General features: G+C 72.1%; 47 protein-coding genes and 1 pseudogene (1 of these 48 only partly in view). 24 read left to right on the top strand and 24 right to left on the bottom strand.

Annotation, left to right across the window (positions count from 1 at the left end):
- Positions 1 to 160: 160 nt before the first annotated feature.
- Both ACFYZ8_RS08010 and ACFYZ8_RS08005 read left to right on the top strand, forming a co-directional pair.
- Positions 161 to 961, top strand: coding sequence for a VOC family protein (locus tag ACFYZ8_RS08010; RefSeq protein ID WP_359036847.1), 801 nt, complete (start codon positions 161 to 163; stop codon positions 959 to 961).
- 223 nt (positions 962 to 1,184) lie between these two features.
- Positions 1,185 to 1,883, top strand: a complete 699-nt coding sequence (locus ACFYZ8_RS08005) for a ribonuclease H (RefSeq protein ID WP_388532110.1) — start codon at positions 1,185 to 1,187, stop codon at positions 1,881 to 1,883.
- 22 nt (positions 1,884 to 1,905) lie between these two features.
- Here the strand turns inward: ACFYZ8_RS08005 and ACFYZ8_RS08000 are convergent, their stop codons facing one another.
- From ACFYZ8_RS08000 to ACFYZ8_RS07990, 3 genes are all read right to left on the bottom strand, one after another.
- The gene (locus ACFYZ8_RS08000) at positions 1,906 to 2,358 is read right to left on the bottom strand and encodes an SRPBCC family protein (RefSeq protein ID WP_359036845.1); all 453 of its coding nucleotides are present in this window, start codon (positions 2,356 to 2,358) and stop codon (positions 1,906 to 1,908) included.
- Positions 2,359 to 2,451: 93 nt separating this feature from the next.
- The gene (locus tag ACFYZ8_RS07995) at positions 2,452 to 3,276 is read right to left on the bottom strand and encodes a tyrosinase family protein (protein WP_388531409.1); all 825 of its coding nucleotides are present in this window, start codon (positions 3,274 to 3,276) and stop codon (positions 2,452 to 2,454) included.
- A gap of 32 nt (positions 3,277 to 3,308) precedes the next feature.
- A complete protein-coding gene (locus ACFYZ8_RS07990; protein WP_388531411.1) occupies positions 3,309 to 3,665 on the bottom strand; it encodes a tyrosinase cofactor in 357 nt (118 codons plus the stop codon).
- A gap of 340 nt (positions 3,666 to 4,005) precedes the next feature.
- Between ACFYZ8_RS07990 and ACFYZ8_RS07985 the strand changes: the two genes are divergently transcribed.
- From ACFYZ8_RS07985 to ACFYZ8_RS07955, 7 genes and pseudogenes are all read left to right on the top strand, one after another.
- The gene (locus tag ACFYZ8_RS07985) at positions 4,006 to 5,217 is read left to right on the top strand and encodes an FAD-dependent monooxygenase (RefSeq protein ID WP_388532112.1); all 1,212 of its coding nucleotides are present in this window, start codon (positions 4,006 to 4,008) and stop codon (positions 5,215 to 5,217) included.
- Positions 5,218 to 5,310: 93 nt separating this feature from the next.
- A complete protein-coding gene (locus ACFYZ8_RS07980) occupies positions 5,311 to 6,789 on the top strand; it encodes an MFS transporter (RefSeq protein ID WP_388531413.1) in 1,479 nt (492 codons plus the stop codon).
- Between the two features lie 443 nt (positions 6,790 to 7,232).
- On the top strand, positions 7,233 to 7,817 hold the full coding sequence (locus tag ACFYZ8_RS07975) for a TetR family transcriptional regulator (RefSeq protein WP_388531415.1): 585 nt from the start codon (positions 7,233 to 7,235) through the stop codon (positions 7,815 to 7,817).
- A 385-nt stretch (positions 7,818 to 8,202) separates the two neighbouring features.
- Entirely contained in the window at positions 8,203 to 10,335 is a 2,133-nt protein-coding gene (locus ACFYZ8_RS07970) for an MMPL family transporter (RefSeq protein WP_388531416.1), read from the top strand.
- A 194-nt stretch (positions 10,336 to 10,529) separates the two neighbouring features.
- The gene (locus tag ACFYZ8_RS07965; protein WP_388532114.1) at positions 10,530 to 11,801 is read left to right on the top strand and encodes a sensor histidine kinase; all 1,272 of its coding nucleotides are present in this window, start codon (positions 10,530 to 10,532) and stop codon (positions 11,799 to 11,801) included.
- On the top strand, positions 11,798 to 12,469 hold the full coding sequence (locus ACFYZ8_RS07960; protein ID WP_388531418.1) for a response regulator: 672 nt from the start codon (positions 11,798 to 11,800) through the stop codon (positions 12,467 to 12,469). The genes ACFYZ8_RS07965 and ACFYZ8_RS07960 overlap by 4 nt, the downstream gene beginning before the upstream one ends.
- A 111-nt stretch (positions 12,470 to 12,580) precedes the next feature.
- Positions 12,581 to 13,214, top strand: a pseudogene (locus ACFYZ8_RS07955) (hypothetical protein); the annotation flags it as partial.
- Positions 13,215 to 13,306: 92 nt separating this feature from the next.
- Here ACFYZ8_RS07955 and ACFYZ8_RS07950 read toward each other — a convergent pair.
- Positions 13,307 to 14,953: a cholesterol oxidase substrate-binding domain-containing protein gene (locus tag ACFYZ8_RS07950; RefSeq protein ID WP_388532116.1), complete on the bottom strand. Its 1,647-nt coding sequence runs from the start codon at positions 14,951 to 14,953 to the stop codon at positions 13,307 to 13,309.
- Between the two features lie 202 nt (positions 14,954 to 15,155).
- Between ACFYZ8_RS07950 and ACFYZ8_RS07945 the strand changes: the two genes are divergently transcribed.
- Both ACFYZ8_RS07945 and ACFYZ8_RS07940 read left to right on the top strand, forming a co-directional pair.
- On the top strand, positions 15,156 to 16,139 hold the full coding sequence (locus tag ACFYZ8_RS07945; protein WP_388531420.1) for an aldo/keto reductase: 984 nt from the start codon (positions 15,156 to 15,158) through the stop codon (positions 16,137 to 16,139).
- An 83-nt stretch (positions 16,140 to 16,222) separates the two neighbouring features.
- Positions 16,223 to 16,708, top strand: a complete 486-nt coding sequence (locus ACFYZ8_RS07940; protein ID WP_359036828.1) for a DUF6328 family protein — start codon at positions 16,223 to 16,225, stop codon at positions 16,706 to 16,708.
- On the opposite strand, the gene ACFYZ8_RS07935 is transcribed toward ACFYZ8_RS07940, so the two are convergent.
- From ACFYZ8_RS07935 to ACFYZ8_RS07920, 4 genes are all read right to left on the bottom strand, one after another.
- Positions 16,629 to 17,321: a DUF2238 domain-containing protein gene (locus ACFYZ8_RS07935; RefSeq protein WP_359036826.1), complete on the bottom strand. Its 693-nt coding sequence runs from the start codon at positions 17,319 to 17,321 to the stop codon at positions 16,629 to 16,631. The two genes, ACFYZ8_RS07940 and ACFYZ8_RS07935, sit on opposite strands and share 80 nt — an antisense overlap.
- 97 nt (positions 17,322 to 17,418) lie before the next feature.
- On the bottom strand, positions 17,419 to 17,856 hold the full coding sequence (locus ACFYZ8_RS07930; protein WP_359036824.1) for an SsgA family sporulation/cell division regulator: 438 nt from the start codon (positions 17,854 to 17,856) through the stop codon (positions 17,419 to 17,421).
- 61 nt (positions 17,857 to 17,917) lie between these two features.
- Positions 17,918 to 18,973, bottom strand: coding sequence for a hypothetical protein (locus tag ACFYZ8_RS07925; RefSeq protein ID WP_388531423.1), 1,056 nt, complete (start codon positions 18,971 to 18,973; stop codon positions 17,918 to 17,920).
- Positions 18,974 to 19,067: 94 nt separating this feature from the next.
- Positions 19,068 to 20,039: an LLM class F420-dependent oxidoreductase gene (locus ACFYZ8_RS07920; RefSeq protein WP_359036820.1), complete on the bottom strand. Its 972-nt coding sequence runs from the start codon at positions 20,037 to 20,039 to the stop codon at positions 19,068 to 19,070.
- Between the two features lie 86 nt (positions 20,040 to 20,125).
- Here ACFYZ8_RS07920 and ACFYZ8_RS07915 point away from each other — a divergent pair, with 86 nt between their 5' ends.
- Entirely contained in the window at positions 20,126 to 21,556 is a 1,431-nt protein-coding gene (locus ACFYZ8_RS07915; RefSeq protein ID WP_388531425.1) for a serine hydrolase domain-containing protein, read from the top strand.
- Here the strand turns inward: ACFYZ8_RS07915 and ACFYZ8_RS07910 are convergent.
- The 7 genes from ACFYZ8_RS07910 to ACFYZ8_RS07880 all read right to left on the bottom strand — a co-directional run bounded on the left by ACFYZ8_RS07910 (position 21,548) and on the right by ACFYZ8_RS07880 (position 30,160).
- Positions 21,548 to 23,188: a serine/threonine protein kinase gene (locus ACFYZ8_RS07910; protein ID WP_388531427.1), complete on the bottom strand. Its 1,641-nt coding sequence runs from the start codon at positions 23,186 to 23,188 to the stop codon at positions 21,548 to 21,550. The genes ACFYZ8_RS07915 and ACFYZ8_RS07910 overlap by 9 nt on opposite strands.
- 181 nt (positions 23,189 to 23,369) lie before the next feature.
- Complete coding sequence (locus tag ACFYZ8_RS07905; protein ID WP_388531429.1) at positions 23,370 to 24,329, bottom strand: threonine/serine dehydratase; 960 nt, start codon at positions 24,327 to 24,329, stop codon at positions 23,370 to 23,372.
- Positions 24,330 to 24,398: 69 nt separating this feature from the next.
- Complete coding sequence (locus tag ACFYZ8_RS07900) at positions 24,399 to 25,373, bottom strand: polyprenyl synthetase family protein (RefSeq protein WP_388531431.1); 975 nt, start codon at positions 25,371 to 25,373, stop codon at positions 24,399 to 24,401.
- Positions 25,370 to 26,410, bottom strand: a complete 1,041-nt coding sequence (locus ACFYZ8_RS07895; protein WP_388531433.1) for a tetratricopeptide repeat protein — start codon at positions 26,408 to 26,410, stop codon at positions 25,370 to 25,372. Before ACFYZ8_RS07895 ends, ACFYZ8_RS07900 begins: the two co-directional genes overlap by 4 nt.
- A 171-nt stretch (positions 26,411 to 26,581) precedes the next feature.
- Positions 26,582 to 27,259, bottom strand: a complete 678-nt coding sequence (locus tag ACFYZ8_RS07890; protein ID WP_388531435.1) for an AIM24 family protein — start codon at positions 27,257 to 27,259, stop codon at positions 26,582 to 26,584.
- Between the two features lie 70 nt (positions 27,260 to 27,329).
- Complete coding sequence (locus tag ACFYZ8_RS07885) at positions 27,330 to 28,811, bottom strand: CAP domain-containing protein (protein ID WP_388531437.1); 1,482 nt, start codon at positions 28,809 to 28,811, stop codon at positions 27,330 to 27,332.
- Between the two features lie 68 nt (positions 28,812 to 28,879).
- Positions 28,880 to 30,160, bottom strand: a complete 1,281-nt coding sequence (locus ACFYZ8_RS07880; protein WP_388531439.1) for a serine hydrolase domain-containing protein — start codon at positions 30,158 to 30,160, stop codon at positions 28,880 to 28,882.
- A gap of 92 nt (positions 30,161 to 30,252) precedes the next feature.
- Here ACFYZ8_RS07880 and ACFYZ8_RS07875 point away from each other — a divergent pair, with 92 nt between their 5' ends.
- From ACFYZ8_RS07875 to ACFYZ8_RS07860, 4 genes are all read left to right on the top strand, one after another.
- Positions 30,253 to 31,431 carry an ROK family protein gene (locus tag ACFYZ8_RS07875; protein WP_388531441.1) on the top strand — a complete coding sequence of 393 codons (1,179 nt, stop codon included), beginning with the start codon at positions 30,253 to 30,255 and terminating at the stop codon, positions 31,429 to 31,431.
- Positions 31,432 to 31,979: 548 nt separating this feature from the next.
- A complete protein-coding gene (locus ACFYZ8_RS07870) occupies positions 31,980 to 33,776 on the top strand; it encodes an alpha-galactosidase D (RefSeq protein ID WP_388531443.1) in 1,797 nt (598 codons plus the stop codon).
- A 20-nt stretch (positions 33,777 to 33,796) separates the two neighbouring features.
- Positions 33,797 to 36,139: a glycoside hydrolase N-terminal domain-containing protein gene (locus ACFYZ8_RS07865; RefSeq protein ID WP_388531445.1), complete on the top strand. Its 2,343-nt coding sequence runs from the start codon at positions 33,797 to 33,799 to the stop codon at positions 36,137 to 36,139.
- Positions 36,136 to 37,344: an SGNH/GDSL hydrolase family protein gene (locus ACFYZ8_RS07860; protein WP_388531446.1), complete on the top strand. Its 1,209-nt coding sequence runs from the start codon at positions 36,136 to 36,138 to the stop codon at positions 37,342 to 37,344. Before ACFYZ8_RS07865 ends, ACFYZ8_RS07860 begins: the two co-directional genes overlap by 4 nt.
- Before the next feature lie 7 nt (positions 37,345 to 37,351).
- Here the strand turns inward: ACFYZ8_RS07860 and ACFYZ8_RS07855 are convergent, their stop codons facing one another.
- From ACFYZ8_RS07855 to ACFYZ8_RS07835, 5 genes are all read right to left on the bottom strand, one after another.
- The gene (locus ACFYZ8_RS07855; RefSeq protein WP_388531448.1) at positions 37,352 to 40,291 is read right to left on the bottom strand and encodes an AAA family ATPase; all 2,940 of its coding nucleotides are present in this window, start codon (positions 40,289 to 40,291) and stop codon (positions 37,352 to 37,354) included.
- A gap of 138 nt (positions 40,292 to 40,429) precedes the next feature.
- A complete protein-coding gene (locus ACFYZ8_RS07850; RefSeq protein ID WP_359036792.1) occupies positions 40,430 to 40,783 on the bottom strand; it encodes a UBP-type zinc finger domain-containing protein in 354 nt (117 codons plus the stop codon).
- Complete coding sequence (locus tag ACFYZ8_RS07845) at positions 40,780 to 42,237, bottom strand: ATP-binding protein (RefSeq protein ID WP_359036790.1); 1,458 nt, start codon at positions 42,235 to 42,237, stop codon at positions 40,780 to 40,782. The genes ACFYZ8_RS07850 and ACFYZ8_RS07845 overlap by 4 nt, the downstream gene beginning before the upstream one ends.
- Positions 42,234 to 43,910, bottom strand: coding sequence for an FAD-dependent oxidoreductase (locus ACFYZ8_RS07840; protein WP_388531450.1), 1,677 nt, complete (start codon positions 43,908 to 43,910; stop codon positions 42,234 to 42,236). The genes ACFYZ8_RS07845 and ACFYZ8_RS07840 overlap by 4 nt, the downstream gene beginning before the upstream one ends.
- 120 nt (positions 43,911 to 44,030) lie before the next feature.
- Positions 44,031 to 44,384 (bottom strand): VOC family protein, encoded by a 354-nt coding sequence (locus ACFYZ8_RS07835; protein WP_388531452.1) that lies wholly within the window; start codon positions 44,382 to 44,384, stop codon positions 44,031 to 44,033.
- Positions 44,385 to 44,444: 60 nt separating this feature from the next.
- On the opposite strand from ACFYZ8_RS07835, the gene ACFYZ8_RS07830 reads away from it, so the two are divergent.
- Positions 44,445 to 45,320 carry a universal stress protein gene (locus tag ACFYZ8_RS07830; RefSeq protein WP_388531454.1) on the top strand — a complete coding sequence of 292 codons (876 nt, stop codon included), beginning with the start codon at positions 44,445 to 44,447 and terminating at the stop codon, positions 45,318 to 45,320.
- A 1-nt stretch (position 45,321) separates the two neighbouring features.
- Here ACFYZ8_RS07830 and ACFYZ8_RS07825 read toward each other — a convergent pair whose 3' ends face one another.
- From ACFYZ8_RS07825 to ACFYZ8_RS07815, 3 genes are all read right to left on the bottom strand, one after another.
- Positions 45,322 to 46,563 (bottom strand): DUF4032 domain-containing protein, encoded by a 1,242-nt coding sequence (locus ACFYZ8_RS07825; protein WP_359036782.1) that lies wholly within the window; start codon positions 46,561 to 46,563, stop codon positions 45,322 to 45,324.
- Positions 46,564 to 46,604: 41 nt separating this feature from the next.
- Positions 46,605 to 47,351: an MBL fold metallo-hydrolase gene (locus tag ACFYZ8_RS07820; RefSeq protein ID WP_388531456.1), complete on the bottom strand. Its 747-nt coding sequence runs from the start codon at positions 47,349 to 47,351 to the stop codon at positions 46,605 to 46,607.
- 571 nt (positions 47,352 to 47,922) lie between these two features.
- A complete protein-coding gene (locus ACFYZ8_RS07815) occupies positions 47,923 to 48,555 on the bottom strand; it encodes an alpha-ketoglutarate-dependent dioxygenase AlkB (protein ID WP_388531458.1) in 633 nt (210 codons plus the stop codon).
- Between the two features lie 115 nt (positions 48,556 to 48,670).
- On the opposite strand from ACFYZ8_RS07815, the gene ACFYZ8_RS07810 reads away from it, so the two are divergent.
- Positions 48,671 to 49,297, top strand: coding sequence for a TetR/AcrR family transcriptional regulator (locus tag ACFYZ8_RS07810; protein WP_359036778.1), 627 nt, complete (start codon positions 48,671 to 48,673; stop codon positions 49,295 to 49,297).
- A 17-nt stretch (positions 49,298 to 49,314) separates the two neighbouring features.
- Positions 49,315 to 50,988, top strand: a complete 1,674-nt coding sequence (locus tag ACFYZ8_RS07805) for an FAD-binding dehydrogenase (RefSeq protein ID WP_388531460.1) — start codon at positions 49,315 to 49,317, stop codon at positions 50,986 to 50,988.
- A 485-nt stretch (positions 50,989 to 51,473) separates the two neighbouring features.
- Here ACFYZ8_RS07805 and ACFYZ8_RS07800 read toward each other — a convergent pair whose 3' ends face one another.
- Positions 51,474 to 51,824, bottom strand: coding sequence for a DUF488 family protein (locus ACFYZ8_RS07800; RefSeq protein ID WP_359036774.1), 351 nt, complete (start codon positions 51,822 to 51,824; stop codon positions 51,474 to 51,476).
- A 142-nt stretch (positions 51,825 to 51,966) separates the two neighbouring features.
- Between ACFYZ8_RS07800 and ACFYZ8_RS07795 the strand changes: the two genes are divergently transcribed.
- The 5 genes in view from ACFYZ8_RS07795 to ACFYZ8_RS07775 are tightly spaced (at most 59 nt apart) and all read left to right on the top strand, a layout consistent with a single transcriptional unit that may run on beyond the window.
- Entirely contained in the window at positions 51,967 to 53,352 is a 1,386-nt protein-coding gene (locus tag ACFYZ8_RS07795; RefSeq protein ID WP_388531462.1) for a M1 family metallopeptidase, read from the top strand.
- Positions 53,353 to 53,393: 41 nt separating this feature from the next.
- The gene (locus tag ACFYZ8_RS07790) at positions 53,394 to 54,137 is read left to right on the top strand and encodes a L,D-transpeptidase family protein (protein ID WP_388531463.1); all 744 of its coding nucleotides are present in this window, start codon (positions 53,394 to 53,396) and stop codon (positions 54,135 to 54,137) included.
- Positions 54,138 to 54,155: 18 nt separating this feature from the next.
- The gene (locus ACFYZ8_RS07785; protein ID WP_388531465.1) at positions 54,156 to 54,857 is read left to right on the top strand and encodes a response regulator; all 702 of its coding nucleotides are present in this window, start codon (positions 54,156 to 54,158) and stop codon (positions 54,855 to 54,857) included.
- Positions 54,854 to 56,671, top strand: a complete 1,818-nt coding sequence (locus ACFYZ8_RS07780) for a sensor histidine kinase (protein WP_388531466.1) — start codon at positions 54,854 to 54,856, stop codon at positions 56,669 to 56,671. Before ACFYZ8_RS07785 ends, ACFYZ8_RS07780 begins: the two co-directional genes overlap by 4 nt.
- 59 nt (positions 56,672 to 56,730) lie before the next feature.
- A protein-coding gene (locus tag ACFYZ8_RS07775; protein ID WP_359036764.1) for a DUF6098 family protein crosses the window boundary here: on the top strand, positions 56,731 to 57,039 show its 5' portion. Its footprint extends 144 nt past the window's final position; only the first 309 of its 453 coding nucleotides appear in the window; its start codon is at positions 56,731 to 56,733; its stop codon lies off the right edge, out of view.

Here is a 57,039-nt window from a genome sequence, read left to right as displayed (position 1 = left end):
GCGCCGGACCGAGCGCCCGCGGCGGGCTGGGCCGGCCATGGGGAGCGAGTGTCCTTTCTGTCCCGTCTCCAGGGGAATCGTCCGTTCGACGCGCGGTCGGGCCCAGCCGTGACTAGCGTGTGGAGTCGGACCGACCACCGATTCGGGAAAGGCCGCGATCATGGCCGTACAACCTGAGGGAACCCCCTGCTGGGCCGATGCGATGTTCAGTGACGTCGAGGGAGCGAAGAGCTTCTACGGCGACGTCCTCGGCTGGACCTTCGGCGAGGCGTCGTCGGAGTACGGCAACTACACGCAGGCCTACGCGGACGGCAAGGCGGCCGCCGCCGTCGTTCCGCCGATGCCCGGCCAGGAGGGGCACTCGCAGTGGTGCCTGTACCTCGCGTCGCCGGACGCCTCCGCGACGGCCGGCAAGATCCGTGACAACGGCGGCGAAGTGCTCATGGAACCGATGCAGGTCGGCGACTTCGGCACCATGTGCCTGGCCCGCGACCCGAGCGGCGTCGTCTTCGGCGTGTGGCAGGGCGGCACCCACGAGGGCTTCGAGGCGACGCCCGGGCAGCCCGGCGCGTTCTGCTGGGCCGAGATCTACACCCGCGATCCCGAGAAGTCCGACGCGTTCTTCCCCGCCGTCTTCGGCTACCGCGTCCAGCAGATGCAGGACGACGCCATCGACTTCCGCATGTTCAACCTCGGCGACAACACCGTCCTCGGCCGCATGAAGATGACGGACGACTTCCCGCCCGAGGTGCCGGCGTACATCAACGTCTACTTCTCGGTCCCCGACTGCGACGACGCGGTGGCCCGCGCCACCAAGCTGGGCGCCGTCCTGAGGTTCGGTCCGATGGACTCACCGTTCGGCCGCTTCGCGGCCCTCAGCGACCCGCAGGGCGCGAGCTTCTCGGTGATCGACATGACCACGACCCAGGGGGACATGCCCCAGATCTCCGACGTGCCCTGAGCCGTCCGGCAGCGCGCCGAGATTTCCGGCGGGCGACGGCCCGTGACCGCCGTAGGCGGGTACCGGGTCCAGCCACTCGTTCACGGTGGGGCAGCGGGGCGGGCCCGGTCGTGGCGCACCGGGTCCGAGGCGTGCCGGTGACGTCGTCGACGAGTTCTCACGGACCTCACCGGCCTCTGGGGACGGGGAGCCCTACGTGAACCCGCGCCCCGCCGCTCATGGCATGATCGAGCGCATGCGTGAACGACTGGTGGCCGCGTGCGACGGGGCTTCGAAGGGGAATCCGGGGCCCGCGGCCTGGGCCTGGGTCATCGCGGACGGGTCGGAGACGCCGGACCGCTGGGAGGCAGGGCCGCTCGGCAAGGCCACCAACAACGTCGCCGAACTCACCGCGCTGGAGCGGCTGCTCGCCGCGACCGACCCGGATGTGCCGCTGGAGGTCCGGATGGACTCCCAGTACGCCATGAAGGCCGTCACCACCTGGCTGCCCGGCTGGAAGCGCAACGGCTGGAAGACCTCCGCGGGCAAGCCCGTCGCCAACCAGGACCTCGTCATGCGGATCGACGAACTCCTCGACGGCCGTTCGGTCGAGTTCCGCTACGTCCCCGCCCACCAGGTCGACGGCGACCCGCTCAACGACTTCGCCGACCGCGCGGCCAGCCAGGCGGCGATCGTCCAGGAACCCGCGAGCAGCGAACTCGGCTCCCCCGAGCCGCCGCCGTCGCCGGACACCCCGAAAAAGACCGACCGCCCCGCCCGGGCCAAGTCGCCCAAGCGGAGCGGTGGTTCGTCTTCTCGTACGATCAAGGCCAAGTTCCCCGGCCGGTGTCTGTGCGGACGTCCCTACGCGGCGGGCGAGCCCATCGCCAAGAACGCCCAGGGCTGGGGACACCCGGAGTGCCGTACGGAAGCGGCCGGCTAGCGACCGGTGCGCGGCGCGACGGTCAGATGACCGCCCCGCGCCACTCGCCGGTCTCCTGTCCGCGCTCCTCGATGAACGTCTTGAAGCGCTCCAGGTCGCCCTTGGTCTGCCGCTTCACGAAGCCGAGCTTGTCGCCGACCTTCTCGGTGATGGTGTCCGGATGGAAGTCCATCTGCAGCATCACCTTGGTGTGGCTCTCGTCGAGCCGGTGGAAGGTCACCGCACCGGCCTGCTTGGCCTCGCCGGCGATCGTGGTCCACGCGACCCGCTCGTCCGGGATCTGCTCGGTGATCTCCGCGTCGAACTCCCTGTGCACCCCGTTGACGTTGGTCACCCAGTGCGTGAGCGTGTCGGTGCGCTGTTCGATGCGCTCGACCCCGCTCATGAACTCGGGGAAGGTCTCGAACTGCGTCCACTGGTTGTAGGCGGTGTGCACCGGCACGCCGACCTCGATGGATTCCTCGACCTGCGACACGGGTGAATCCCTCCTTCGTCCTCTCGGTGTGTGACGCGCGGGTACCGCATGGCCAGGAGGGCAAACCGGCGCAAGACGACTCCTCTTCGGTTCCTATTCGGTGTCGAAGGTGTAGTGACGCGTGTGGTCGAGGAGGTCGGAGGGGCGCACGTCGTTCCACGGCCGCATGGTCTCGTCGAGATCGACGACATCGGGTGTCCCGGCGGCGGGGACATAGCGGGAGTCCGGGTGGAGCCGCTGCCACTCGGCCCAGAGCTTGTCCACGTAGGCGTGGTGGAGCCAGAAAACCGGATCGTTGGGGGAGACCCCGGTCGCCATCTGCCCGCCCACCCAGACGTGGACCCGGTTGTGCAGATTGACCCCGCGCCAGCCCTCCAGATGGTTGCGGAAGCCGTCCGACGCGCTGTTCCAGGGAGCCATGTCGTACGTCGCCATGGACAGCACCGACTCGACCTCGCCCGGGGTCGGCAGCTCCCGTACGCCGCTGCCGAGCGAGCGCCGCAGATACGTACGGCCGTCCACCCGGACGTTGACCGGCCAGTTGCCGGCGTCCGCGGCGAACGGGCCGTCCATCACCCGGCCGTCCCGGCTGCGTCCGGTGCCGCCGAGGAAGTCGGGACCCCACAGCGAGGCGCGTGGGGTGCGGTCGGTGCTCCAGTCCCAGTAGGGGAGCGTCACCGAGGAGTCCACCGACTGCAGGGCCTGCTCGAAGTCGAGCAGGAATCTGCGGTGCCAGGGCAGGAAGGAGGGCGAGCGGTGGCCGGTGCGCGGGCCGTTGTCGGTGTCGGCCATGATGAAGCCGTTGTGCGTGGTGACGAACGCGTCGTAGCGGCCGCTGCGCTTCAGCTCCAGGACGGCGGCGACGAACCGCCGCTTCTCGTCGGCGGTCAGGGCGGCCTGGTTCTTGCGGACGGTCATGTGCGGGTGCTCCAAAGAGGCGTGCGGGGCGGTCAGTTGGTGGGGAACGGCAGCAGCCGTGCGCCCTGGAGCTCGTCGACGGCGGCCCGCGCGGCGGCGCGCGGGGTGGGCACCGGGTCGTAGTGGCTGACGACGCTGATCCAGGTGCCGTCGGCGTTGCGCATCAGGTGCAGCTCCACGCCGTCGACCGTCACCCGGTAGCCGCCGTGGTGGCCGCCGTGGTGGCCCCCGGCGGGCCGGCCCTGTATCCGGCGGCCCTTGTAGACCTCGTCGAAGGCATCGGGGGAGTTGTGGTGGTGCTCCTCGGCGGACGCGCGCGGGGCGGCGACGGTCGCCGCGGCGAGGGCGGCCGTCGCGGTGAGCGCGGTACGGCGGGTGAGTTCCGGCATGCGGTGTACCTCCTGAGTTGACGGACTCCGCATGCCTATCGGCCCTGGTGAGAGCGGGAGAAATCGCTCGTGGCCGGTTGGCCGTGATCCAGACAATTACCTACATGTCGTACAGCGTTGAACGAAGATGATCTTGTTGTGGAGAGGGCTTTCGGGAACCCGGACGGAGGAATTCCTTCTCCCGTGAGCCATGGATCCGATGATCCTTTGCGGACGAACCTGCTGGCAGTGGCCCCCCTCACGCGCCGAAAGTGGCGCGAACCGGAGTACGGGGCCCGCACCGCCCGACTGCTACTCTGCGTTGCCAATTGACAGCTTTGGGTAACTTCTAGGGGTGCGTGTGAAGGTCGCCTGCGTCGGCGGCGGGCCCGCCGGCCTGTATCTCTCGATCCTGCTGAAACGGCAGGACCCGTCCCACGACATCACGGTCCACGAGCGCAACGCGGAGGGCGCCACCTACGGCTGGGGCGTCACCTACTGGCGCGGACTGCTCGACAAGCTCCACGCCCACGACCCCGAGTCGGCCCGGGCCATCGAGGAGGCCTCGGTCACCTGGAACGAGGGCGAGGCCCGGGTGCGCGACCTGGTCACCCGGCGCCCCAGCGACGAGGGCTTCGGCATCGGCCGCCACCGTCTGCTGGAGATCCTCGCCGCGCGGGCCCGCTCCCTGGGCGTACGACTGGAGTTCGAGCACGAGATCACGCACGGGAACCTCCCGGCGGCCGACCTCGTCGTGGCCGGCGACGGGGTGCGCAGTGCCCTGCGGACCGGGCACGCCGACCATTTCGGCGCCGAGACCAAGGAGGGCCGCAACCGCTACATCTGGCTCGGCACCAGCAAGGTCTTCGACTCGTTCACCTTCGCCTTCGTCGAGACCGACCACGGCTGGATCTGGTGCTACGGCTACGCCTTCAGCCCCGAGCGCAGCACCGTGGTCGTCGAGTGCGCGCCGCGGACCTGGACCGGCCTCGGTCTCGACGGCGCCGACGAGGGCGAAGGGCTCGCCCTGCTGGAGAAACTGTTCGCCGACATCCTCGACGGCCATCCCCTGATCGGCCGCTCCGCAGGCTCCGGCAGCGCTCAGTGGCTGACCTTCCGCACCCTCACCAACCGCACCTGGCACCACGGCAACCTCGTCCTCCTCGGCGACGCCGCCCACACCACCCACTACTCCATCGGCGCCGGCACCACCCTCGCCCTGGAGGACGCCATCGCCCTGGCCGACGCCCTGCACACGCACACCGACCTCGGGCAGGCACTCGCCCGCTACGAGCGGCAGCGCACGTCGGAACTGCTCTCCATCCAGAGCGCGGCCCGCTACAGCGCCCAGTGGTACGAGAACCTGCCGCGCTACATCGGCCTGCCCCCGGAGCAGATGTTCGCCCTGCTCGGCCAGCGGCACTCGCCGCTGCTGCCCCATGTGCCGCCGCAGCTCTACTACCGGATCGACAGGGCCGCCGAGCGGCTGGAGGCGCTGCGCAGACTCAAGCGCTGGCTGGGCCCGAAGGTGGCCCGCGGCGTGCACGCGCGGGAGCTGGCCTCCCGCAAGTAGCCCGCCGCCTCGGAAAGTGTTGGGTGAATGGCGATTCACCGCTAAAGTGAATTGTCATTCACCCGCCCTTTCCGTAGCGGATCCGGAGCGCCGATGGACCAGCAGGGCCCGATATCCCCGCCACCCCCAGCAGGTCTGCGGACCCGGCTCACCGTGCCGGTCCTGGCGATGTGCGGCACGCTCATGGCCGTCATGCAGACCGTCGTGGTCCCCCTGCTGCCGGACCTGCCCCGGCTGACGCACTCCTCGGCCGGCGCCGTCTCCTGGATGGTCACGGCGACCCTGCTGTCCGGAGCCGTCCTCACCCCGGTCCTCGGCCGCGCCGGTGACATGTACGGCAAGCGCCGGGTGCTGACCGGCGCCCTCGCCCTGATGACGGTCGGCTCGGTGATGTGCGCCCTGTCGTCCGACATCACCGTCCTCATCGCGGCCCGTGCCCTCCAGGGTGCCGCCGCGTCCGTGGTGCCGCTGTCGATCAGCATTCTGCGCGACGAACTGCCGCCCGAGCGCCGGGGTTCCGCGGTCGCGATGATGAGCTCCACGGTCGGCATCGGTGCCGCGCTCGGCCTGCCGCTGGCCGCGATGGTCGTCCAGTACGCCGACTGGCACACCATGTTCTGGATGACCAGCGCCCTCGGCGCCCTCGGGGTCACGGCCGTGTCGTGGGCGGTCCGCGAGTCGCCGGTACGGCAGCCGGGCCGCTTCGACGTGCCGGGCGCCCTGGGCCTGGCCGTGGGCCTGGTCAGCCTGCTGCTCGGGGTGTCCCAGGGCGGGCAGTGGGGCTGGACCAGCCCCCGCGTCCTGGGCCTGTTCGTGGCGTCCGTCGCCGTCCTGGCCCTGTGGTGGTGGCGCCAACTGCGCACCGAACAGCCCCTGGTGGACCTGCGGCTCGTCACCCGCCCCCGCGTGGGCCTGTCCCACGTGGCCGCCCTGCTCACCGGCTTCGCGTTCTACGCCAACTCCCTGGTGACGGCCCAACTGGTCCAGGCGCCGAAGGCCACCGGCTACGGACTCGGTCTGTCGATCGTGGCCACCGGCCTGTGCCTGCTGCCGGGCGGCGTGACCATGCTGCTGTTCTCACCGCTCTCGGCCCGGATCTCCGCGTCCCGCGGCCCGCGCATCACACTCGCCCTCGGCGCCGCGGTCATCGCCTGCGGCTACGCGCTGCGCATCGCGGACAGCCGCGACCTGTGGATGGTCATCCTGGGCGCGACCGTGGTGTCCACCGGCACCACCCTCGCCTACTCGGCCCTGCCCACCCTGATCCTGCGCGCCGTCCCGGCCGAGCAGACGGCCTCCGCCAACGGCGTCAACGTCCTGATGCGCACCATCGGCCAGGCCACCTCCAGCGCGGCGGTCGCGGCGGTGCTGGTCCACCACACCAGCCTGGTCGGCGGCGCGCCCGTCCCCACCCTGCACGGCTACCTGCTGGCCTTCGCCATGGCGGGCGCGGTCGCCCTCGCGGCCTGCGCGGCGGCACTCACCATCCCCGGCGACTCCACACCCGAGAAGGTACGCCGGGCCAGGGGCCGCACCCCGGGCGCGCGGGACGGGGCGATGGAGGGAGCGTGAGTGGCGTGAGTGCAGTGCGCCCGCGGTGTTGCCGGTATCCGGCTGCGGCGCCGGTCGTCCCGGGCGGCTTCGTCCCCGAGGGGCCCCGCCGGGACACGATCCGTATCCGGGGCGCGCGGGGCGGGGCGAGGGAGGGAGCGTGAGTGGCGTGAGTGCAGTGCGCCCGCAGCGGGATTGCCGGTCTCGGGGTGCGGCGTCGGCCCTCTCGGGCGAATCCACGCCAGCGCCCGAGAAGGCCCGCCGGGACAGGGGTCGCACCCGGGGCGCGCGGGGCGGGGCGAGGGAGGGAGCGTGAGTGGCGTGAGTGCAGTGCGCCCGCAGCGGGATTGCCGGTCTCGGGGTGCGGCGCCGGCCCTCTCGGGCGAATCCACGCCAGCGCCCGAGAAGGCCCGCCGGGACAGGGGCCGTACCCGGGGCGCGCGGGGCGGGGCGAGGGAGGGAGCATGAGTGCCGTGAGCGCAACGCCCCCCACGAGCACGCCCGCCCGCCGCGACGCCGAGGCGACCAAGGCCGCCATCCTCCGGGCGGCCCGTTACCTGCTGGTCCGCACCCCGCACGCCGACATCACCCTCAAGGCGGTCGCCGAACGCGCGGGTGTCAGCCCGCCGTTGATCGTGAAGTACTTCGGCAACAAGGACGCCCTGTTCGCCCGCGTCATGTCCTTCGAGTCCGACGCGACGGACCTGCTCGACGCCCCTCTGGACGAACTGGGCCGCCACATGGTCCGTCACGTCCTCACCGGCCAGATCGAACGCGGCGCCGACCCCCTGCTCCGGATCGCCTTCGCCCCCGTCCAGGGCGAACACGGCGACATCCTGCGCGTCAACTTCCGCGCCCAGGTGGTCGATCGCCTCGCGCGGCGCCTGCCGGGCCCCGACGCCGCCCTGCGCGCCGAACTGGCGGTGGGCACTCTCCTGGGCCTCGGTGTGATGTACGGCATCGCCCGGGGCACCGAGCTGAGGGCCACCGCGGTGGAGGAGTTGGTGGACCGCTACGCCCCCACGGTGCAGGCCCACTTGACGCCCTAGCCTGTCACGGAGTGGTCAGTCCGACCTGGCCCTCCGCATGGGGCGCCGGATCTTAGGCGAACCCTGCGGGCCCAGCCTGGCCATGGAATTCCACGAGACCCTGGACCCGCCGGCGCCCACCTGCCGTCGGGAGCCCCGGGTGTGCCCGGGCCCCTCGCGCCCTCGCAGCGGAGGACCCCCCATCGCGGCGGTAGCCGCAGATCGCAACAGCCCCGCACCCCTTCCGGGGCGGCGTGCCGTCCGCCGCTTACTCCCCAGGGAGTAATCCGCACCCGCCGTCACCCCCGGCAGTACGCGTCACCTCGCCCTCCCGCCCGACGAAAGCCGTGGTTCTCACCGGAAGTCTGGGGACCGAAGCAGACGTCACCCGGAGGGAGATCGGTCGATGAGGGCCGGAGAGACAACCGCTACGACGAGGCCGGGGCGCGGGCGAGCCGTTCCATGGGCGCTGCTCGGGCTGTGGATTGCGGTGATCGCGCTCGTCGGGCCGTTCGCCGCGAAGCTCGGCAGCGTGCAGCACGACAAGGTCACCGACTACCTGCCGGCGAGCGCGGACTCGACGCAAGCGGCGAAGATCGAGGAGAAGTTGCCCGGTGGCGAGACCACCGAGATGGTGCTCGTCTACCACCGGGACGGCGGGCTCAGCGCCGCCGACCGGAAGACCGCGGCCGGGCAGGTCGCGGAGATCACGCGGCAGCACGAGCTGATCGGCGGTGCTCCCAAGGGGATTCCGTCCAAGGACGGCACGACCCTGATGTACCCGGTCGCCAGCAACGAGCCCGGGGCGGACGAGGAGAAGCAGGACAAGCTCGTCAACGACGTCCGCGAAGTCGCCCAGGACGAGGGCGGGTTGAGCGTCGACGTGGGCGGCACCGGCGCGCTGGCCACCGACTCCGGCGCGGTCTACGACTCGCTCGGCGGACCGCTGCTCTACACCACCGTCGCCGTCGTCGCCGTACTGCTGATCCTGATCTACCGCAGCCCCGTGCTGTGGCTCGTGCCCCTCCTCGTCGCCGGGATCGCCGACTACATGTCGATGGGCGTCGCCTACGGCCTCAACCAGGCCTTCGGCACGACCGTCTCGGGGCAGAGTTCGGGTGTGATGACGATCCTCGTGTTCGGGGCGGGCACGGACTACGCGCTGCTGCTCATCGCGCGCTACCGGGAGGAGCTGCGGCGCGTCGAGCGACCGTACGAGGCCATGGTCGCCGCCCTGCGCGGCTGCGGGCCCGCCGTGCTCGCCTCCTCCGGCACCGTCGCCGCCGGACTGCTGTGCCTGCTCGCCGCCGACCTCAACAGCAGCCGGGGCATGGGCCCGCTCGGCGCCGTCGGCGTGCTGTGCGCGCTGATCGCGATGACGACCCTGCTCCCCGCCATCCTCGTAGTGGTCGGACGGCGCGTGTTCTGGCCGCTCGTGCCCGCCTTCGGGAGCACGCCCAAGCAGCGGCGCAGCCTGTTCTCGGCGATGGGCAGCTCCGCCGGACGCAGGCCGCTGACGGTACTCGCGAGCGGTGCCGTACTGCTCGGCGCCCTCGCCCTCGGCTCGTTCAACCTGCCGGGAGCGCTCAAGCAGGAGGACTCCTTCGTCAAGAAGCCGGAGTCCGTCGTCGCGATGGAGACCCTCGCCAAGTCCTTTCCCGACAGCGGCAGCCAGCCCATCGACGTGATCACCCCGCAGGGGCGCGCCGACGAGACCCTCGCGACCGTCCGCGGCACACCGGGCGTCGGCAGCGCGGAGAAGGGGCGTACGGGAGACGGCTGGACCGAGATCGCCGTCTTCGCGAAGAGCGCACCCCAGTCGGCGGGGGAGACCACCACCATCAAGTCCCTGCGGGACGAACTGAAGGGCTCCTACGTCGGCGGGGACAGCGCCCAGCAGATCGACCTGGAGGACACCAACGCCCGGGACACGAAGATCGTCGTACCGCTCGTCCTCGTCTTCGTGATGCTCATCCTGATCGGGCTGCTGCGGAGTCTGGTCGCACCGCTGCTCCTGGTGGTCGCGGTCGTCGCGGTGTGGGGCGCCTCCCTCGGCATCGGCGGACTGGTCTTCGAACCGCTCCTCGGCCTGGGGGGCACCGATCCGGGGCTCGGACTGCTGTCCTTCGTGTTCCTGGTCGCCCTCGGCGTCGACTACGGCATCTTCCTCATGCACCGGATGAGGGAGGAGTCCCTGGCGGGAGCGGAACCGGCCACGGCGGCACTCACCGCACTGCGCACCACCGGCGGCGTCATCGCCTCCGCCGGACTCGTCCTCGCCGCGACCTTCGCCGTGCTGACGAACATGGGCCTGGTACAGCTGGTCCAGCTCGGCTTCGTGATCGCCGTCGGCGTCCTGCTCGACACCTTCCTCGTACGGACGTATCTGGTGACCAGTGCCGGCGTCGCCCTGGGCCGGAAAGTGTGGTGGCCGGGCGTGCTCTCACGGCAGCCCGGACCGGCCGGACCGGCCGGGACGAGCGGAAGGAGCGGACCGAACGAGCCGCCCCGGCAGCCGGAAACCGTCAGTGCCCCCTGAGCACGCCGATCGTGCACCTTGATCCGGCGGGCCCGCCCAGGCGCCTCTCCTTCCGTAGGGGCGCCCGGGTTCCCGCACGAGTACCGGAAGTTGGAGCCGTGGAAGAACGGGGAACGACCACCGGGGTACGCGACCGGTCGGCGGCGGAGACGGCGGCCGGTGGCGGCGGATGGTCCCGTCGCGCCGAGCGCATCATGTCCGCCGTCAACCGCGAACCGCTGACCGCACCGCACCGCACCCGCAACGACGCGGTCCTCGCCGTGTGCGTCGCCGTGCCGGCCGTAGCCCTCGCCCGTACGGGCGGCGAAGGGATCCGGCCCGACCATCTCGGCTGGACGCTGCTGCTCGCCGGGCACGTGCCCCTCGTATGGCGGCGGCGCAGTCCGTTGGTGGCCCTGCTCGGGGTGGTGGCCTGCATGGCTCCGTACTACGCCTTCGACTACAACCCTGCCCTGCCCGCCCCCTCGATTGTCCTGGCGCTCTACACCGTGGCGGCGACCGGCACCGTACGCCGCACGCTGCCCACCGGTGTCGCCGTCCTCGTCCCGACACTGATCAGCAACGGCCTCACCAACTCGGACGGGGCGCTGGATGCCCTGGAGATCTCCGGCTGGATCATCGCGGTCCTGTTCATAGGTATCGACGTCCGCTACTACCGTTGGTACGTCGCCTCCATCGTCGAGCGAGCGGAACGGGCCGAACACACCCGGGAGGAGGAGGCCAGGCGCCGCGTCGCCGAGGAGCGGCTGCGGATGGCCCGTGACCTGCACGACCTGCTCGCCCACAGCATCACGCTCATCGGCGTGCAGACGTCCGTGGCGGCCCACGTGCTCACCGCCGACCCCGAGCGCCTCGACCGCAAGGCCGTCGCCCGGGCACTGGACGACATCGCGGGGACCTGCCGGACCGCCCGGGCAGAACTGCGTACGACGCTGGAGGTGCTGCGGGCGCATGACACAGTCGTGGGAGTGGGCGCGGATCCGGGGGCGGGGCCCGGTTCCGTGTCCGGCTCTGTTTCCGGGGCCGAGGACATGCGGGGGCCGCTGCCCGGGATCGACGGACTGGCCGATCTCGCGGAGACCGGCCGGGTGGCCGGGGCCAAGGTCGAACTGTCCGTCCGCGCGGACGACATCCCGCCCTCCGTGGGCGCCGCCGCGTACCGGATCGTGCAGGAGGCGCTCACCAACGCCGTACGTCACGGCGGCCGCGAGGACCTCACCGTGCGAGTGGGTCTGTGGACCGCGGACGGCGCACTGCGGGTGAGCGTCAGGGACGACGGGACGGGCGGGGACGACGGCTCGGGCGGCGGAGCGGGCCCGTCCGACGGCATGCCCGGGTTCGGGCTCATCGGAATGCGGGAGCGGGCCCGTAGCGTGGGCGGCACACTGGACGCCGGCCCGGGGCCCGCCGAAGGCTTCGAAGTGACCGCCACACTGCCGCTGTCCCGGGAGGACGAGGTTCGATGACCATCCGCGTGCTGCTGGCCGACGACCAGAACCTCGTACGGGCCTCCTTCGCGATGCTCGTCTCGTCGGCAGGCGACATGGAGGTCGTCGCCGAGGCGGGCACCGGGCGGGAGGCCGTGGCGCTGGCCCGGTCGGCGCGGGCCGATCTCATCGTGATGGACATCCGCATGCCCGACCTCGACGGGATCGAGGCGACCCGGCTCATCGCCGCCGACGAGGATCTCGCGGGGGTGAAGGTGCTCGTTCTGACGACGTACGAGACCGACGAGAACATCGTCGAGGCACTGCGGGCCGGGGCGTCCGGCTTCCTCGTGAAGGACATCAGGCCGGCCGAACTCCTCGACGCCATCCGGACGGTGGCCGCGGGGGAGTCCCTCCTCTCGCCCGGTCCCACCTCGCGGCTGATCGCCCGCTTTCTGCGCGCGCCGAACACCGGGGCGACACCCGCGGTGGGCGGGCCGAGCGGGCTGTCCGAACGGGAACGGCAGGTGCTCGCGCTGGTCGCGCGCGGTCTCAACAACCCTGAGATCGCCGACGCGTTGGGACTCAGCCCGCTGACCGCGAAGACCCATGTCAGCCGGATCATGGGCAAGCTGGGGGCGCGGGACCGGGCGCAACTGGTGATCGTGGCGTACGAGTCGGGGCTTGTGATACCTGGGACCGTCTGAGTCGGGCCGACTTCGGGGCGGGTTCAGATTGCGTTCCGACTCGGCCGGTTGTGCGGCCCCTCAACTCCCTGTGTTTGCACGGGCATTGCTCTGTCACCAGCCTGGCCGAGGGTTTTCGGCCCTGTCGCCTCCACTGCGACCGCCTGGCGCCTACTCGCGGACATCGGTCCGGCCGCACTCACTCGCCTGCGCTCGGCGAGAACCGTCGCCCGGGAGATGGCCTGGCTCCAGGCCGCCGAGACCACCGGCGGCAAACCCGCAGCCCGCGCCGGTGGCCGCGACCTGCCGAGCCTGGTCCTGGACCTCGACGCCACGCCAACACCGCCGCCGACCACATCGCAGTCGTCACCGAACCAGTCCGACGCGCAATCCGTGCCCTGCCCGACCACCCGGACGGCACCCGGATCATCGTCCGGCGCGAGCGCCCACATCCCGGCGCCCAGTTGTCCTTGTTCGGTCTCGACGAGGGCATGCGCCACCAGGTCTTCCGCACCGACACCCCCACGGCGAAGGCTCCCTCCAGCATCTGGAGGTCCGCCACCGTGCGCTCGCCCGCATCGAGGACCGCATCCGCCGCGGCAAGAACACCGGCCTCGGCCGCTTCCCCTCCCGCCACTTCGCCATCAACGCTGCCTGGCTGGAGCCGGCTCCGACCGCCGTCGACCTACTCGCCACCTGGCCCAGGCGAGACGAGCTCGTCAGAGCGTTCGCCCGCCTCGCCACCCTGCCACGGCCGGCGACCTGACCGGCACACCCTCACCGCCCGACGGCAAGCGGCCAGCAGACACGGTTCGCCGTGATCAGCCCGGCTGATCACTCCTCACCGAAACGCGGAGGCTAGCGGAAGAGGCGGTCCAGGAAGGCGTTGCCGAACACCCCGTGCGGGTCCAGCCGGTCGAGCACCCCGGCCGCCTGCCCCCACACCGCCTCACCGAAGGACCCAGGGATCGTCGTCCCCAGCACCTCCTCGTCCGCCCACACGGCATCGTCCGTGTAGGCCCAGCCCTTGGACCACTCGACCCGCGTCCCCTCGTAGCCGTCGAACAGGAACTGCTCGATCTCCCGCAGGAAGGCCTCCGCGTACGGCGTCCCGGGCAGCGTCAGGATGTCCAGCCACACCGCCGTGTCCCACTCGGGATGCTCCTGATCCGCGCGCAACGCGGAGAGCAGCGGAGCCCGAGCCCCCTCCGACTCCACCTCGCCCGGGTCGTCGAGTCCGGTCACCCGGATCTCCACCGTCCCGTTGACCGGGAACTTCCCCTGAGCGGTGTACGCGGCCAGCCGCTCCCGGTAGAAGTCCGTGAACTCCGAGACGACCCGCTGCACTTGACCCCGGCTCGTCAGGACGGCGTACCCGTTCGCGGTCACCCGCAGTGTCGTCGGTCTGATGTACAGCAGCGTGTTCTTGGACGGCCCCCAGATGTCCGCCGACAGCGTCGCCGTGAGCCCCACGGTCGCCACGTCCAGCTGCGCGTTCCCGAGCACCGGCGCCAGGTACCAGGCGGCGTCGGACACCATCCGCCCGGCCAGATCCGCCACCAGGGTAGGAACGTTGTCGGAGAAGGGGTAGTTGTACGGCGAGGTCACGCGCCGCGAGGTGAGCGGCCTGGTCGGCGCCACACTCCACACCTTCAGCCAGGGGAACTCCGTGTAGGCGAACCAGATCGCCTCGACCCGCCCGGCCTCCTCCAGGAAGCTCGCGAAGGTCCGCCCGCCGACGCCCGGCGCCGCGAAGAGCTCGGCGGCCGGGATGTCGACCCGGCTCACACACCGCAGATTGCTGTCGGCACCGACCCGCAGCACGACCTCGGTGACGAAGGTCCGCCCGAGATGGGTGAGCAGGGCCGCGCTGTCGGCCTCGGCGCGGCCGAAGGTGCGCAGCACGTACGCCCCGCTGTCCTCGTCCCACACCACCGCCGTCAGCGACAGGACGCGATTGCTGAGCGAGCCGTACGTCTGCCCCGGCAGCCGCTGCTCCCCGGCGGCCGGAACGGCGGTGCCGTGCGCGTCGATCGCGAGCGCGCCGCCCAGGGTGAGGTCACCGGGCGCGGGCGCGGCGGTGACCCCGAGCCCGTGTCCCTCCAGATAGGTGAGCAGCGCCTCCAGGGTGACGCCGGTGCCGGCCCGCACGGCGGAGGCGGAGTCCAGGGACAGACCGGTGAGGTGGGAGGCGGTGTCGACGAGGAGGACGGGTGCGTCCGACGCGGTGCCCTCCGTGATGGTCAGGGGCGACCAGCCGTGCGAGGAGCCTCGCGCGCGGACCCGCCAGCCGTGCCGCCAGGCCCAGTTGACGACGTCGACCACCTGGTCCGGGCCGGCGGGCGCACAGGCCCACAGCCCGTCGGCGGTGATCTCCCCGACCCAGTTCCGGTACGCCGAGCGGTACAGGGCCACGCCGGCCGGGAAGTCGGGCAGCTCCTCGGCCGCGGCCGCCGGATCGGCCGGCAGCAGCATCGGTACGGCGGCCAGGGCGGCGGCACTCATGAGGAAGCCGCGACGGGTCCAGGCCTGGGTGTCCTGCGGGTGGTTGCTCACTGCACGATCGGTCACGGGGTCACGCTAGGCGGATGTTGACACGTGCATGCCCTACGTCGAAACGTGTCACCCATGTGAGTGAAACATTCACAGGTCCTGACCCGGAGCGACCGGTTCCGCGCAAGTCGGCGACGGATGACAGACTGACGCCATGGACGAGCGCACATTCGGCAGGTCGCAGCAGCACGCATCCGTCGTCGGACTCGGCACCTGGCAGCTGGGGGCCGACTGGGGAGATGTCGACGACAAGGAAGCCCTCTCCGTGCTGGAGGCGGCCGCCGAGTCGGGGGTCACCTTCTTCGACACCGCGGACGTCTACGGCGACGGCCGCAGCGAGCAGACCATCGCCGCCTTCCTGCGCGGCCGCCCCGACCTGCATGTGCTGGTCGCGACGAAGATGGGCCGCCGCCTCGACCAGATCCCCGAGAACTACGTCCTCGACAACTTCCGCGCCTGGAACGACCGTTCGCGCCGCAATCTCGGCGTCGACCGCATCGACCTGGTCCAGCTGCACTGCCCGCCGACGCCCGTCTACTCCACGGACGAGGTCTTCGACGCCCTCGACACCCTGGTCGAGGAGGAGCGCATCGCGCACTACGGCGTCAGCGTCGAGACCTGCGAGGAGGCCCTGACCGCGATCGCCCGGCCGGGTGTGGCGAGCGTGCAGATCATCCTCAACGCCTTCCGCATGAAGCCGCTGCGCGAGGTGCTGCCCGCCGCACAGGAGGCGGGCGTCGGCGTCATCGCCCGGGTCCCGCTGGCCTCCGGCCTGCTGTCCGGCAAGTACACCAAGGACACGGTCTTCCCGGAGAACGACCACCGCGCCTACAACCGGCACGGCGAGGCCTTCGACGTCGGCGAGACCTTCTCCGGCGTGGACTACACGACCGGTGTCGAGGCCGCCGCCGAGTTCTCCGCGCTGGCCCCCGAGGGCTACACCCCGGCCCAGCTCGCCCTGCGCTGGATCATCGAGCAGCCCGGCGTCACCACCGTCATCCCCGGCGCCCGCAACCCCGAGCAGGCCCGCGCCAACGCGGCCGCCGCCAAGCTGCCGCCGCTGTCCGAGGACACCCTCGCGGCGATCCGCGACCTCTACGACCGCCGCATCAAGGACCAGGTCGAGAACCGCTGGTGACCCCGCCCGGCTCCGGGACCCGGCCGCTCGCCGCTCCCGGAGCCGCGCCGTTTGAACGATCACCCACCGGATACCCGTACCGCATGGTGGAGACGGGGAGACGGACAGGCCGCGACGAGACCGAGGACGAGCGCGCGGACCGCATGTGGGGCGAGCTCATCCAGGAGATACGGGTCGCGCAGACAGGTGTGCAGATCCTGTTCGGCTTCCTGCTCACCGTGGTGTTCACCCCGAAGTACGCCCACCTGACCCACACCGACCAGGTCATCTACATCGTGACCGTCGTCCTCGGCTCCTGCGCCACCGGAGCACTCATCGGGCCGGTCTCCCTGCACCGCCTCGTCTCGGGGCGGCGCATCAAACCCCAGGCCGTGCGGATCGCCTCCCGGCTGACCTTCGTCGGGCTGGTCCTCCTGCTGACCACGATGACGGCGGCGCTGCTGCTGATCCTGCGGGTCGCCACCCATGACGACTGGGTGCCCTGGCTCGTCACGGCAGTAGTGGCCTGGTATCTGGTGTGCTGGTTCGCCGTGCCCCTGTGGACCCGGCGCCGCTACACGACGCAGTGATGTGCGGCCCCTTCAGCTGCCGGTCGTGCAGACGGCTCAGCGACAGCACGGACAGCGTGGCACCGATCAGCGCGCAGAACATGTCCCACTGGGTGTCCCACACATCGCCCTGGGTGGCCAGGAAGGCGTCCGCCGCCTGACCGCCGATCACGGCGGCCGCCCACTCCAGCATCTCGAAGACGGCGCTGAACGCCAGACAGGCGCACACCGTCAGCGGCGCCAGCCAGCGGCTGCCCCGCAGCGGTGAGGTACGGCTGAGCAGTTCCCGTACGAGAACCGCCGGCACGAAACCCTGCATGAGGTGGCCGAGACGGTCGTAGGGATTGCGGTCGAGGCCGAACGTGTCCCGCACCCAGTCGCCGAGCGGGACCTGCGCGTAGGTGTAGTGGCCGCCCACGATCAGCACCAGCGCGTGGACCGCCAGCAGACAGCACAGCAGGTCGGTCAGCGGGAAGCGGCGCCAGGTCAGCACGATCAGCGGCAGGCCGACCAGGACCCACACGGTCTCCAGGAACCACGTCGTGCGATCGCGCGGGCCCCAGGCGGACAGGGCCAGCGCGGCGACCACGGCCACGGAGAGCAGCGCGGGCAGGGGCCGTCGGACAGCGGTCATGAGGGGCTCCTTGTCGTAGGAGCCCTCATCGTCGGGGCAGGGGCACGGCGGCGGCATGAGTACGGCTACTCAGGCCGCGTGCGCTGCGGCCCCCGTCTCAGCCGCCCGCGATGACCGAGGCCAGGAAGTCGTCGACTCTGACCTCTTCCTTGCCCGGCGGCACGATCTCGCGGGTCTCGCGCAGGAACGACGCCAGCGCCGGTGCCCAGGCGAAGACCACGGCGTGCTGGCGGCCGCCGTCGGGGCGGGCGTCGCCGAAGAACTCCATGCGCAGTTCCTCCCAGACACCGCTCGAGACGGGGCTGAACCGCACGTCCCCGACCCCGACGGGGCCGCACAGGCCCTCGGCGAGCATCTCCCGGTCCAGCCGCCACCGCGCCAGCACCCGGCCGTCATGGCTGAACACCGCGGTGACGGCGAACGGGTCAGCCGCGTCGTACCCCAGGTGGGCGAGCACGGGACAACGGCCCGTACCGCCCGCCTGGAGTTGCACGACGAGAGTCTTGTGCGCGGTCCTGTGGACGAAGGAGTTCACCTGGAGGCCTCCGGGGAGAACGACGTAGAGCCCTCTAGTACCCCTTCCACGGCCAAGATGCTCAGCCTTCCGGGTGATTCCCCTTCGCACCGCGCAAGGACGTGATGCACGCGGCGATGGCCTGCTGGAGTTCCTCCAGCTGCTGGACCATGTCGTCCTCGTAGAAGTCCTGGGCGTCGTCGAAGGTCAGCTCCTCGAACGCCTTGGTGGCCTTCTGGAGGCTGCTGTAGAACTTCGTCCGCCGCTCCTGGACCCGGAGTTCGGGATCGGCCTCCACGGCCTCGGCGACGAGGGACTTCATGGTGTCGAAGGCCTCGGCCGCCCACTCGCCGGTGTCCTCGTCCTCCTCCAGCTCCTCCAGGAGGGACAGATGCCGCTCGGCCTCCTGGCGCAGGTCCACGGGCGCGTCGATGGTCTGCCCGGCCGGGGTCCTCACCTGCCCGGACTCGGCGATCTGGCGCACGTAGCCGATCCGGTCGGCCGCCCTGCTCTCGGTGGCCACGGCCTTCTTCAGGTCGTCCGTGCGCACCACGTCCCGCGCCAGGGAGGCCTGGAGCTCGGGGTCCTCCTTGATGCGGTCGAGCAGGGCGCTGCGCGCGGCCCGGGCGGTGGAGGGGTCGGCGAGGATCGCGGCGCGCAGCGCGGTCGGGTTCTCCGCGACCTCCAGGGCCTTGGTGGGCCGGATGCCCTCGGCCTCCGCGGCCTCGGCGATGGCGGTGCCGCGCTCGGACGTGGCGCTGTTGCGGGAGACGTAGTAGCTGAGCCACACGTCCGCGTCCGGCAGCTCCACCTCCTGGCCCGGCGCCAGGGCCTCGAAGTGCGGGACCATGCCGTCGTCGGCGGCCCGGTCCCAGGCCTTGTAGTAGCGCATGACGCGCTCGGGCGAACAGCCGGCGAGCTCCGCGAACTCCTTCGCGGACACCTTCGGCGTCTCGTCCGCGCCCTGGCCGCCGGGGCGGACACTGCGCGCCACCATCAGGCCGAAGGCCCATCCGCCGGTCCGCGCGTACACCCCGAACTCACGGGCGTCCCGCGCCACGAGGTCGGACAAGGGCGCGCCGGACGTCTCGGCCGGGACCTCGGAGGACGTGTCGGACGGGTCGATCGCTAGGGTCACGGGTGTGTCTCCTGGGCAGGCTCGTACGGACCGCACGATGTGCGGACCGGAAGCCTATTGCACCCCCAGGGACCGCCCCGGCAGCCCGGCCCGCTCAGGCGAACGCGCCGCGCAGCGCGGGCAGCAGCGTCTTCTCCGACCAGTCCAGGAACTCCGGCTGCGAGTCGCCGCCGATCTGCACCAGGGCGATCTCGGTGAAACCCGCCTCCGCGTACGGCCGTACCGCCTCGACGAAGGCGTCGGGGTCGTCACCGCACGGGATCGACGCCGCCACGTCGTCCGGCGTGACGAACTGGGTGGCCGACTCGAAGGAGTCCGGGTGCGGGAGTTCGGAGTTGACCTTCCAGCCGTTGCCGAACCAGCGGAACTGCGAGTGCGCCCGCTTGATCGCCGTGTCCCGGTCGGTGTCGTAGCAGACGGGCAGCTGCCCCACCCGCGGCTTGCCCTCGCCGCCGTGCCGGTCGAACGCCTCCAGCAGGCCCGCCTTGGGCTCCGTGGCGATGACCAGGTCGGCGAGCCGGCCGGCCAGCTCGCAGGACTGCTCACCGGAGACGGCCAGGCCGATCTGCGGCGGCTCGTCCGGCAGGTCCCACAGCCGGGCCGACTCCACGTCGAAATGCTTCCCGCGGTGGTTCACATGACCGCCCCCGAACAGCGCGCGGATGATCTCCACCGCCTCTTCCAGCATCTCGTGCCGTACGTCGGCCGACGGCCAGCCGCCGCCCACCACGTGCTCGTTGAGGTTCTCGCCCGAGCCCAGTCCCAGCCGGAACCGGCCCTCCGACAGCAGCTGCATCGTCGCCGCCTTCTGCGCCACCACCGCCGGGTGGTAGCGGAAGGACGGACACGTCACGTACGTCATCAGCGGGATGCGCGAGGTGGCCTGCGCGGCCGCCCCGAGCACACTCCACGCGTACGGCGAGTGTCCCTGCGAGCGCAGCCACGGGAAGTAGTGGTCCGAGGTCACCGAGAAGTCGTAGCCCGCCTCCTCGGCCCGCACCACATGGCCCACCAGCTCACGGGGGCCCGCCTGCTCGGTCATCATCGTGTATCCGATTTGCACCATGGGTTCCGGGTCCCCGGTGACCGGAAGGGAAAACGGGCTTCCCGGGCCCTCTCGATCAAGGCCGGTGAACGGGGGAGGATGCCCGTATGAGTTCCCTGCCCACGAGCACCCCCGCCGCCCAGGGCGTAGACGCGGCCGGCATACAGGCCTTCCTCGACGCCCTCGAAGCCGAACCGGACCTCGAGCCGCACAGCGTGATGCTGCTGCGCCACGGCCAGGTCGTGGCCTCCGGCTGGTGGGCGCCGTACGCCCCGGACCGGCCGCAGCTCCTCTACTCGCTCAGCAAGAGCTTCACGTCCACGGCCGCCGGGTTCGCCGTCGCCGAGGGGCTGATCCGGCTGGACGACCCGGTGATCTCGTACTTCCCGGAGTTCGAGGCCGACATCACCGACCCGCGCAGCCGCGCGATGCTCGTACGGCATGTGGCGTCGATGGCCAGCGGACACGCGGAGGAGACGTTCGACCGGGCGCGTGCCGAGGACCGCGACGAGCTCGTCCGGGGTTTCCTGCTGATCCCGCCCGACCGGGACCCGGGCACCGTCTTCGCCTACAACCAGCCCGCCACCTACACCCTGGCCGCGATCGTCCAGCGGGTCACGGGCCAGAAGCTCACCGAGTACCTGCGGCCCCGGCTGTTCGACCCGCTCGGCATCGGCGAGGCGGCCTGGATCGCCGACCGCAAGGGCCGCGAGCTCGGCTTCAGCGGGCTGCACGCCACGACCGACGCGATCGCACGGCTCGGCCTGCTGTATCTGCGGGGCGGGGTGTGGGAGGGCGAGCGGCTGCTGCCCGAGTCGTGGGTGGCCGAGGCCACGCGGGCCCAGATCACGCAAGAGGCGCCGCCGGTGGCCGGCTGGTCGGACTGGCAGCAGGGCTACGGCTTCCAGTTCTGGATGGCCCGGCACGGTTACCGCGGGGACGGGGCCTACGGGCAGTTCTGCGTGGTGCTGCCCGAACAGGACGCGGTGCTCGCCATCACCTCGGAGACCGTGGACATGCAGAGGGTCCTGGACCTGGCCTGGGAGCACCTGCTCCCCGCCTTCGCCGACGGCCCGCTGCCCGGCCGCGAGGCGGCGGACGCGGCCCTGGCCGACCGTCTGGCACGGCTCGCCCTGCCGCCCGGGGACGGCAAGCACGCCCCCGCGGAGCGAGCGGAGGAGTGGAACGCCGCCGCCTTCACTCCCGAGGGCGGCCTGTGCGCCGACCAGCCGACCCTGACCGAGATCGAGGTGGATCCGGGCGGCCGGCTGACCGTCGTGGACGACGGCGACCGGCTGGAGCTGGGGTTCGGTACCGGGGAGGGCGGCTGGACGGTCGCCGACGAGCCCCTGCCCGTCGCGGTGAGCGGCGGCTGGACCGACGCGGAGACCCTGGTCGTCGACCTGGCGTTCCTGGAGACCCCGCACCATCTGCTGGTGACGTGTTCGCTCCCGGACCGGACGTTCACCGCGCGCTGGCGCACCCAGCCCCTGCACGCCGGTCCGCTGCGGCGGGTGCGGGCGCCGCGCTCAGTCTGAGGGCACGCGGAGGGTGCTGAGGAAGGTGTCCAGGGCCTGCCGGTCGGCGGTGTCGTTCCAGTCGGCCGCCGGGGTCGTCCAGCGCAGTGAGTAGCCGCGGCCCCCGCCGATGAGGAAGCCGCGGCCGAAGGTGCGCACCCGGGTGCCGTCGACCCGCTCCACCCACTGCATGTCGGCGGCCTCGCGGCCCTGGTAGGTCGTCGCCCGGATGTCACCGAGGCGCTCGTAGCCGGGGTGGTCCTTCAGCTCCGGTTCCACGTCGTCCCGCCACACGGCCACGGCGTCCGAGCCGACCGCCTTGCTGTAGGTGACGGCGAGCGTGCGCGGGTCGCCGGAGGCGCCGAAGGTGACGCGGTAGGCGATGTCGGCCTGGCGCTGGGTCTCCAGCGCCTTCCAGCCCTTGGGGAGGGCGACGGAGAAGCCCTCGGGGGAGCGGTACACGCTGTATCCGGGCGGCAGTCCCGTGCCCGCGGTCGGCGAGGCGGTCCTGCTGGGCGTGGGTGTGGGGGCCGGCGTCGGGGGCGCGCCGGAGCTCTCGTCGGTGCGGCTTCCGGAGGCGGAGACCGACGGGGTCGGGACGGCGGGTGCCGGGGCGGGCGCGGAGGCGGAGGCGGAGGCCGTCAGGGAGGGGACGGGCGCCTCGCCGGTCGTCGTACCGTCGTCGTCCGGCAGCACCTTGGTCACCGCGAGGACGGCGGCGGCCACCGTGACCACGGCCAGGGCGGTTCCCGCGATGAGGAGCCGGCTGCCGCGGCTCGGGGCCACGCCGTGCAGGACGCGCAGCCGGGGCCTGGGCTCCTCAGGCGGAGCGGTGTGGGGATCCTCGTCGAGGACCCGGAGGAGGGCGCTCCGTACGGCGCTGCGGCTCAGCCGCTCCTGGGAGTTCTTGCGCAGCAGCCCCTGCACGGTCTGGGTGAGCGGCCCGGCGCGTACCGGGGCCCTCAGCGGCAGCCGGTCGACCCCCTTCAGGGTGGCCGCGGGACGGTCGCGGTCACGGAAGGGCGGACGGCCCTCGACCAGCGTGTAGAGGATCGCGCCGAGCGCCCAGAGGTCGGCGGCGGGCCCGATGCGCTCGTCCCGGGCCTGCTCGGGGGAGGCGTACGACGGTGCCGAGAGCCTCGGGGCCAGGGTCGCCCCGGCCAGGCCCCACCCGGTGACGACGACGGAGCCCTGGTGGTGCACGAACACCTGGCCCGGGCTGAGTTCGCCGTGTGTGATGCCCTCGCCGTGCGCCGCCTCCAGGACCTCCAGCAGCTCCAGGCCGACGCGGGCCGCCCGCACATGGTCGAAGGTGCCCTGCGGGCCGAGGAGTTCACCCAGGGGGACGCCGTCGACCGGCTCGGTCACGGTCCACAGGACGCCCCCCTGCGCGACGGCGTCGACGACCGCGGCGATCCGGCCGGGGGAGAGCACCCGCATGGTCTTGGACATCCGGACCACTCCCGCGGCGGTGCGCAGCGCGGTCTCCTCGTCCGTGCCGGCGGGCAGCCCGATCTGGGTGAGCAGACAGGGGCGTTCGGTCGCGACGTCCTCGCCGTACCAGCAGGTCCGGTTGGTCTCGCGGTGCAGGACGTCCAGGGGCCGGTACCGTCCGGCGACCAACTCGTGTGTGGAGACGTGCGCCTTGACCATGTCATCCCTCGCTGAACCCCTGGCTCTCACCTTTCACAGAGGTACGGGGGGTGCGGCGGGGTGCGTTCAATCAAATCGTCAACCGATGGAATCCGCTTTCCGGTTGCTCGGTTCCTGACTCAAAAGTCAGTAGAACGAACGCGGTCGACCACTTCCCACATCGCATCTCTCACCGCATCTCTCACCGCAGCCCGAACCGCTCGGCCCAGGCCATGACGTCGGTGGTGGTCGCGTTGCCGCCGCACATGACGAGGCCCAGCCGGCAGCCGTCGCCGACCCGCTCCAGCACCTCGCGGGCGGCGGGCAGGAGGCACCCGGCGGCGGGTTCGCCCCACAGCTTGGCGTGGTCGGCGAGGTCGAGGCAGCCCTGCACGGCTTCCCGGTCCGGGACCACGAGGACCTCGGTGACCAGCGCCGCCACATGCTCGTAGGTCAGTTGGGACACGGACGGGGCGCTGAGCGTGGTCACGAGGGAGGACAGCGGGACCGGCACCGGCCCGCCCGCGGCGAGTGCCTGGGACATGGCCTCGGCGCCCGCGGTCTCCACGCCCCAGACGCGGACACCGGGACGCCGCGCCCGCAGGGCCGCCGCGACCCCGGCGATCAGACCGCCGCCCCCGACGCTGACGACGACGTCGGTGAGGTCGTCCGCGTCGTCGGCGAACTCCAGGCCCACCGTCCCCTGCCCGGCGATCACCAGAGGGTCGTCGAAGGGGTGGACGAGCGTCAGTCCCTCGTCCCGCAGCCGGTTGACGAGCGAGAAGGCACTGTCCATGTCGTCGGTCAGCCGCAGCGAGGCCCCGGTCGCCTCGACGATCTCCACGGACCGGGCGGGTGCCGAGCGTGGCATGACCACCGTGGCCTTGATGTCGAGCGCCGCCGCCATGTGGGCGAGGGCGATCCCGTGGTTGCCGCCGCTGACCGCCACGACCCCGGCCGCCCGCTCCGCCTCGCTCAGCGACAGCAGCTTGGCCGTCGCCCCGCGCGCCTTGAACGAGCCGGTGCGCTGGAGCAGTTCGAGCTTGACGGTGACCGGAGCACCGAGCAGCGCGGACAGACCGGGGCTGGGCAGGGTCGGCGTGCGGACGACGTGTCCGGCGATCAGCTCGGCCTGCTGCTCGATGTCCGTGATCCCGATCAAGACGGTTCCTTCCGGCGGGAGAGCTCTCCTCGAACCCTGTCCCCACGGATGGCGCAGGTCAACTCGGTATCAGAGATCGCGCCGCAGGAGGTAGTCCACCAAGGGACGCAGTTCGTACGCCGTCTCCGCGGACGCGAGGTGACGGCGCGCCTCGGCGAGCGCGGCCGATCTGCCGCCGCACTCCTCGACCAGGGCCGCGATCTCCCGGGGAGCCCCGTCCGCCTCCAGGAGCCGCGCCAGGCGGGCCGCGGCGGGAGCCGGCGAGTCGAGCGCGGCCAGCACCGGGAACGTCTTCTTCCGCTCCCGCAGATCACCATGCACGGGCTTTCCCGTCACCTGGGGGTCACCCCAGATCCCCAGGACGTCGTCGACGATCTGGAACGCCACCCCCAGATGCCGCCCGGCCCGGTCCAGCGCGGCCACCGCGGCCGGGGGCGCCCCGCCGAGCAGGGCGCCCAGCGCCGCCGCGCAGCCCAGCAGCGCCCCGGTCTTGTGCTCGGCCATGGCCCGGTACTCCTCCGGCCGCACCCGCTCCGGCCCTGCCCAGGGGCGTGTGGCGAACAGGAGGTCGTCCGCCTGGCCCCGCACCAGGTCGGACAGGGCCGCGGACAGCAGACGCAGGGCGCCGGGGCCGGCGTCGGCCAGGGTCTCGACGGCGAGGGCGAACAGGGCGTCGCCCGCGAGGACGGCCGGACCCGTGCCGTAGGCCTTCCACACGGTGGGGCGCCCGCGCCGGGCCGGGTCGCCGTCCATGATGTCGTCGTGGAGCAGCGAGAAGACGTGCACCAGTTCCACCGCGACCGCCGCGGGCACCCCGGCCCGTCCGGGCGCGCCGGCCGCCTCGGCGCCGAGTACGGCGAGCGCCTGCCGCACCCCCTTGCCGCCGGACGCCTCGGCCGGGGCGCCGCCGACCTCGCACCAGCCGAAGGAGTAGGCGGCCATCTCGCCCACCCAGGGGTGCAGCCGGCCGACCGCCTCCCGGAGGGCCGGTTGCACCAACTCGCGGCATCGGACGAGGACTTCGGGAACGGCGAGGGTGGTCACCGTACCGCCTCCGTCCGCACGCCGAACTCCTCCTGGGCTCGTGCCACCATCTCCCGCGCGTGCCGCAGCCCGGTCCGCTCCAAGGTGCGGGCCAGATCGTCGAGTTCGGCCGCGGTCTCGGCGCGGTCGCGGCCCAGCCGGGCCAGGGACTTGGCGAGCCCGAGCCGGGCCAACGCCTCCCCGCGCGGTTCGCTCATGGCGCGGAACTCGGCCAGCGCCTGCTCGTACAGGTCGCGGGCCTCGGGGTAACGCCCGGCCCGGTAGAGGACGTTGCCGCGCATCTTGTGGTTGTAGGCCAGCGCGCTGGACAGGTTCATCTCCCGGCAGGTCGCCTCCGCCTCGGAGAGCAGGGCGAGGGCCCGTTCGGCGTCGCCGTCGCGCACCGAGGCCAGGTCGGCGAGCCCACGCAGCGCCCAGGCGTGACCGCGCCGGTCGTCCGCGCCCGCGGCGATCCGGGCCGCCTCCTCGAACATGGCGTACGCGGTGTCGTAGGACCCCGTGTTGCGGTGCATCTGCGCGATGCCCGACAGCGCCCACACCGTGTGCCGTGCCTCGCCGCGCCGCCTGGCCTCGGCCAGCAACTGCTCGTGCAGCCGGCCGACGGCCTCGTAGTCGCCCTGGATGCGGCCGGTCTCGGCAAGCCCCGCCAGCGAGTAACCGCGCACGACGACGTCCCCGCCCCGCTCGCCGAGTTCGGCCGCGAGCCCCAACAGCCGCCGGGCCAGGGCGAACGCGCCCCGCTGCCGGGCCAGCGTGCCACCGCTCCACAGGGCCCAGGCCATGCCCGCGGTGTCCCCGGCCCGGCGGGCGGCCCGGTAGCTCGCCTTCCAGGCCCGGTCGGCGTCGGCGACCCGGCCGAGCCTGCGCTGCGCCTCGGCGACGGCGAGTCCGGAGCGCGCCGCCTCCCCGTGCCGTCCGGCCCGCTCGGCCGCTCTCAACTGCTCGGTGCCCGCGGCCAGGACGTCGTCCAGCGAGGAGTTCACGGAGAGAGTGGTGAGCGCGCCCTGGTACTCAGGGGCGAATGCCTTGCCGTACATGCGTGCCTTTCCGTCCGTATACACCTCATCTATACGTGCTGTGTATACATGGTGTGCATAGTGCCTCGAAAATGAGCCCCGGCCCGGGGGCCGGGGCATCATCCGTTGCCGGTCAAGACGTGGACGGAGACGGACGGGTTGCCTGTGAGGCGCAGATCACTGCCTGAGGTGTCAGTGCTGCTGCGCCTTCTGCGGGGTCACCTCGCTCGGCCGTACGACGACGTAACCCGTGCCCTGCAGCATCAGCTGCACCGCCTCGCCGGAACCGCCTCGCAGCATCGACCCGATGGACTGCGAGCGGTGCAGCGAGGTGTTCAGACCCGCCGTCCAGCCGACGACCGCGTCCGTGTCGACGAACACCGGGAACTCCGGCGAGACCGGGATCACCAGCGGGTTGCCCTCGCAGACCAGGCCGAGTCTGCCGTGGCCCGTGAAGACGCTGTTGAACAGGCCGCCGCCGGCGATTCCCGCGCCCTTCACGGTCGAGATCCGGTATGCCAGCGAGGCGTCGAAACACAGGACGTTGCGGCCGTTGACCGTGAACTCGTCGCCCGGCTCCACGTCGACGATGAAACAGTTCTGCGCCTCGTGCGCGAACCAGGCCTCACCCTGTCCGCGCACCGCCATCAACGGCAGCCCCTCGCCGGTGACGGCCCGCTTGAGCATGCCCCCGACGCCCTGGCCCTTGCGTTCGAACTGGAGATTGCCGCGGTAGGCGACCATCGCCCCCTGGCGGGCGAGCATCTCGCCGTGCACCGCGTACCTGATGCACTTGGAGTTCTCGACCGTCATGCCCGGCTGCGTGGCCGGCTGCACCATGTGCTCACTGGAAAAGAGGTCACCCTTCATGGGGGCATCCTGGCCCGGAGGGATTGCCTCCGCCAAGATCGCGGACCGACTCGCGTCTTCGGGGCCTGTCTCAGGCCCCGAACAGCTGGGTCCAGTACGTGCCCGCCGGGCCGCCGCCCGCGAAGCCGATCCCGATGTGGGTGAAGTCGGGCTTGAGGATGTTGGCGCGGTGACCGGGGCTGTTCATCCAGCCCTCGACGACCTCGGCGGCGGAGCGCTGTCCGCACGCGATGTTCTCCCCGATCGAGCGGCGGGTGGCGCCCGCGGCGGCGGCCCGGTCCCAGGGCTGGGTGCCCTCCGGAGAGGTGTGGGAGTAGAAGGCGCGGACCGCCATGTCGGTGCTGTACGCCTGCGCGGCACGGGCCAGGAGGGGATCCACGCCGAGAGGCGGCAGACCGGCCCGGGCGCGCTCCCGGTTGGTGAGGCCGACGACCTCGTCCGCCGTCCGCGTCAGCTCGGTGGGCGTGAGCGGTCTGGCCCACAGCGCGGTCCAGTAGGTGTCGCCGGAGCGGCCCTTGGTGGCGTGTGCCAGACCGACGTGGACATGGGCCGGGTCGTGCAGGGTCCGCCGGGGCTGCTCGGTGCGCAGGCAGTACTCGACGAACTCGGAGGCGTTGCGGGGGCCGGAGACGAGGTGCTCGCCGACGGTGAGGTACGCGTATCCGGTCGCGGTGAGCCGCTGGAAGACGGAGATGCCGTCGGGGCCCTCGACACCGAGCCGGCCCGCGGAGGCCATGGCCGAGGCGTGGGCGCGGGCGGCGTCGGTGAGCCGGGGGTCGAGGGTGACCGGGGGCGAACCGGCCGTGGAGCGCGCCGAGTTGACCAGGGTCAGAAAGGTGGCCGGCTCGGGGGAAGGGGCGGGCGCGAGCAGGGGGGTGCCGGGTCGGGCCGCGGGGCGGCTCGGAGGTGACGGGCGGGCCGAGGAGGATCCCGGGCGGGTCCCCGCGCCGGGAGGAGCGGCGGGCCGCGCTCCCGATGCCGTGGGCCGACCGGGTGTCCGCGCTGCGGGAGCAGCGACCCGGCCGGTCCCCGGTCCGGTGAGCGCCCCGGAAGGCGCCGCACTCGTCGACGAGTCGTCCACGACATCCACCCCGAAGTCCCGCGCCAGCCCGGCGAGCCCGTCCGCGTACCCCTGCCCGAGCGCCCGCAGCTTCCAGGTGCCGCCCCGCCGGTAGATCTCCGCGAGCAGCAGCACGGTCTCCTGCCGTGGCCGCGGTGGCGCGAACCGGGCGAGCGGACGGCCACCTGCGCCGGTGACCTGGAGGACCGGAGCGGGCAGTCGGCCCAGGGGAGTGCCGGGGTCGGCTGGGCTGACGACCACCGTGACCCTGGTGGCGCCCGCGCGCAGTCGCCGGGGATCCACGGTCAGCGTGTCGCCGGAGAGGCGGGCGCCGGGGGTGGAGGGCTGGTTGTAGAACACGAAGTCCCCGTCGCCCCGGACCCTGCCGCCGTCGTCCGTGACGAGGGCGGACACGTCGAAGGGGCCGGGCACCCGCACGGTGACGGCCCCTTCGGGCAGGGGCAGATTGCCCCCGGGGACCAACTCGCTCATCGCGCCGCCCTGGTGTCGTCGTTCGCTGGGAGAACGCGCACCGGGACGCCCGGGTTCCCGGGGCGCGGTCAGTCCAGCGTTGCCGCCGGCGCCATGTCCTCGTGCCGCTCCACCGGAGCCTTGCCGTGCGGCGCCCCGGCCGTCCTGGTCGCCTTGGCCGCCTCGGCTGTCTTGGCCGTCTTGCCGCAGAACGCGGAGTCGAGCGTGCCCAGCATCGTGTTGAGGACCGTGCCGTTGTTGGACGTGTTGGCGACCGCGGCGAGAGCGCGCTTGCCGTCCTTCGAGGCGAACGCGTACGTGTAGAAGCCCTGCACGGCACCCGTGTGGCCGTACACCGAGACCCCGCACGACAGATCGCGGCGGCGCAGCCCGAGACCGTACGCCTGGCCACTGCCGGACGACGGCATCCAGCGCTCCATCTGCGCCAGTTGGGCGGCCGAGGTGAGCCGGCCGCCGAGCAGGGCGGACAGGAAGGTGTTCAGGTCCCGGGAGCTGGAGATGAGCGCGCCCGCGCTCTGCGCCCACGACACCGTCTGCTCGGTCGCGTCGACGAGAGGGGCGCCGGCCTGGTCCGGGGTGAGATAACCGCGCGCGTGACGGCCGGGGATCGTCATGCCGGGGTGCACATAGAAGGTGTCCCGCAGCTTCAGCGGCCCGATGATGCGGTTCTCGTACTCGGTCCGCACCGGGTGCCCGGTCAGCTTCTCGACGAGCATCCCGGCGACGACGAAGTTGGTGTTCGAGTACGAGTACACCGCGCCCGGCGCGTTGGTGCGCGCTGTGCGCAGCGAGAGCTTCACCAGTTCCGTGGGCGTGAAGACCCGTTTGCGGACCGCCTCGAACCCGGAGACCGACTTGGCGAACATGTCGTTGGTGTAGTCGTACAGGCCGCTGCGGTGGCCCAGGATGTGGCGCACGGTGATCCGGTCGTCCGGCAGCAGACCGGGCAGATACCGGTTGACCGGGGCGTCGAGATTCAGCTTCTTCTCGTCGACCAGTTGGAGCAGGACGACGGCGGTGAAGGTCTTGGTGACGCTGCCGATCCGGAACCGGTCGGCCTCGCCCATCGCCCGTTCGCTCCCGCGGTCCGCGACGCCGACCGCGGCCCGGAACACCGTGCCCCGGTCGTCGATCCGGGCCATGGCCCCCGGCGCGCCCTGTGCCAGCGCGGAACGCAACACGCCGCGCACACCTGAGAGATCCACCGCGGGGGAGGAGGGCGCGGACGGCGCGGCAGAGGCGGAGCGGGCGGCGGGCTCGGTGGCCGACGCGGCGTGGGCGGGGACCGCGAGAAGGGGCAGCAGGACCGCCCCGGCCACCGTCCCGACCACCACTCGTGCTGATGTCATACGGCTCTTCTCCTTGGCTGATCACAGCAACGGCACAGCCAATCCTGCTTCTTTTATTGACGTCGGAAAAGAATCCCCCTAGGTTCCCGGCCATGCGCCCCACCACTCGCGCCGAGACGTTCCCCGCCAACACCCCTGCCGCCTCACAGGTGTTCACCACCGTCCTGTCGCACGGGCCCCTCGCCCGTCTGGAGGTCGCCCGGCGTGTCGGACTGTCACCGGCCGCCGTCACCAAGGCGGTCCGGCCGCTCATCGAGGCCGGTTATCTGGTGGAGGGCGTGGACGAGGAGGCCCGTCCGGCGCTCGGCCGGCCCGCGAGCCTCGTGCGGGTCGACGGCGGACGGGCCCTGTTCATCGGCGTCAAGGTCACCGGCGACGAGATCATCGGGGTCCTCACCGACCTGTGCTGCCGTATCCGCGTCGCCCGGCATCTGCAGCTGCCCGACCGCGCCCCCAAGACGGTGCTCGCGAGCATCACGGAACTCGTCCAGCGGCTCCTCACCGAGGTGGACGACGCCACGGCTCCGGTACTGGGCCTCGGCATCGCGGTCTCCGGTGACGTCGACCGGGGCGAGGGCACCGTCCGCTACTCGCCGTTCCTGGAGTGGCGTGATGTGCCGCTCGCCGAACTCGCCGCCATGACCACCGGGTTGCCGGTCACCGTCGACAACGACGTGCGCGCCCTGACGGTGGCCGAGCAGTGGTTCGGCGCCGGTGCGGGCCTGTCCGACTTCGCCCTGGTCACGGTGGGCGCCGGTATCGGCTGCGGCCTTGTGGTGCACGGCCGGGTGGTGGCCGGGGCGCACGGAGTGGCCGGGGAGATAGGCCATGTCACCGTCGATCCGTCCGGCCCGCTCTGCCACTGCGGCAACCGCGGCTGCGTCGAGGCGATAGCGGGGGAGGCCGCGATCGTCCGGCAGGTCCGGGAGGCCACCGGCGCCGAACTCCCCGACGCCGACGCGGCCTTGGCTCTGGCCCGCGCAGGCGTCGCCGGGGCCCGGGACGTCTACGCCCGCGCCGGAGAGGCGATCGGCCGGGGCGTCGCCACCGTCGCCAACCTCCTCGGACCCGCACGCGTGATCATCTCCGGCGAGGGACTCGCCGCCTACGACCTGTTCGCCGAACAGATCCGCGACGCCTTCGTCGCGGCAGCGTTCGGCTCCGCCGCCCAGTGCGATGTCCGCACCCGCCCGCTGCCCTTCGACGAGTGGGCACGCGGCGCCGCGGCCACCGCCATCCAGTCCTTCATCACCCCGGACACAGGCCGATAGGAACCCGCGCCGATCCAACCGGAGCCCGCGCCGATCCAACCGGAGCCCCGCGCCGACCCACCCGAAGCCCCCGCCGATCCAACCGGAGCCCGCGCCGAACCGACAAGAACCCGCGTCGAGCCGCCAACGCCCCCGCCCCCGCTGAGCCGACGACAACAACCCCCGCCGGGCCGACAAGAACCCCCGTCGAGCCGACCAGAACCCGCGCCGAGCCGCCAACGCCCCCGCCAGGCCGACAACAACCCGCGCCGAGCCACCTATCCCCCCGCCGAGCCCCCCCGGCCGAGCCGACAACAACCACCGCCCCGAGCCATCAAGAGTCCGTCGAAGCGACAACACCCCACGCCGAGCCGACCAGAACCCGCCCCGAGCCGACCAGAACCCGCCCCGAGCCGCCAACGCCCCCGCCCCCCCCGCGGGCCGACAACAACCCCCGCCGAGCCGACCAGAACCCGCCCCGAGCCGCCAACGCCCCCGCCCCCCCCGCGGGCCGACAACAACCCCCGCCGAGCCGACAAGAACCCGCACCCCCATTGGAGGTACGACCCATGCGGTCATCCTCGTACGCCGCCATGCCCGCCAGAGCCCTGCTCGTCCTGGCCCTCACCGCCCTCACCACCCTCACCGCGGTCGCCGTCCCCGCCGCCCACGCCGCCGACACCCCCGCGCCCGCCCTCGGCGCCAAGCCCTACATGGGCTGGTCGAGTTGGAGCATGCAGTCCTCCAAGTACCCCGGCCTCAACCCGGACGGCGACTACAGCTACCTCACCGAGGCCAACGTCAGCAAGCAGACCGACGCCCTGGCAGCCAAGCTGAAGAAGTACGGCTACGAGTACGTCAACATCGACGCCGGCTGGTGGATGGACAAGACCTGGAAGTCCGGGTTCGACCAGTACGGCCGCCAGAAGCCCGACCCGGTCCGCTTCCCCAGCGGCATGAAGGCCGTCGCCGACCGCATCCACGCCAAGGGCCTCAAGGCCGGCATCTATCTCCCGGCCGGCCTGGAGAAGGGGGCGTACGGCGACGGGAAGACACCGATCTGGAACGCCGACGGCTGCACCACCGCCGACATCGTGTACGACGACCTGCGCACCACCAACGGGTGGGACAGCGCCTACAAGCTCGACTTCGCCAAGCCGTGCACGAGCAAGTACATCGACTCCCAGGCCCAGTTGATCGCCGGATGGGGCTACGACTTCCTCAAACTCGACGGCGTCGGCCCCGGTTCCGGGAAGAGCGGCGACCAGTACGACAACGTTGCCGACGTGGCCGCCTGGCACCAGGCGATAGCCCGCACCGGCCGCCCCATCCACCTCGAACTCTCCTGGTCCCTCGACATCGGACACGCCGCCGACTGGAAGAAGTACTCGCAGGGCTGGCGTATCGACACCGATGTCGAGTGCTACTGCAACACCCTCGTCAGCTGGGAGAACTCCGTCGACGACCGCTGGGACGACACCCCCGCCTGGACCCGGCACGCAGGACCCGGCGGCTGGAACGACCTCGACTCCCTCGACGTCGGCAACGGGCAGATGGACGGCCTCACCAAGGCGGAACGACAGAGCTACGCCACCCTCTGGGCCATCGCCAAGTCCCCCCTCTACACCGGCGACGACCTCACCCGCCTCGACTCCTACGGCCTCTCCTTGCTGACCAACCGCGAGGTCATCGCGATCGACCAGGGCCCCAACCCGCCCGCACAGCCGGTCACCCCGTCCGACCCGCAGCAGGTCTGGGCCGCGAAGAACCCCGACGGCACCTACACCGTCGCCCTGTTCAACCTCGCCGACGCCCCCGCCGCCGTCACCGCCGACTGGACCACCCTCGGCTTCACCGGCAAGGCCTCCGTCCGCGACCTGTGGAACCACGAGAACCTCGGCACCTACACGAACAAGATCACCCAGGCCCTGCCCGCCCACGGCTCGCGGCTGTTCACGGTCACCCCGCGCGGCACCGCCATCGCCCTCACGGGCTACGAGGCCGAGTCCACCGCGAACACCCTCGGCGGCAACGCCTCCGTCGCCGACTGCTCCGCCTGCTCGAACGGAAAGAAGGTCGGCAACTTGTACCTCGGCTCCAAACTGACCTTCAACGACGTGATCGTCGCCAAGGCAGGCACCTACCAGATCAAGGTCTCCTACATCAGCGGTGACGCCCGCTCGGTGGACATCTCGGCCAACGGCGGCGGCGCCACCCGCCACAAGCTCCCCGCCACCGGCGACTGGGGAACCGTGGCAAGCGTGTACGTGCCCGTGACACTCAAGGCCGGCGCCAACACGATCACCTTCGACAGCGGCACCGGCTACGCGCCGGACATCGACCGGATCGACATACCGAAGTCCTGACCGAGCCACCAGGAGCCGCCATGACCCCCGCCCCCTCCAGACGCGGTGTCCTCGCGCTGACCGCCGCGCTCGCCGCGCTGCCCACGTTCACGGCGACCGCGGCACCGCAGCGGCACGCCGGTGCACCCGCCCCCGACACCGATCCCCGCCACCGGCTCTGGTGGCAGGCCCCCGCCGACGAGCGCTCGATGATCGAACAGGGCCTGCCCGTCGGCAACGGCCGCCTCGGCGCCCTCGCGAGCAACGACCCCGGCCGTGAACTCCTCCTCGTCACCGACGCCACGATGTGGACCGGCGGCCTCAACGACACCCTCGACGCCGACGGCCAGTTCCCCTACGGCCGCCAGGACTTCGGCTCCTTCACCCTGCTGGCCCGGCTCACCGTGGACATCCCCGACCACGACCTGTCCACCGTCTCCGGCTACCGCCGAACCCTCGACCTCGCCCGGGGCGTGAACGAGACGTCGTACGTCCGCTCCGGCGTGACCTACCGGCGCCAGATCTTCGCCAGCCGTCCCGACGACGTCATCGTCCTGCACTTCACCCAGAGCGGCGGCGGCCGCTACACCGGCACCGTCACGCTGGAGGGAACGCACGGCGAGGAGCCCGCGGTCTCCTTCGGCGCCACCCTCCCCAACGGCCTGCGATACGGCGCCGCGATCACGGCGTACGGCACCGGCGGCAGCGTCACCGTCGAGGGCCCGCACATCGGCTTCGCCGGGTGCAGGGAGCTGACCGTCGTCCTGAGCGGCGGCACCGACTACCGGCCCGATGCCGCCTCGGACTTCCGTGACCCGTCCCTCGATCCGATGAAGCTCGCGAGGGCCAAGGTCCGCGCCGCCGCCCGCCGTTCGGCGGACACCCTGCTCCGCACCCACGCCGCCGACCACCACGCCCTGTACGGGCAGTTGGACGTCTCACTCGGCACCTCCAGCGCCGAGCAGCGCTCCCTCGACACCTGGGAGCGGATCCGCGCACGCGCCCGGGACGGCGCACCTGACCCCGAACTGGAGGCGCAGTACCTCCAGTTCGGCCGCTACCTGATGATCGTCGGCTCGCGGGGCAGTCTGCCCCTGAACCTCCAGGGACTCTGGCTCGACGGCAACGACCCCGACTGGATGGGCGACTACCACACCGACATCAACATCCAGATGAACTACTGGGCGGCCGACCGGACCGGCCTGCCCCAGTGCTTCGACGCGTTCACCGACTACTGCGTGGCCCAACTCCCCTCCTGGACGGACCTGACCCGCAGGCTGTTCAACGACCCCCGCAACCGCTACCGCAACTCCTCGGGCAAGAACGCGGGCTGGACCGTCGCGATCTCCACCAATCCCTTCGGCGGGGGCGGCTGGTGGTGGCACCCGGCGGGCAACGCCTGGCTGTGCAACTCCCTGTACGAGCACTACGAGTTCACCGCCTCCCGGACCCACCTGGAGAAGATCTACCCGCTGCTGAAGGGCGCCTGCGAGTTCTGGGAGGCGCGCCTGCTGCCCATGACCCTCCCGGGCACCTCACGGGAGGTCCTCGTCGCCGACAGCGACTGGTCGCCCGAGCACGGCCCCCTCGACGCCAAGGGCATCACCTACGCCCAGGAACTCGTGTGGGCCCTGTTCGGCAACTACTGCGCCGCCGCGGCCGAGTTGAAGAAGGACACCGGCTTCGCCGCCACGATCGCGGGTCTCCGCAAACGCCTCCACCTCCCGCAGGTAAGCCCCACCACCGGCTGGCTTGAGGAGTGGATGTCCCCCGACAACCTCGGCGAGACCACCCACCGCCACCTGTCCCCGCTCGTCGGACTCTTCCCCGGCGACCGCATCCGCCCCGACGGCTCCACGCCGGCCGAGATCGTCGAAGGAGCCACCGCCCTGCTCACCGCGCGCGGCATGGAGAGCTTCGGCTGGGCCAACGCCTGGCGGGCCCTGTGCTGGGCCCGGCTCAAGAACGCCGACAACGCCTACCAGCTCGTGGTCAACAACCTCCGCCCCTCCAGCGCAGGCAGCAACGGCACCGCCTTCAACCTCTTCGACATCTACCAGGTGGAACAGGGCCGCGGAATCTTTCAGATCGACGCGAATCTGGGTACCCCTGCAGCGATGATCGAGATGCTGCTCCACTCCCGCCCCGGCCACCTGGAACTCCTGCCGGCCCTGCCCGACGCCTGGGCCGCCTCCGGCTCCCTCAGCGGAGCAGGCGCCCGCGGCGGTTTCGTCGTCGACCTACGCTGGCGGGATGGGAAACCGACCGAAGCACGGATCCGCAGCGTCGGCGGCCGCACCACGACGGTCGCCCACGCGGGAAGCGCCCGCACGGTGACACTGAAACCGGGAGCCACGGTCACCCTGAAGGGCTTCGACCGGTGAGCCGCCGGACGACGGTCCGCTGGGCCCGGCTCGCCGCCGTCACGGTCGCGGCCGCCGCCCTCCGGGCCACGCCCGCGCCGGCCGCCGTGACCCCGCCCGACGGGGTGATCACCTGGGGCGCGAGCGCCTACGCCATCGGTGACTCGGCCGCAGACCGCGGCTACCGCATGGTCGTCCACACCAGCGTCGGCGGCCGCGACGCCCGCGTCCGGCTCTCCAACGCGTTCGGCCACCAGCCGGTCACCTTCGACAGCGTCTACGCCGGCCTCCAGGCCAAGGACGCCGCACTGGTGCGCGGCACCAACCGGCGGCTCACCTTCGACGGCGCGTCCTCCGTCACCGTGGATCCCGGCGCCACGGTGTACAGCGACCCGCTGCCCGGCCACCTGGCCGCCGGGTCGAACCTGGTCGTCAGCCTGCATACCCCCGACGCCTCGGGCCCGGTCACCGGCCACTGGATGGCCCTGCAAACGTCCTACGCCACCCGCGGCGACCACACCGCCGAGGAGAGCGGCATCCACTGGACCGAGCCGATCGGGTCGTGGCTCTACCTCGACGCGGTCTCGGTGCGCACCCCCGCGGCCACCGGAGCCGTCGTCGCGCTCGGCGACTCCATCACCGACGGCTGGCAGTCCACCAGCGACCGCGACCGCCGCTGGCCCGACTACCTCGCCCGGCGCCTGCAGAAAGCGCACACCCAGGTCAAGGGGGTGGCCAACGAGGGGATCTCCGGCAACAAGGTGCTGGCCGACGGTGCGGGCCCGAGCGCCCTGAACCGGCTGGAGAGGGACGTGATCTCCCAGCCGGGCGTGCGCACCGTGTTCCTCTTCGAAGGGGTCAACGACCTCAAGGCCCACAGCGGTGTCACCGCACCGGACCTGATCGCCGGCTACCGCGAGATCGTCGACCGGGCCCACGACGCCGGCAAGTGCGTGGTCGTCTCCACCATCGCCCCCTTCAAGGGCTGGCCCGAATGGGATCCGGCCGCCGAGGCCGTACGACAGGAGGTCAACGGCTTCATCCGCAGCCACCGCGACGAGTTCGACGCGGTCACCGACTTCGACCGTGTCCTGCGCAGCCCCTACGACCCCGAGCGGATGCTCCCCGTCTTCGACGGCGGGGACCACATCCACCCGGGCGACAAGGGCATGCAGGCCATGGCGGACTCCGTCGACCTGAACAGCCTGGACTGCGCCCGCCGCTGAGAGGGCGTCAACCGTGGGCCGTCGTCTCCGGGGTGATCAGTCCCTCGCGGTAGGCGACGGCCACGGCCTCGGTGCGGCTCGCCGCGCCCAGCTTGGCGAGGATGTTGGAGACGTGCACGCTGGCCGTCTTGCCGGTGATGAAGAGCTCCTCGCCGATCTGCCGGTTGCTGCGGCCCCGGGCGAGCAGCCGCAGCACATCCTGCTCGCGGGCCGTGAGCAGGGACGCGGCGGGCGGGGCCTCGGCCAGGCGGCCGCGCCGGATCAGCTCGTCCACCTGGTCGAGCAGCACCGTGGCACCGAGCCGGGCGAACACCTCACGGGCCGCACGCGCCTCCACCGCGGCCTCCTCGCGCCGGTCGGCGGCGAGCAGGGCCTCGGCGTACCGCAGCCGGCAACGCGCCGGTTCGTACACGTCACCGAAGTCGAACGCGGCGACCGCCTTCGCCCATGCCTCCGCGTCCGGCCCCGACACGGCCCGGGTCCACTCCGCCTCGGCCCGGGCCAGCCAGGCCTGCCCCTCGGGGCCCTGCGGCACTCCGCCGTGCACGGCGAGATCCCTGGCGGGCGCCAGCAGTTCGGTCGCGGTCTCCGCCCACCGACGGGCACCTTCCAGATCCCCCTTGCGACGCAGATCGGTGGCCCGGTCGGCGACCGCGGACAACGCGAGGGCGGCCAGCCGGACGGTGACGTGGGGAGGCGTGCCCGCGTCGTCGGTGAGGACCGCGACAGTGGACCGCATCCGCTCCACGGCCGCCTCCGCGTCTCCCCGCAGGACCGCCGCCTCGGTCAGCGCGATGCCCGCGACGAGCGTGGCCATCCAGTCGAACGGCCCCTCCAGCAGCGCCCGGGCCCGGTCGGCGGCCTTGAAGTCACCGCGCGCGAGCGCCACGTAGAGCGCGGGCGCGACCCGGTACTCACCGGCCGCGGGCAGCACCTCGGCATCGGTGCTCGCCGCCCGGACACACTCGTCCCAGCGGCCCAGTGTGTACAGCACCAGCAGATGGAGATAGCGCATCTCCATCGGATACGGCGACGACAGCAGGCCGGCCCTGCGCGCGCGGTCCAGCCCCTCGGTGATCCATGGCAGGCAGTCGTCCAGGTGCCCGGCCTCGAAGGTGCCGATGGCGAGATTGAACAGCGCGCGCATCTCCACCGCCGCGTTGCCCGAACTGCGGGCCAGCTCCCGCGCCCGCCGCAACCGCTCCCGGCCCGCCACCGACCGACGGCCGCCGCCCTCGACGACCGCGAGGGAGATCAGCAGGTCCGCCTGGGCATCGGTCACGCCCAGCTCCTCCGCGGTGTCCAGGGCCTGTCGTGCGATCCGCAGCGCGATCTCGTTCTCCCCGACCTGGCGGGCCGCCAGTACATGCGTCGCCGCGGCCCACACCCAGGTGCGGGACGGGGGATCCGCGGGGATCATGGCGAGCGCCTCGCTGCTGTAGGCGAAGGCCGCGGTGAGGTTGTCGACGCTGATCAGGTTCCCGGCGAGCGTGTAGCGGACCCGGGCGGCGAGCTCGGAGTCCGCCTCCTGGCCGACGCCGGCGAGCGCGGCACGCGTGAGGGAGACCGCCCGGTGCAGTTCACCGGTGTGCGCGGCCGCCGCCGAGGCCCGCAGCATCAGCCGTACCCGGTCGCCCCCCTCGCCCGAGGGCCGCGCGGACGGCTCCACCGCCGACCACAGGTCGAGGGCGGCTTCCAGATGCCGTAGCTCCTCGGCCGGTGCCCCCACCCGCTCGGCGTGGTCCGCGGCCTCCAGGGAGGCGGTGAAGGCGGAGGGGAGGTCATGGCTCTCGCGGTAGTGATGGGCCCGCTCGGCCGCGCTCTCGGCCCGGGTTTCCCGCCCGTCGAGCAGCCGGGCGAACGCCCCGTGCAGCCGCGCCCGCTCGCCCGGGAGCAGATCGGCGTACACGGCCTCACGGGCGAGGGCGTGCCGGAACGCGTACGTGTCCCCCTCGCCGGGCACCAGAAGCTGCCGCCCGATGGCCTCGCGCAGGGCGGTTTCCAACTCCTCCTCGGGCAGTCGTACGGCATCCCGCAGCAGGTCGTGCTCGACGCGCCGCCCGGCCACGGCGGCGGTGCGCAACACCTGCTGGGCGGTGTCGGAGAGCTGCTCGAACCGGATCAGCAGCACGTCGGCGAGCCCGCTGGGCACCCCGCCGTCCCCGCTTCCGGTGGCCGCGAGCAGTTCCTCGGCGTAGAAGGCGTTGCCCTCGGCCCGCTCGACGATCCGCCGCACGGTGGTGTCCGGCAGCGGACCCTCGCCGAGGGCCCGCACCAGCCGGGCCACCTCGCCGTCGGCCATCGGCCGCAGCTCCAGCCGCTCCACCGCGGGCAGCCGCACGAGCTCGGCGAGCAGCGGCCGCAGTGGATGCCGCCGGTGCAGGTCGTCCGCGCGGTACGAGGCGAGCACGGCCAGCCGGTGCGTGGGCGCCCCGCCCGCCGGGCGCTGGAGGATTCCGCGGCTGAGCAGGAACCGCAGCAGATCCCGGGACGACTGGTCGGCCCAGTGCAGATCCTCCAGAACGAGCAGCAGGGGAGCGAGGTCGGAGAGATCGGCGAGCAGCCCGGCGATCGACTCGAACAACCGGAGCCGGCCCCCGGAGTCGCCCGCGGCCCCGCCGCCCAGCAGCCGTTCCACCACCGGATACGCGGCGAGGGCACCGGCGAACCGCTCGTCCTGCGCGAGTGCCCCGAGCACCTCGGTGAACGGCAGATACGGCAGCCCGACGTCTCCGAGGTCGACACAGTGCCCGGTGAGCACGGTCATCCCGGACGCCGCGGCCCTCCCGGTGACCTCGCCCAGCAACCGCGTCTTGCCGACCCCGGCGTCCCCGGCGACGAGGACGGCCCGCGCCTCCCCGTCCCGGGCCCGCTCCAGCACACCGGAGAGCCGGGCAAGCTCGTCGTCCCGTCCGATGAGCGGGGTATTGATGGGGATCTGCGACACGCATACATCCTGGCACTTGGTACTGACAGCGGTGTGACTCACCCAGGGGCGCGGGGCTGTGTCGATGTGCGGCTCCGCCGCGTGGGCGCGACCGGCCACCGCCGGCCCGCGGCCGCCGACGGACAGCTCACCCCGAGCTCATCTGCGCAGTGTCCGCGCCCAGTCGGCAGGCACCCGCCCCTCCGGGCCAGGAGACGGCTGGCTCGCGGGGTGACTCACCGGCCCCGCCAACTCCGGCCCCGCCTCGAACAGCTCACCCGTCTCGAAGTTCCAGAACCATTCCTCACCCGGCTCGAAACTCTGCGCCAGAGGATGCCCCGAGTCCCGGAAATGCCCCGTCGCGTGCTGCCCGGGGGAGGAGTCGCAGCACCCCACGTGCCCGCACTGCGCACACCGCCGCAGATGGAACCACCAGCCACCCGCGGCGTCGCACTCCACGCACCCGTCCCCGCTGGGCGGCACGCTCGGGTCGATCCCCTTGACGTCGGTCATTCGGGCTCCTCGGTCGTCTCGTTGTCCACGGCGGTCAGCGGAAGCAGCACTTGGAAGCGGGTGTCGCCGGGCGAGGACTCCACCTGAAGCGTCCCGTGGTGCTTGTTGACCACGATCCGCCAGGAGATGTCGAGCCCCAGTCCCGTCCCCTCGCCCACGGGCTTGGTGGTGAAGAAGGGATCGAAGATCCGCTCGCGGATGTCCGACGGCACCCCGGGCCCGGTGTCCCGGAACTCCACGAGCAGCCGGTCGTGGTCGAGCGCGGTCCGGACGGTCAACGTCCCTTCCCCGCCGACGCTGTTGATGGCCTGCACCGCGTTGTCGATCAGGTTCGTCCACACCTGGTTGAGCTCGGCGGGGTAGGCCGGGATCCTCGGCAGCGTCCGGTCGTAGTCCTTGACGACCTTGATCTGCTGTCCGATCTTCCCCGACAGCATCAGCAGTGTGCTGTCGAGGAGTTCGTGCACATCGGCCACCTGATAGGGCGCCCGGTCCAGCTGCGAGTACTGCTTGGCCGCGTCGACGAGATGCGAGATGCGGGCCGTGGAGTCGTTGATCTCGTCCATCAACAGCTCGGTCTCGACGGTGTAGTTGAGCCAGCCGATCGCGTTCGGCAGGATCTCCTCGCCCACGGTCGCCGCGACCTGGTCGAGCCAGTCCTCGTCGAGGCCGCCCTGCACGAAGGTGGGCGCGATCCGCCAGCCGTCCTGGATGCCGTGGTCGTCGAGCCAGTCGCTGAGCACGTCCTCCCGGTCGGAGGCCTCCAGCGGGCTCAACGCGGGCGCCTTGGAGACCCGTTCGGCCGTGCGCTCCTGGATGTCGATGAGGTTCGCCATGACCTCGGGGCTGTAGGAACCCTGGGCGATGACGGCGAGCTTGTGCCGCATCTTGCCGACCCGCTCGCGCAGCGTCGCGGTGGCCCGTACGGCCGCCGCGGCCGGGTTGTTGAGCTCATGGGTGAGACCCGCGGACAACGAGCCCAGCGCCAGCAGCCGTTCGCGCTGCCCGACGGCCCGCTGAAAGGTCTGCGAACCGAGGAAGAGCCCCTCCAGGAGATGGACCGCCATCGGAAACCACTCGTGCATGAAGTTCGCGAACGACTCGGCGGGAAGGACGAAGAACCGGGTCGGCTCCGACACCCGCAGTGAGTTCATGTACCGCTGCGGTGTCCCGTCTTCGACGTAAGCCCGCACGGCACCCGCGTACACCCCTGGCTGGGAGGTGCGGCTGACCTCGATGTCGTCGCCGCCCACCCGGCGCGACATGACGAGCGTGCCCTCGATCATCACGTAGAAGCAGGTCGCCGGGTCACCTTCGGTGAACACCGGCCCGGGGTCGAACAGTTCGACCCGTCCCTCGCCGCACAGCCTGCCGAGCTGCTCGTCGCTGAGCTTCTCGAAGAGGAACAGCGAGCTGATCTCCGCCGCGCTGCACGGCATCGGCCGCCCGCTCACGACTGCTCCAGGTACCGGTGGACGAGCATCACGGCCATGGCTCCCTCTCCGACGGCGGACGCGACCCGCTTGGCGGACTCCGCGCGCGCGTCGCCCGCGACGAACACGCCGGGGATGTTGGTCTCCAGGTGGTACGGCGGCCGGTCCAGCTCCCAGCCCGTCGGAGGCCGCCCGTCGGGGGTGAGGTCGGGCCCGGCGAGGATGAACCCGTGCTCGTCCCGCAGCACCGTGCCGTCCAGCCAGCCGGTCAGCGGGGCCGCCCCGATGAACACGAACAGCCACTGCGAGTCGACGATTTCGGTCTCACCGGTGTCGACGTCGCGCAGGGTCAGCTGCTCCAGGTGGTCGGAGCCGTGCGCGGCCTCGACGACGGTACGCGCGCGGACCGAGATGTTGGGCGCCTCCTCGATCTGCTGGATCAGGTAGTGCGACATCGACGCGGAAAGGTCCGGACCGCGCACCAGCAGGGTCACCGACTTGGCGCCCCGGGACAGGTACATCGCCGCCTGCCCGGCCGAGTTGGCGCCGCCGACGATGTAGATGTCCTGCCCCTGGCAGCCGGCAGCCTCCGTCAGCGCCGAGCCGTAGAACACCCCGCACCCGGTCAGGTCCGTGCAGCCCGGCGCGTCCAGCTGCCGGTACGAGACACCGGTCGCCAGGATCACGCTGTGCGCGGCCACCGCCGACCCGTCCGAGAAGCGCACGGTGCGGGCCGCGCCGTTGACCTCCAGGCCCGCCACCTCACGGGCGGTGAGGATCTCGGCGCCGAACTTAGTGGCCTGGCGTCGCGCCCGGTCGGTGAGTTGAGCACCCGAGACACCGTCCGGGAAGCCCAGGTAGTTCTCGATCCGGGAGCTCTGCCCGGCCTGCCCACCGGTCGCCGACCGCTCCACGAGCACCGTCCGCAGCCCCTCCGAGGCCCCGTACACGGCCGCACCGAGCCCGGCAGGCCCGCCGCCGATGACGACCAGGTCGTAGAAGTCGGCGGTCGGGGTCGTGGCGAGGCCCACGTGGGCGGCCAGTTCGGGTGCCTCCGGCTCGACGAGGGGAGTGCCGTCCGGGGTGATCACCACCGGCAGCCGCTGCCCGTCCTGGCCGGCGGCCGCGAGCAGCCGCTGCCCCTCGGGCTCGTCGGTGGAGTACCAGCGGTACGGCACCTGGTTGCGGGCCAGGAACTCCCGTACGTCCGAGGAGCGCGCCGACCACCGGTGCCCGACGACCTTGGTGGCGGGCACGGGCCGGAAGTCGCTGCACCGCCAGGCCTCCAGGAGGTCGTCCAGGACCGGGTAGAGCTTCTCCTCCGGCGGGTCCCACGGCTTGAGGAGGTAGTGGTCGAGGTCGACGACGTTGATCGCGTCGATCGCCGCGTTGGTGTCCGCGTACGCGGTCAGCAGCACGCGGCGGGCGCCCGGGTACACGTCCAGGGCCTGTTCGAGGAACTCGATGCCGTTCATCTGCGGCATCCGGTAGTCGGCCAGGATCACGGCCACGAGGTCGCCGCGCAGCTTCAGCTCGCGCAGCGCCTCCAGCGCGGACTCGCCGGACTCCGCGCGCACGATCCGGTACGACTGGCCGTAGCGCCGCCGCAGATCGCGGGCGACGGCACGGGAGACCCCCGGGTCGTCGTCCACGGTCAGGATGACGGTCCGCGCCGATTCGGCGGCCTGTGCCATGCGTCTCCCCACGCCGAGCGGTCGGTCAGGGCACGGCGCCCCCCGTGGTCACCGGCTCGGTTCCGCCCATCGTATGTTCGATCGCCCGGCTACGCGCAGGTATGGCTGACCCTGCCGGGGTCAGGCTCGGCGCTCGCCCAGCACGCAGAACTCGTTGCCCTCGGGATCCATGAGCGTCACCCACGGCTGCTCGCCCTGGCCCACGTCCGCGTGCCGGGCGCCCAGGGCCAGGAGGCGGGTGACCTCGGCCTCCTGGTCGTCCGGGCGGAAGTCGAGGTGGAGCCGGTTCTTGACGCTCTTCGGCTCCGGCACCGGCACGAAGAGCAGTCCCGGCATCCGGTCCTTCTCGGGGCGGATCTCGAACTCGTCCGGGGCGTCCCCGACCACCACCCAGCCCAGCGCCTCGGCCCACCAGCGTCCGAGGGCGACGGGATCGGCCGAGTCCACGATGACTTGCTCCCATTCCAAGGCCATGGAAGCAGCGTAGTGAAGACTGGACCTCACGCACGTGACCGCGACCAGGGAGGCCACCGCATGACCCGCCCGATCACCGCAGGGATCGACGGAACCGAGGAGAGCCTGGCCGCGCTGGGCTGGGCCGCGCGCGAGGCGGTCCGGCGAGGCGTGGCGCTACGGGTGGTGCACGCGTGGCGGTTCCAGCCGTACGAGGGCATCGACGCGGGGGACCGGGGCACCCAGGAGGGCTGGGCACGGGACGCCATGGCCGAGGCGGTAAGGGCCGTCACCGGGCTGCACACCGGGCTCGACGTGGACACCGACCTCGTGGAGGGCGGCAGCGTGGACGTGCTGCTCGCCGCCGCGGACGACGCCGAACTGCTGGTCCTGGGCTCCCGCGGGCACGGCCCGGTGGTCGGCTTCCTGCTGGGCTCGGTGGGCCAGCAGGTGATCGCCGAGTCGACGCGGCCCGTGGTCCTGGTGCGGGCCGGGGACGAGGCCACCGCGGAGGTCTCCGGGCGCGAGATCGTCGTGGGCCAGGAGGGCGACCCGCAGGACAGCGCCGACGTGCTGCGGTTCGCCTTCGAGACGGCGGCGGCCCGAGGAGCGGCCGTGCGTGCCGTACGGGCCTGGACGCTGCCGCCGGTGTTCGCGTACAGCCCCGGCTCGCTCAAGCTCCTCGACGAGGCCGGCGGGCTGGAGCCGTACGAGAAGAAGGCTCTGGCCGCGGCGCTCCAGCCGTGGCGGGAGCGCTTCCCGGACGTGCCGGTCGTGGAGCACGTGGAGATGGGCAGCGCGGGCCAGGTGCTGCTGTCGGTGACCGCACGGGCCCAGCTGATGGTGGTCGGCCGCCGGGCCCGCCGTACCGCTGTCGGCGCCCGGATCGGCTCGGTCGCGCACGGGGTGCTGCACCACGCGGACTGCCCGGTGGCCGTGGTGCCGCCGCCCGCCTGAGTCAGTCCGCCGCGGCGGGGGTCGGCTGGAGCGTCTCCCGGGCCTTGGGGAGGATGTTCTTGATGTAGTCGTCGACGGCCGTGTCGAGCCCGATGTCGTGCTGCGCCCGCTCGGACAGGTACCAGCGGTGTTCCAGCAGCTCGTGGTAGATCTCGGCCGGGTCCATCGACCCGCGCATCTCGAGCGGCACGGCCCGCACGGTGGGCCGGAAGACGTCCCGCACCCAGCGGTGGGCGAGGACCTCCGGGCGGGCGCCGAGCGGGTCGCCCGGGGCGTAGTCCTCCTGGGTGGCCATCCAGCTCTCCAGGTCGTTCAGGAGCCGACGGGCCTGGTTCTCCTCGGTGTCCAGGCCCGTCAGGCGCAGCAGCTGGCGCTGGTGGTGACCGGCGTCCACGACCTTCGGCACGAACGTGACCGTGTCGCCGTTCGGCGCGTGCTCGATCTGCATCTCGGCGACGTCGAAGCCGAGTTCGTTGAGGCGCCGGATCCGGCGCTCTATGTAGTGGTACTTGCCCGCCGGGTAGACGGACCTGCGGGTCAGCTCCTCCCACAGGCTCGCGTAGCGCGAGCAGATCTCCATGCCGAACTCGATCGCGTCCACCGAGGGGTGCAGCGCCCCGGAGGCCTCCAGGTCGAGGAGTTCGCCGCTGATGTTCACGCGGGCGAGGTCCAGGTCGTAGTCCCGCTGCCCGGGGCTGAGTTGCGGGTGCAGGTCACCGGTCTCGGCGTCCACCAGGTAGGCGGCGTAGGCGCCCGCGTCGCGCCGGAACAGAGTGTTGGACAGGGAGCAGTCGCCCCAGGCGAACCCGGCCAGGTGCAGACGGACCAGGAGGACGGCCAGCGCGTCCATGAGGCGGTGCATGGTGGCGGGCCGCATGGTCGTCTCGAACATCGAGCGGTACGGCATCGAGCCGCCCAAATGCCGGGTGACCAGCACCGACTCCAGCGGGGCCTCGTCGGCGTCGGTGCGCCCGGTGACCACGGCGAGCGGGTCGACGGCCGGGATGGCGAGCCGGTCCAGGTCGCGCAGCAGCTCGTACTCGCGCAGCGCCGGGCGCTCGGCGAGTTCCTTCACGGCGATGACCTCGTCGCCGGCGCGGGCGTAGCGCACCACGTGGCGGGAGATACCGCGCGGCAGCGGGACCAGGACCTCCTCCGGCCACTGCTCCAGCGGCAGATGCCAGGGCAGTTCGAGCAGGAGCGCGGGGTGCTCCGGGTTCGTCGCGCTGATCTGCAGTGCCATGGCTGGTCTGTCCTTGTCTCGCCGGTGATCGTCACCTCACCTTAGAGCGCGCGGTCCCTGGCCTGAAGTGCCGCTTCACGGACTGGACCGCGGTGCACCGGTCCGTGCCCGGGCAGCAGCACATCGCCCTCCAGCTCCGCGAACACCGCGAGCGAGGCCACGGCACGTGCGCGCTCGTGGTGGAACATGTCCGGCAGCAGCTGGGGCCCCTTGACCCGCGAGGTGGGATGACCGCTCACCAGGCCGTCGCCCGAGATCACCACGCCGCGTTCGGGGAGGTGGAAGGCGCAGTGCCCGTCGGTGTGGCCCGGCGTGTAGACGGGCACCGGACGGCCCGGCAGGTCGAGGGCGCCCTCGGCCGGGAAGGGCTGCGGGGAGGCCACCGGTACATGGGCCGTGCCGCCCACGCGGATCGCGTGCACCGCCCACGGCAGCACACCGGGGCGCCAGCCGTTCTTCAGGACCGTCCCGACGGACACCTGGTGCAGGAAGTCCCGCCGCGCGTGCGGCACTTCGGCCTCGTGCAGGTAGACCGGGGTGCCGTAGGCGGTCCGCAGGTACTCGGCGGAGCCGACGTGGTCGTTGTGGGCGTGCGTGACGAGTACGGCGGTGACCGCCTCCGGTGAACTCCCCACCTCGGCGAGGGAGGCGAGCAGCCGCTGCCGGTCGCCCGGGTAGCCGGTGTCGACCAGTGTGGCGGAGCTTCCCTCGGTCAGGATGACCCAGTTGGTGTTGCTGCCGTGCACCAGATAGGTGCCGTCCGCGACTTGCTGCACGCCCGCGCTCATGATCGCCCCGCCCGGTGAGTCCCTGCCCGACGGCACACAGCAAAGCAGACGCTCAGCCGATCCGGAGCGGCGGGTACCGGTCTTCCAGCGCTCAACTTCCCTGCGGACGGGGCCGCCTCGCGCGCCGCAGGGATCAGAGTCTTCCGTAGCCGTACGAACACCCCCGGGACCGGCGCGCACGCCGGGCGGGGCGGGCTCGTAGGGGCCTGTGCTCCGGACTCCCGGCCCTCCGCAGCGACCTTTCGCCGGTCCTCCCCGTCCGGCCCCCGGCGGAAGGAGCCTGCCCTCCGGCACCGACCGCGCGTCTCTGACGGGCCCGGGGCGCGGTGCCGTAGGGCAGACGGCGGGGTCAGCGTCCTGCGTGAGCCGCACGAACCCCCGGGGCCGGCGAGCGCCTGGGCCGGCGCGCTCGCAGAGACCTGCCCCCGGAATTCCTGCCCGCCCGCACCACGGCCGCGCGTCTCTGCCGCGCCAGGCGCGCGGTGCCGAACGGCGGCGTAGGCGACTTCCGCCAGCCCTACGGACCATCCCCGTCCGCCCCCCGGAGGGACGACGCAGCCGCCTCTCCGCCTCAGTGCACGCCGTGCGGGCGGAACTGGATGCTGACGCGCGGGCCCGTCGCGCGCGTGGACTTCGGTACGCAGTGCTCCCAGGTGCGCTGGCAGGAGCCGCCCATCACGATCAGGTCGCCGTGGCCCAGCGGCCGCCGTACCGTCTCCCCGTCGCCGCCGCGCGCCGGCCGCAGCAGCAGGTCGCGCGGCGCGCCCACGGAGAGGATCGCGACCATGGTGTCCTGGCTCGCCCCTCTGCCGCCCCGGTCGCCGTGCCAGGCGACGCTGTCCCGGCCGTCGCGGTAGTAGCAGAGCCCGGCCGTGGTGAACGGCTCGCCGAGCTCGTCGGCGTAGTGCGCGGTGAGCGCCTCGCGGGCCTCGGTGAGCACGGGATGCGGCAGCTCGTCGTCCACGCCGTAGTAGGCGAGCAGGCGCGGCACGTCGACGACGTGGTCGTACATCGTGCGGCGCTCTGCACGCCAGGGCACCTCGGCGGCCAGCTGTTCGAACAGGGCGTCCGAGCCGCCGAGCCATCCGGGCAGTACGTCGATCCAGGCGCCGAAGTCGAGCGGGGTACGGCGGATCCCGTCGAGGGGGCCGAGCCGGAGCTCGTCGGTCTGGTCGAACAGAGAGCCCTGGAGGTGCGCGGTCATGGGTCCAGCCTACTCCTGATTCGAAAATCTGTTCCCATTAAATGTGTCGAGGTGTTCGACTCTTTCGATGCATCGATGTATCGGATACATTCGCGTATCGAACGGAGGTGCCGACATGGCGGTGGAGGACACGACCAGGCGCGTGACCAGGCGCCGGGTCCGCACGCGTGCCAATCTCCTGGAGGCGGCCTTCGCGGTGTTCGCCGCCAAGGGCTTCGGCAGGGTGTCGATCGAGGAGGTCTGCGAGGCCGCCGGATACAGCCGCGGCGCCTTCTACTCGAACTTCGCGAGCCTCGACGAACTCTTCTTCGCCCTCTACCAGCAGCGCGCCGACCTGATCGCGGACCAGGTCTCCGGCGCACTCGCCCTCGACGGACCCGGACTCGACGTACGGGCCGCCGTGGACCGCGTCACCGAGGTACTGCTCCTCGACCGGGACTGGCTCCTGGTGAAGACCGACTTCCTGGTGCACGCGGCCCGCGCGCCCGAAGTCGCCGAGACCCTGCTCGAACACCGGGCCCGGCTCAGGCGGGCCGTCGCCGACCGGCTGGCCCGCACCCGCGGGGACGCCGAACTGCCCGCCGTGCTGGGCGACATCGAGGGCGCCGCCCACGCCGTGGTCGCCGCCTACGACGGGGTCACCGTCCAACTCCTGCTGGACCGGGACGTCGACCGCGCCCGCGTCTGGCTCGGGCAACTGCTCACCGCGCTGCTCACCGACGGCAGCGACACCACCGTATGAGGGAAGGGACGGTCGCCATGGATGCCGACGTCATCGTCGTCGGAGCGGGGCTCGCGGGCCTGGTCGCCGCGCACGAACTCACCAGCCGCGGCAGAAGGGTCGCGCTGGTCGACCAGGAGAACGCCGCCAACCTCGGCGGACAGGCCTTCTGGTCCTTCGGCGGGCTCTTCCTCGTCGACTCGCCCGAACAGCGCCGCCTCGGCATCAAGGACTCCTTCGACCTCGCCTGGAGCGACTGGCAGGGCAGCGCGAAGTTCGACCGCGTCGAGGACGAGGACTCCTGGGCGGTGCGCTGGGCGCGCGCCTACGTCGAGTTCGCGGCGGGGGAGAAGCGGTCCTGGCTGGCGGGGCACGGGATCACGTTCCTGCCCACCGTCGGCTGGGCCGAGCGCGGTGATCTCACCGCCCACGGGCACGGCAACTCCGTGCCCCGCTTCCACGTCGCCTGGGGCACCGGCACCGGCGTGGTCGAACCCTTCGTCAAGTACGCCAAGCAGGCCGCGCGCGACGGACTGCTGACCTTCTACCACCGCCACCAGGTCGACGAGCTGGTGATCGAGGACGGCACCGCGCGGGGCGTGCGCGGGACCGTGCTCGCCGAGGACAACTCCGCGCGCGGTGTCGCCTCCAGCCGCGACCGCCTCGGCGACTTCGAACTCACCGCCCAGGCCGTCGTCGTCACCTCGGGCGGCATCGGCGGCAACCACGACATCGTCCGCCGCTACTGGCCCGAGCGGCTCGGCAACCCGCCCAACGAGATGGTCACCGGGGTGCCCGCCTACGTGGACGGCCGGATGCTCGACATCAGCGCCGGCGCGGGTGTCCGCCTGGTCAACCGCGACCGCATGTGGCACTACACCGAGGGCATCCAGAACTGGGACCCGATCTGGCCCGGCCACGGCATCCGTATCCTGCCCGGCCCGTCCTCCATGTGGTTCGACGCCCTCGGCCGCAGGCTGCCCGAGCCGTGCCTGCCCGGCTACGACACCCTCGGCACCCTCGAGCACCTGCGCACCACCGAGGACATCGCGGAGCACGACCACTCCTGGTTCATCCTCACCCAGAAGATCATCGAGAAGGAGTTCGCGCTCTCGGGCTCCGAGCAGAACCCCGACATCACCGCCAAGGACCGCGCGGGCTTCCTCAAGGAGCGCATCCTCGGCAAGGGTGCGCCGGGGCCGGTCGACGCCTTCCTGCGCAAGGGCGCGGACTTCGTGACCGCCCCGAACCTGGAGCAGCTGGTCGAGAAGATGAACGGCCTGACGGACAAGGCCCTGCTGGACGCCGCCTCGATCCGCCGCCAGATCGAGGCCCGCGACCTCCAGATCGCCAACTCCTACAGCAAGGACGCCCAGGTGCAGGGCATCCGCAACGCCCGCCGCTACATCGGCGACCGCCTCGGCCGGGTCGCCACCCCGCACCGCATCCTCGACCCGGCGGCGGGCCCGCTGATCGGCGTCAAGCTGCACATCCTGACGCGCAAGACCCTCGGCGGCATCCAGACCGACCTCGACTCCCGCGCCCTGGGCACCGACGGCAAGCCCCTGGCGGGCCTGTACGCGGCGGGCGAGGTGGCCGGCTTCGGCGGTGGCGGTGTCCACGGCTACAACGCCCTGGAGGGCACCTTCCTCGGCGGCTGCCTCTTCTCGGGACGCGCGGCGGGGCGGGCGGCGGCGAAGCAGGTTGGTTAGGGCCGTGCGGACCGGGACGGATCGGTCGGTGCCGGGTGGCCGGTGGGCCGCGCTGGGCTCCGAGGTCCGGCGCCGGCACGGGCCGGGGCGCAGGCGCGGGGCGGTGGTGGCTGCTTCTTGGAGGGGCGTGGGGCGGGGCGGGCGGCGGCGAAGCAGGACGGATCGGTCGGTGCCGGGGGGCGGTGGGCCGCGCTGGGCCCCGAGGTTCGGCGTCGGCGCGGGGCCGGGGGCGCAGGCGCGGGGCGGTGGTGGCTGCTTCTTGTGGGGGCGTGGGGCGGGGCGGGCGGCGGCGAAGCAGGTTGGTTAGGGCCGTGCGGACCGGGACGGATCGGTCGGTGCCGGGTGGCCGGTGGGCCGCGGCGGGCTCCGAGGTCCGGCGCCGGCACGGGCCGGGGCGCAGGCGCGGGGCGGTGGCGGTCGGGTCCGACGCGGCGCCGGTCGGTGGGCCGGACCCTGAGACGCCGGCCCGGTCCGGCGGGTGGGCCCTATGCCTCCAGCAGCCGCACCAGCACGGTGGCGTGGCTCTGTTCCGGCGTCTTCGACGCGGTCAGCAGGGTCACGTCACCCTTGGCCGCCAACTCCCGGACCCGGTCGAGCAGTCCGGCCGCCTCGGGATCGGCCAGCTCCGCCTCGTAGCGCTCGGCGAACTCCTCGTAGGAGCCCTCGCCCGCGTGGTACCAGCGGCGCAGCTCGGCCGACGGGGTCAGGGCCTTCGGCCACTCGTCGACGCGGGCCGCGTCCTTGGACAGACCGCGCGGCCACAGCCGGTCGACCAGGACACGGACACCGTCCCCGGGCTCGGGGGGTTCGTAGACACGGCGGACGCGAACGCTCACGGGCGGCCTCTCCACAAAAGGGTCATTGCGTCGGGAGCGTACTGCTCACACCGGCGCGACTTGACCTGCTCAAGGGTGAGTTGCGGCCGAGGGGGCCTTTAGTGTGAAGCAGTTGACCACCCCCCGACCTGTAGGAGCGCACGTGCCGAAGGCCGCCAGACGCACCTTCGTCCTCGTCACCACCCCCCTCGCCCTCGCGGCACTGCTCGGCGCCGCAGCGCCCGGACCGACGGGCTCGTCCGGTGTCGGCGACCCCTACTTCCCGCTCGCCGGCAACGGCGGATACCACGTCGAGCACTACGACCTGACGCTCGGTTACGACACCGCGAGCCGTCACCTCGACGGCAAGGCCGTCCTGACCGCCCGCGCCACGCAGCGGCTGACCCGCTTCGACCTCGACTTCAAGGGTCTGACGGTCACCGGCCTGACGGTCGGTCACGCCAAGGCCGGGTTCCGTCGCGACGGACAGGAACTCGTCGTCACCCCGCAGCGCGCCCTGCGCAAGGGGGAACGATTCACCGTCACCGTGACCTACAAGGGCAGGCCCGGCCCCGTCACCGACCCCGACGGCTCGCTCGACGGCTGGATCCCCACCGACGACGGCGCCTTCGTGGCCGGGGAACCGCAGGGCGCGATGACCTGGTTCCCGGCGAACAACCACCCCACCGACAAGTCGTCGTACGACTTCACGATCACCGTCCCCAGCGGGCGCACCGCGGTCGCCAACGGCGTCCTGCTCTCCCAGCGGACCGCCCACGGCAGGACCACCTTCCGCTGGCGCCAGAGCGAGCCCATGGCCGCCTACCTGGCCACCGCGACCGTCGGGAAGTTCAAGGTGGAGCACTTCACCACCAAGAACGGTATCCGCGTCTACAACGCCGTCGACGCGCGCGAGGCGGCCGCCGCGGCGCCCGTCCTCAAGAAGCTGCCCTCCGTCCTGGAGTGGGAGAGCAAGCTGTTCGGGCCCTACCCGTTCCGTGCCGCCGGATCGATCGTGGACCACGCCCCGAACGTCGGCTACGCGCTGGAGACCCAGTCCCGTCCGGTCTACGACCGCGCACCCGACCTGAGCACCCTCGTCCACGAGAACGCCCACCAGTGGTTCGGCGACTCCGTCTCGCTGACCTCCTGGAAGGACATCTGGCTCAACGAGGGCTTCGCGACCTACGCGGAGTGGCTCTACTCCGAGCAGCACGGCGGCGACAGCGCGCAGAAGAGCTTCGACGAGCTCTACGCGAAGCCCGCGAGCGACGACCTGTGGGAGTTCCCGCCCGGCAACCCCGGCAGCGGTGCCAACATCTTCGGCACCCCCGTCTACGCCCGTGGCGCGATGACCCTGCACGCCCTGCGCAAGGCCGTCGGCGACCGGGCGTTCTTCCTGGTCCTGCGCGCCTGGGCATCCGGGCACCGCTACGGCCACGGCACCACCGCGCAGTTCGAGCGCCTCGCGGAACGGGTGTCGGGGCAGGACCTGGACGGTCTGTTCCGGACCTGGCTGGACACGCCGGGAAAGCCGAACCAGCCCTAGAACCTGACGAGTTCCTCAAAAGTGTCGGCCAGAGTCGCATCATGATCACACGCAGAACCCACGTCACCCTGCTCGCCGCGTCCCTGCTCCTCACGGGATGCGGCGGCGGTGCCGTGGCCGGGACCCAGAGCGCACCCATGCCGTCCCGGGAGCCCGCAAGGACCGCCCCCTCGCCGGAGATCTCCGTCGAGGTCGCCCCCCAGCAGATACCCGGGCTCGGCCCGAGGACGTGGGCGAGCATTCCGGCCGGCACCCGGCAGGCCGTCGTGGTCACCGGGCGGGGCCGCGACTCGCCGATGTCGACCGTGGTGCTCTACGAGCGCACGGAGGCCGGCTGGCGGGCCGGCGCGAGCTGGCCCGCGCACAACGCCCTCAAGGGCTGGAGCAACCACCACATGGCCGGCGACCTGCGCTCACCCATCGGCGTGTACACCCTCACGGACGCCGGAGGACTGCTGAAGAACCCCGGCACCAGGCTGCCGTACGACCACGGTTACGGTTTCACCTCACCCGGCACCGGCTTCGAGGGCGAACCGCTGGCCGGGTCCTTCGACTATGTGATCGCCATCAACTACAACCGGAAGCCCGGCACTTCACCGCTGGACTGGACCCGGCCGCTCGGCGCGGGCCGCGGCGGCGGGATATGGCTGCACGTCGACCACGGAGGGCCCACCCATGGCTGTGTGAGCATCGCGGAGAAGCACATGGAGGAGCTGCTCCGCACCCTGGACCCGCGTCTGCATCCCGTCGTCGTCATGGGCGACGCCAAGTCCCTGAACCGCTGAGCGCTTAGGATCCGCCGGGTGTGCGCACATGTGCTGGTCGCCGAGGACGACGAGATGCAGGCCGAACTGATACGGCGGTCCCTGCTCGCGGAGGGCCACACCGCCACCGTGGTCCACGACGGGCGGGCCGCCCTGGACGCGGCCCGGCGGGTCGCTCCCGACCTGGTCGTGCTGGACCTGATGCTGCCGGTGATCGACGGTTTCGGGGTGTGCCGGCTGCTGCGCCGCGACGCGGACATCCCCGTCGTGATGCTCACCGCACGGTCAGGCGAGGACGACGTCCTGCTGGGCCTGGAACTGGGCGCCGACGACTACATGACCAAGCCGTACAGCCCACGGGAGTTGATGGCCCGCATCCGGACCGTCCTCAGGCGCAGCGGACGGGGTGCCGTACCCGACCGGCAGCAGGATCCCGTCGTCCGGGCCGGAGACCTCGCCGTCGATCCCGTCCGGCATGAAGTGCGGTGCGAGGGGGCGCCCGTGGAGTGCACCCCGGCCGAGTTCGAGATCCTGCTGGCCATGGTCGCCGAGCCCGAACGGGTCTTCTCGCGGCGGCAGTTGCTGGAGGTCACCCGGGGCACCGACCGGGCCTCCACCGAGCGGGCGGTGGACGTGCACATCATGAACCTGCGCCGCAAGATCGAGGCCGACCCGCGCCGCCCGGCACGGCTGCTGACGGTGTTCGGGGTGGGCTACAAGCTCAGCGGCGGCCGCGGATGAGCGCGCGGATACCCCTGCACAAGCGGCTGCTGGTCCGCCTGCTGATCACGTCCGGGCTCATCGCCGTGTGCTCGGTGGCCGCGACGGCCTGGCTGGCCGTGGCGACCACCACCCAGGCCCTGCGCGAGGAGCAGGGGCAGGCACTCGCCGACGACATGGACGTCCTCGCCGAGCTCAGCGGCTACGCGTCGACCCATCCGGACTGGTCCCAAGTGGCGCATACCGTGAGGGAGTTGTCGGCCAAGACCGGTCGCCGTATCGCTCTGACCGGCGTGGACCGGCGGATCATCGCCGACTCCGCGCCCCCCGGCACCTCCCTGCCACCCAGCGCGGCCGCCGCTGTCGACCCGCTGCACACCGACACCTACAGCGAGCGCGGTGCCCAGGTCCCCGGCATCGACCCGCGAGCGGTGGGCCCGTACCGGCTCACCGGGGCGGAACGCGCCAAGGTCGACGCGCTGGCCCACAAACGGCAGCTCTGCTTCGACAAGTTCGGTGTGGAGACCCGCCTCAGCCGTACGCCCAGCGGGCGGACCCTCCTCACCGACCCGGACACCGGCTCCGCGCCCCGCTATGTGCCGGACGCCTGCGCCGACGGACGGCTCAACACCCCCACGCCGACGGAGGACAAGGCGGTGAAGGAGGCGAGGCAGCTCGCCCGCGTCTGCCTGACCAAGGCCGGTCTCAACCCCGGGCGGGCCGTGCTGCTGGGCGGCGAACCGACCGGCCTCGACGTACGCGACCCCCTGTCCGGAAAACTCGTCGGCAAGGAGGCGCGCCTGGCCCAGCCCTGTCTCGACCAGGCCCGCCGCGCCCAGCTCGACCCCTATGTGGCGCCGGTGGCCGAACTCTTCCTGGGCACCGGGGACACCCCGGCGGTCCTGTTCGACATGTCCCCGGCCAACAAGGCCAAGGTCGTCGGCACCGCGGGTCTCGTGCTCGCCGTCACCGTCGCCGCGACGGCCCTGGTCGCCACCCGGCTGGTACGGCCGCTGCGGGCGCTCACGGCGGCGGCCCAGCAGCCGCCCGAACTCCATGTGCGCGTGCCCGTCACCACCCGGGACGAGACCGGCATCCTCGCCGTCGCCTTCAACGACCTGACCGAGCGCCGCGAGCGCCTCGAAGCCCAGCGCAAGGCGATGGTCAGCGACATCGCCCACGAACTGCGCAGCCCGCTCACCAACATCCGCGGCTGGCTGGAGGTCACCCGGGACGGCGTCGTCGACCCCGACCCGTCCCTGCTGTCCTCCCTGCACGAGGAGGCGCTGGTCCTCCAGCGCGTCATCGACGACCTCCAGGACCTCGCCGACGCCGACGCCGGCACCCTGCGGCTGCACCGCGAACCCGTCCGCTGCGACGAACTCCTCCAGCAGGTCACTGCGGCCCACCGGGTCGCCGCCGACGCCTCCCGGGTCGAGTTGCGCACCGACGTCGACGGTGAGCCCTGGCTGGACGCCGACCCGGTCCGCATGCGGCAGGCGCTCGGCAACCTGGTCTCCAACGCGCTGCGCCACACCCCGGCCGGCGGCACCGTCACCCTGTCGGTGCGCCGGGACGGCGACGACATCGTCCTGGAGGTCGCCGACACCGGCACCGGCATCGCGCCCGACGACCTGCCGCACGTCTTCGACCGGTTCTGGCGCGCCGAGAAGTCCCGCAGCCGTCGTACCGGCGGCTCGGGCCTCGGCCTGCCCATCGTCCGGCACCTGGTCGCGGCCCACGGCGGCACGGTCGCGGCGGCGAGCGAGCCCGGCAGCGGCAGCGTCTTCACCCTGCGGATGCCCGGGGGCCGGGACCCCCGGCCGGACGCCTGATTCCGTTCGTGGCCTGCGGGTACCCCGTAGACCCGCGAGAGGGAGAGGGAGGCCGGAACATGAGCGTGGCGGACGGGCTGCCGGTGGTGCGGACACTCGCCGAACTGGGAAGCCTGGCCGAACGACACGAGCGGCTCTACGTCCGCTGGTCCCGCGGCCCCGAGATCGACCTGGCCCGCGCGTCCAGCACCGACGAGCTCACCGGCCTGGCCCTGCCGGGACTGTCGGCGAACCCGCTCGACGTCGAGGAGTGGTGGCAGGGGCGCCCCGTCCAGCTGTGGGTCGCCCGGCGCCTGTACGACTACTCCCATCTGCCGCACGAGAAGGGCCCAGGGGTACGCCCCTGGGTCCTCCAGGGGCGTGAGCGG

It is taken from the genome of Streptomyces sp. NPDC001668, assembly GCF_042893155.1.
Classification (GTDB): domain Bacteria; phylum Actinomycetota; class Actinomycetes; order Streptomycetales; family Streptomycetaceae; genus Streptomyces.
This window is presented reverse-complemented; position numbering and strand designations above follow the sequence as displayed.

Excerpts from the sequence above, each read along its gene's own strand:
- ACFYZ8_RS07870 (WP_388531443.1), top strand. The coding sequence starts at position 31,980 with ATGCGGTCATCCTCGTACGCCGCCATGCCCGCCAGAGCCCTGCTCGTC.
- ACFYZ8_RS07915 (WP_388531425.1), top strand. The coding sequence starts at position 20,126 with ATGAGTTCCCTGCCCACGAGCACCCCCGCCGCCCAGGGCGTAGACGCG.
- ACFYZ8_RS07825 (WP_359036782.1), bottom strand. The coding sequence starts at position 46,563 with ATGGCACTGCAGATCAGCGCGACGAACCCGGAGCACCCCGCGCTCCTG.
- ACFYZ8_RS07840 (WP_388531450.1), bottom strand. The coding sequence starts at position 43,910 with ATGGCACAGGCCGCCGAATCGGCGCGGACCGTCATCCTGACCGTGGAC.
- ACFYZ8_RS08010 (WP_359036847.1), top strand. The coding sequence starts at position 161 with ATGGCCGTACAACCTGAGGGAACCCCCTGCTGGGCCGATGCGATGTTC.
- ACFYZ8_RS07945 (WP_388531420.1), top strand. The coding sequence starts at position 15,156 with ATGGACGAGCGCACATTCGGCAGGTCGCAGCAGCACGCATCCGTCGTC.
- ACFYZ8_RS07790 (WP_388531463.1), top strand. The coding sequence starts at position 53,394 with ATGATCACACGCAGAACCCACGTCACCCTGCTCGCCGCGTCCCTGCTC.
- ACFYZ8_RS07970 (WP_388531416.1), top strand. The coding sequence starts at position 8,203 with ATGAGGGCCGGAGAGACAACCGCTACGACGAGGCCGGGGCGCGGGCGA.
- ACFYZ8_RS07835 (WP_388531452.1), bottom strand. The coding sequence starts at position 44,384 with ATGGCCTTGGAATGGGAGCAAGTCATCGTGGACTCGGCCGATCCCGTC.
- ACFYZ8_RS07910 (WP_388531427.1), bottom strand. The coding sequence starts at position 23,188 with ATGGTCAAGGCGCACGTCTCCACACACGAGTTGGTCGCCGGACGGTAC.
- ACFYZ8_RS07950 (WP_388532116.1), bottom strand. The coding sequence starts at position 14,953 with ATGAGTGCCGCCGCCCTGGCCGCCGTACCGATGCTGCTGCCGGCCGAT.
- ACFYZ8_RS07830 (WP_388531454.1), top strand. The coding sequence starts at position 44,445 with ATGACCCGCCCGATCACCGCAGGGATCGACGGAACCGAGGAGAGCCTG.
- ACFYZ8_RS07960 (WP_388531418.1), top strand. The coding sequence starts at position 11,798 with ATGACCATCCGCGTGCTGCTGGCCGACGACCAGAACCTCGTACGGGCC.
- ACFYZ8_RS07875 (WP_388531441.1), top strand. The coding sequence starts at position 30,253 with ATGCGCCCCACCACTCGCGCCGAGACGTTCCCCGCCAACACCCCTGCC.
- ACFYZ8_RS07880 (WP_388531439.1), bottom strand. The coding sequence starts at position 30,160 with ATGACATCAGCACGAGTGGTGGTCGGGACGGTGGCCGGGGCGGTCCTG.
- ACFYZ8_RS07780 (WP_388531466.1), top strand. The coding sequence starts at position 54,854 with ATGAGCGCGCGGATACCCCTGCACAAGCGGCTGCTGGTCCGCCTGCTG.
- ACFYZ8_RS07820 (WP_388531456.1), bottom strand. The coding sequence starts at position 47,351 with ATGAGCGCGGGCGTGCAGCAAGTCGCGGACGGCACCTATCTGGTGCAC.
- ACFYZ8_RS07810 (WP_359036778.1), top strand. The coding sequence starts at position 48,671 with ATGGCGGTGGAGGACACGACCAGGCGCGTGACCAGGCGCCGGGTCCGC.
- ACFYZ8_RS07850 (WP_359036792.1), bottom strand. The coding sequence starts at position 40,783 with ATGACCGACGTCAAGGGGATCGACCCGAGCGTGCCGCCCAGCGGGGAC.
- ACFYZ8_RS07890 (WP_388531435.1), bottom strand. The coding sequence starts at position 27,259 with ATGAAGGGTGACCTCTTTTCCAGTGAGCACATGGTGCAGCCGGCCACG.
- ACFYZ8_RS07980 (WP_388531413.1), top strand. The coding sequence starts at position 5,311 with ATGGACCAGCAGGGCCCGATATCCCCGCCACCCCCAGCAGGTCTGCGG.
- ACFYZ8_RS07865 (WP_388531445.1), top strand. The coding sequence starts at position 33,797 with ATGACCCCCGCCCCCTCCAGACGCGGTGTCCTCGCGCTGACCGCCGCG.
- ACFYZ8_RS07920 (WP_359036820.1), bottom strand. The coding sequence starts at position 20,039 with ATGGTGCAAATCGGATACACGATGATGACCGAGCAGGCGGGCCCCCGT.
- ACFYZ8_RS07805 (WP_388531460.1), top strand. The coding sequence starts at position 49,315 with ATGGATGCCGACGTCATCGTCGTCGGAGCGGGGCTCGCGGGCCTGGTC.
- ACFYZ8_RS07965 (WP_388532114.1), top strand. The coding sequence starts at position 10,530 with ATGTCCGCCGTCAACCGCGAACCGCTGACCGCACCGCACCGCACCCGC.
- ACFYZ8_RS07975 (WP_388531415.1), top strand. The coding sequence starts at position 7,233 with ATGAGTGCCGTGAGCGCAACGCCCCCCACGAGCACGCCCGCCCGCCGC.
- ACFYZ8_RS07995 (WP_388531409.1), bottom strand. The coding sequence starts at position 3,276 with ATGACCGTCCGCAAGAACCAGGCCGCCCTGACCGCCGACGAGAAGCGG.
- ACFYZ8_RS07895 (WP_388531433.1), bottom strand. The coding sequence starts at position 26,410 with ATGTACGGCAAGGCATTCGCCCCTGAGTACCAGGGCGCGCTCACCACT.
- ACFYZ8_RS07885 (WP_388531437.1), bottom strand. The coding sequence starts at position 28,811 with ATGAGCGAGTTGGTCCCCGGGGGCAATCTGCCCCTGCCCGAAGGGGCC.
- ACFYZ8_RS07935 (WP_359036826.1), bottom strand. The coding sequence starts at position 17,321 with ATGACCGCTGTCCGACGGCCCCTGCCCGCGCTGCTCTCCGTGGCCGTG.
- ACFYZ8_RS07815 (WP_388531458.1), bottom strand. The coding sequence starts at position 48,555 with ATGACCGCGCACCTCCAGGGCTCTCTGTTCGACCAGACCGACGAGCTC.
- ACFYZ8_RS07940 (WP_359036828.1), top strand. The coding sequence starts at position 16,223 with ATGGTGGAGACGGGGAGACGGACAGGCCGCGACGAGACCGAGGACGAG.
- ACFYZ8_RS07990 (WP_388531411.1), bottom strand. The coding sequence starts at position 3,665 with ATGCCGGAACTCACCCGCCGTACCGCGCTCACCGCGACGGCCGCCCTC.
- ACFYZ8_RS08005 (WP_388532110.1), top strand. The coding sequence starts at position 1,185 with ATGATCGAGCGCATGCGTGAACGACTGGTGGCCGCGTGCGACGGGGCT.